Below are 55,978 nucleotides of genomic sequence, written 5' to 3' on the forward strand. Positions count from 1 at the left end.
ATCCCACGATCACGACCGAGAGAACCGTCACCACCAAATCCACCGAACCGTCACCGATGTCCTGAGACAGAACTGTCACCGATGTCCCGAGACTTCACAGGCGGGACACCGCGCGCGCGGCGGTATCTCGATGAGAACTGGTTCCGTCGGTGGGGACCGGACCGCGACCTATCCTGGAAGCTCCCGATCCTGGAGGCGCCGTGAACGTCCGCGAGCTCCTCACGCACCCCGAGCTGCAGCTCACCCTCGTCAGCGGTGACGACGTGCAGCTCGCACGCGCGGTCTCGGGCACGTACACGATCGACCTGCCCGACCCCGGCCGCTTCCTCTCTCCCGGAGACGTCGTGCTGACCAGCGCGCTGTGGACCTCGGGCCGCGAGAGCGTCGAGCGCTTCGTCGGCGGGGTCGCCGACCGCGGAGTCGTCGCGATCGTCGTCGGGCTGATCGCGGTCGGCTCGCTGCCCGCCGGGATGATCGAGGTCTGCCGCCGGAACGGCGTCGCACTCCTGACCGTGGCGCCCGACGTGTCGTTCAAGGCCATCGCGCAGACCGTCGCCGGAGTCGTGGCGCAGGCCGACCTGCCGACGCTCGGACGCGAGGCCCGCTTCGCGCGGCGCCTGCTCGAGGATCTGGCGTCGGGCGAGGGCGTGCACGTCGCGCTCCGCGCCTTCTTCGAGGAGTTCGCCCACGGCAGCTGGGTCGTCGACCATGCGGCGACCCTGGTCGCCTCGGCCGGCGGGATGCCCGGCGCCGCCGACTACGGGGCCGCATGGGAGGCGTCGCTCGCCTCCGCCGACGACCGCTGGGAGGTCACGGAGCAGGGGCGCGCTCTCTCGCGCCGCGCGCTGTTCTCGCCCGGAGGCGAGCGGGTCGGCGTGCTCGTGGTCACCGGTGACCAGCGCGGCTGGTCGGACGAGACGGCCGACGCCGTCGAGCTGCTCGCGAGCGCGGTCGGCGGACGCCTCGATCTCGCGCGGCGGCAGGAGGCGGAGGGGGGCGGTCCGCTGCTCGAGCTGCTCCGCGCCGTGGAGCACGACGAGCTGCCCGACGCCGAGATCGCCGTGCGGCTCCGGCTGCTCGGCGCCCGTCTCGGCACGCCGCTGCGCGTGGTGACCGCGCGGTCCGACGACCCGGCACTGCCTCCGGAGGCGCTGGCGCGGCTGCTGCGCGACGCCGCCGAGCGGGAGCACGGGCTCGCCCTGAGCGCGGTGCTCGACGGAGGCGCTGTGCTCGTTCTCGGCGACGCTCAGGACGAGACGCGGTCGCCGGCTGCCGCTCTGCAGTCTGCCCTCGAGGCCGCGCCGTGGCTGCTCCGCGGGCGGCACGTGGCGATCGGAGTCGGGGACGCGTCCCGCAGCCCCGCGCAGCTCGGCCGGTCGCTGCTCGGCTCCCGGGCGCGGAGTGCGGCGGCGAGCGGCGGGATCGTCTCGGTGCTCGAGCACACGGTGGCGGTCTCGAGCGATGGGCTGCTCGAGTTCGTCGCCCCGCGCACCCGGGCGGCGTTCGCGCGCGAGGTCCTGGGCGAGCTGGTCCGCTACGACGACGAGCACCGCACCGACCTCGTCGAGACGCTGCGCGTGTTCCTCGAGGGCAACGGCTCCTGGCGCCAGTCCGCCGACCAGCTGCACCTTCACGCCAGCACGCTCCGCTACCGCGTGCAGCGGATCGAGGCGCTCACCGGGCGCGACCTCGCCTCGATGACGGATCGCGTCGACCTGCATCTGGCGCTGCGCTACCTCTGAGGCGCGCTGACGCCGAGCGAGGCCCGAGTCGGGGGGGGGCATCGGGCTGCCGCTGGGCGGCGCGCCACCTCCGCTGGCGCGGTCCGTCGACGAGGTGTCGCGAACGGGGCCTCGGGACGGTTCGATGTCGGACGTCGCTGATTCAGTGCAGGTATGGACGACAGAGGCGAGGCGGCAGCGGTGGTGACGCCTGACACGGTCAGGGCGCTCACCGACATCGCCGCGGGTGCGGGCGTCACCTCCTCGCTGGCGACGCTCGCCCGGGCCACCGCGCTGTACGCGGCGTACCGGGCGGCGCGGCTCGTCCCGGAGGCGTTCGCCCGGGGTGGCGACCTCACCCGCAGCGAGTCCCGCGATCTCTTCGAGCGGTCGATCCGGGCCGAGTTCGCGGTCGCGATGCGGACCTCGGAGCGGAGGATGACCCGCACCCTCGAGCATGCACGGCTGCTGATCGAGGAGCTGCCGCAGACTCGCGCGGCGCTCGCGGACGGCGCGATCCTCTGGGAGGCGAGCGAGGTGATCTGCGACGCCGCGGCCGTCCTTCCCGCCGCGTCACGGGCAGCGCTCGACGAGTGCGCGGCAGAGGTCGCGCTCACCGCGACTCCGACGCAGTTGCAGAGAGCTGTCGCACGGATGCGCGACGAGTTGCACGACGAGCCGCTCGCTCTGCGTCACGTGCGCGCCCGCGCCGACCGGACGGTGTGGATCAGTCCCGAGATCGACGGGATGGCGACACTCGGAGCGCTCCTTCCGGCGACGGTCGCGATGGGCGTGTACAACCGCATCGACCGCATCGCCAGGAGTCTCCGTGACGGTGCTCGCGGCGACTGTGACGATGCCGGCGGCAGCACCAGTGACGGCATCGGGGAGGAGCGCACGCTCGCGCAGCTGCGCGCCGACGCGTTCGGCGATCTCCTCACCGATGGCGACATCGCGGGGACCACACCCGTGAGCGATCCGGAGGCGACGGCGCCGACCTTCGTCCCCGGGGTGCGCGCCGAGGTCCGGCTGACACTCGCCGCGAGCACCGCCTCCGGAGCGGACGACGCTCCCGCCGACCTCGACGGCTACGGCCTGATCCCCGCTGACGTCGCGCGAGAGCTCGTCGGAGTCGGCGCGTCGTTCACCCGGATCCTCACCGACCCGGACACCGGAGCGGTCACGTCCGTCGGCCGCACCCACCGGGTCCCGCAGGCGCAGATGCGACTCCACCTGCAGCTGCGGGATCAGACCTGCCGGTTCCCCGGCTGCACGCGTCCGGCGTCTACCAGCGAGGCCGATCACACGATCGAGTGGCGGAACGGCGGCGAGACGTCCCTCCAGAATCTCGCGTCGCTCTGCACCGGCCATCATCACGTCCGTCACGGCGATCGGTGGACCTACGTCCTGCACCCCGACGGCAGCACCGACTGGACCACCCCCACCGGACGCCGGGTCAGCACCCGACCACCCGTCCTTCCCGGGCGGCCACCCGATGCGCCTCCGCGACCGCGCTTCGACGACGGCCCGCCGCCCTTCTGAGGTCCCGGCCGGCGGCGATGCCCGGCAGGTCGACACTCCGACCTCATGTCCTGACGCTGGTGGATCTCGATACGCGCGCTGCGGGCTCGAGGGATCCACCTGGTCGGACTGAGCTCAGTCGACCGCGTACGCGTCGATCCGGGCGAGCAGCGCCTCCTGAGCAGACGCGTCGGCCCACGAGCCGAGCACGGAGTTGCGCGCCAGCTGCACCAGCTCGTCGCGCGTGAATCCCGCGGCCTCCATCGCCGCGTAGTTGTCGGCGATGTACCCGCCGAAGTAGGCGGGGTCGTCGGAGTTGACCGTCACCCGAACCCCGCGCTCGAGCAGCCCCCGCATCTCGCCCGCCTTCATGTCGCTCGAGACGAACGAGTTCGACAGCGGGCAGCAGGTCAGCGCGAGTCCGCGGTCGACCAGCACCTGGACCAGCTCGGGCGCCTCGACGATGTTGGTGCCGTGGTCGATGCGGTCCACGCCGATCTCCTCCAGCGCCTGGCGGATGTGCTCCACGCCGTTCGGCTGGTCGACGTCGCAGTGCATCGTCAGCCGCAGCCCCGCCTCCCGCGCCCGTGCGAACACCGGCGCGAACTTCGCCGGCGGGTTGCCGCGCTCGTCCGAGTCGAGGCCCACGCCGATGAGGCGGTCGGCGAACGGCAGCGCGGCCTCGAGGGTCTCGCCGGCGCTCTCGGCCGACATGTCGCGGAGGAAGCAGAGGATCAGCGACGCGTCGACACCGAGGGCCGCCGCGTCGACCGCCGCACGGTGGTACCCGCCGATCACGGCCTCGAACGGCACTCCGCGCGAGGTGTGCGCCTGCGGGTCGAAGAACGCCTCCACCCGCACGACCCCGTCGGCCGCCGCGCGGCGGAAGTACGCCGACGCGAGGTCGTAGAAGTCCGCCTCCTCGCGCAGCACGTCCATCGCCGGGTAGTAGACGGCGAGGAACGAGGCGAGCGAGTCGAAATCGTAGGCGAGCGCCTCGGGCACGGGGAGGCCGTTGCGCCGGGCGAGCTCGGCGCGCAGCTCGGGCTCGAGGGTCCCCTCGAGGTGCACGTGCAGTTCGACCTTGGGCAGTCCGACGAGGAAGGAGGACACGGGGCGCCTTTCGGGAGGAGGGTCAGCGGCCGGTCGCGATGAAGTCCATCGCGACCAGGGGTCCGGGCAGCACGGCGCCGATCACGGTGCGGGCGGGTGGATCGACGGGGAAGTACTGCGCGTACACGGCGGAGGCGGCGGCGAAGTCGCGCTCGAAGTCGCTGAGGATCAGCGTCACCCGCACCACGTCGGCGAGCCTCAGGAGGAACTCGCCGGCGAGGAGCCGCTCGATGTTGTCGAGGGCCGAGGCCGTCTGCGCCGCGATGCCCTCGGGGATCGAGCCGTCGAGCGGCGAGAACGGTCCGATGGCCGAGCCGTAGACGACTCCGTGGGCCTCGACGGCGTGACTGTAGGCGCCCCGGGGAGCGCCGAGCGCCTCCGCCGTCACGAACCGCCGAGCCCCGGCGACGCTCATCGGGGCGGCATTTCGCCCGACACGACGCGCCCACGCGAGACCACCGCGACGATGTTCTCGGCGCGCAGATCGTCGATGCTCTCCCACGGCCGCCCGCGCAGCACGACGAAGTCGGCGCCGAAGCCCTCGGCGAGCCGTCCGACGCGCGAGCCGAGGCCGACGACCGCCGCGGCGTCCGAGGTCGCCGAGACGAGCGTGCGCTCGGACGTCCAGCCGAACGCGTCGCGCATCCGCCGCACCTCGTCGAGCTGCTCGCCCCAGTCGACGTACACGCCGTTCGCGTCGGTCCCGAGCACGAAGCGCACGCCGGCCTCGCCCGCGGCGAGGAAGCCTGCGTCGCGGGTGGCGACCACGTCCTGCGCCTTGAGCGACGCCTCCGGGGTCGACGGCGCGCGCCCGGCGGCGATCACGTCGTTGATGAACAGGGTCGGAGCGACGGGAAGGTTGCGCTCGACGAGCGTCGCCCAGTGCTGCGGGCCGATGGCGGTGCCGTGCTCGATCGAGTCGACGCCCAGCGCGAGCGCCCGGTCGAGCCCGGCGACGGAGTGGGTGTGCGCGGCGACCGGCATCCCGAGCGCGTGCGCCTCGTCGATCGTCGCGGCGATCTCGGCGTCGGTCTGGTTGCGCCAGCCGACCCGGTCGCCCATCGAGAGCACGCCTCCGCTGGTGTAGATCTTGATGCCGTCGGCGCCCGCACGGGCCCAGGTGCGCACCAGGCGCCGGCACTCGTCGGGGCTGTCGGCCACGCGGTCGCGGTGCGGGTAGTGCGGAGGCACGAAGAGGTCGCCGTGGCCCGCGGTCATGCCGACGGCGCCGTGGTTCACGAGCCGGGGGCCGTCGGCGATGCCCTGGTCGAACATCCGCGCCACGGTCATCTGCAGCTCGTCGGCCCCGAGGTCGCGGAGGGTCGTGACACCCGCGCGGGCCGCCTTGCGGGCGTTGTTCGCGATGTGGAACACGCGCTCCTCGCGCGGGGTGATCAGGCCCCACGAGGTGAAGTCGGCCGTGCCCTCGCCCGAGTACGCGCCGAGGTGCACGTGCGTGTCGACGAGCCCGGGGATGACGGAGAAGTCGGCCTCGCCGGACGCCTCCGAGACCGAGTCGATCCGGTCGCCGTCCCATGCCAACGTCGCGGTGCCGAGGGAACGGGTCCCGTCCCACACGGTGCCGGTGATGCTGCCGGTGATGCTGTCGCTCATGCTCATCCTCAGTTCTGTCCGCCGAAGCGGACGGCCGCCAGTCTCTCGCCGATCGCCACGACCGCATAGGCCACGACTCCGAGCGCCGTGATCACCGCGAGGGACGCCCACAGCTCGTCGTAGCGGAACCCGGCCGACGCGCGCTGCACCGCGCCGCCGAGTCCCTTGCCCGTCGCCAGCCACTCGGCCAGCATCGCGCCGCTCAGGGCGGAGGGGACCGCCACCTTGGCCGCCGCGAAGATCGCCGGCACCGCCGTCGGCAGCGCCACCTTGAGCAGCACGTCCAGCGGAGATCCGCCGTAGACCGTGACCAGCTCGAACGACTCGCGCGAGAGCGAGCGGAGCCCGAACACGACCGTGACCAGCGCGGGGAAGAACACCGCGACGGCGCCGACCACCGCGACCGACGCGATCCCGTTGCCGATCGCCAGCGTGATCAGCGGAGTGACGACGATCAGCGGCATCGACTTCAGCAGCATCGCGATCGGCATCACGGTCGCCTCGAGCGAGCGGATCAACACGAACAGCACCGCGATCGCGAGCGCCACGAGCATGCCCGCGACATAGCCGACGAGCGCGTCGAGGGCGGTGACACCGAGGTTGCCGAACACGATCGCGCGGTTCTCGGCGGCGTCCGCCTCGGTGAAGAGGTAGACGGCGACATCGGTCGGGGTCTTGCCGAGCAGCGGAGACACGTCGGCGATCGCGAGGAACGCGTACCAGAACGCGAGCGAGAGAACGACGGCGACGGCGAGCGGCACGAGCTCGGCGCGGACGATGCGGAGCGCGAGGCGACCGGTGAGGTCGCGCGGCCGGCGCGCGGCCCGGGACGCCGTGCGGGTGGCGGTGCTCATACGACACCTCCGGTGCGGCGCAGAACGGCGCGGCGCAGGACGGCGCGGCGGGTGGCGCGCGGAGTGCCCGTCACGCGCGGCATCATCCAGCGGCCGAGCGCCGCGATCAGCGCGTAGCCGAGGATCGTGACGAGGCCGCTGGTCACTGCGAAGGCCCAGGCGCGCTCGACGTCCATCTGGCGCTGCGCGACGGCGAGCGCGACTCCGAGACCGGTGGTCACGCCTCCGAGGTACTCGCCGAGCACCGCGCCGAGGATCGCCGCGGGGACGCCGACCTGCAGCGCCGTGATCGTCGCCGGCACGGCCGCGATGGCCTGCACCTTGACGATCTGCGCCCAGCGCCCGCCGCGGTACGCCGCGACGAGGTCGAGCGCCGTGCGGGGCGCCGAGCGCACGCCGAGCAGCGCGCCGATGAGCGTGGTGAAGAACACGAGGAGCGCTGCGAGGAAGATCGAGGTCGTCCGGCCGCCGAAGATCACGAGGATCACCGGCCCGACCGCGGTCAGCGGCAGGCAGTGGCTGATGACGCCGATCTGCTCGATCACGCGGTGCGTCCACGGCACGAGCAGGGCGACGGTCGCCAGCGCGAGCGCCGCCAGGTTGCCCCAGAGGTAGCCCTGGCCGGCGGCGAGCACCGTGTCGCCGACGTTCCGGAGGTAGAAGACGGGCCCGTCGCGGACGAACGCGGCGACGATCGCTCCCGGGCTCGGCACGGCGCGGCTCTCGCGGTAGACGGTGTCGGCGAGGATCCACCACACCGCGACGAAGACCGCGAGGCCGGCGACGACGCGCCAGTTCGCGCGGAGGGCCGTCACGCCTCGTCCTCCATCGCGACACCGTGCTGCGAGAACAGCAGGTCGGTGATGCGGTCCTCGATCGCGTGGAACTCGGGGCTGCGCAGCATCTCGACGGTGCGCGGGCGCGGCAGGTCGATGTCGATCACCTCGACGATCCGGCCGGGGCGCGGCGACATCACGGCGACCGTGTCCGAGAGGAGGATCGCCTCGGCGATGCCGTGCGTCACCATCAGCGTCGTCGCGGGCCGCGCGGTCCAGATGCGCTGCAGCTCGAGGTTCAGCCGCTGCCGCGTCATGTCGTCGAGCGCGCCGAACGGCTCGTCCAGCAGCAGCAGATCGGGCTCGACCACGAGGGCACGGGCGATGGAGGCGCGCTGGCGCATGCCTCCCGAGAGCTGCGACGGGTACGCGTCCTCGAAGCCGCTCAGCCCGACCAGGTCGAGCAGATCGGGGATGCTGTCGCGCTTGGCCGCCTGGCGGGTGAGCTCGAGCGGCAGACGCACGTTCGAGCGCACCGAGCGCCAGGGCAGCAGGGCCGCGTCCTGGAACGCGATGCCCAGCTGGGCCGAGCGCTTGGTGCCGACGACGGGGGTCCCGTGGATCGAGACCGAGCCGGTGGTCGGCTTCTCGAGCCCCGCCAGCATCCGCAGGATCGTCGACTTGCCGCAGCCCGAGGGGCCGAGCAGCGACAGGAACGACCCGCGCGGGGTGACGAGGTCGACCTCGGCGAGCGCCTGGACCGAGCGCGATCCGAGGTCGAACCGCTTGCTCAGGCCGCTCAGGCGGATGCCCTCGGTGGTCGCGATGGTCATCTCAGTTCTCCAGAAGCTCGGGGTGCTCCTCGTAGACCTCGTCGATCAGCGTGGTGTCGAAGAGCTGGTCGGCGTCGAGCTCGATCCCGGTCAGCGCGAGCGACTCGACCGACTGCTCCTGCAGCTCGGGAGTGATGGTGAGCAGGCCGTTCTCGTCGGTGTCGGCGGTCACGATCAGCCCGGTCTGGGTCGTCATGACCTGCGCCTGCTCCTCGACCTTGTAGTTCTGGTCGGCCGCGTAGTCGGTGACGACGGTCTCGGCGGTCGCCTCGGGGTCGGCGACGGCGTCCTTCCAGCCGCGGGCGACCGCGTACAGCAGCGCCTTGACCTTCTCGCGGTCGTCGTCGATGCTCTCCTGCGCCACGACGATCGTCTCGCCGACCATCGGCAGGCCGGTGTCGGCGAGCAGGAACTGCTGGGCCGAGAAGCCGCGCTGGTTGAGCGTGTTGGCGCCGGCGGTCGCGTAGCCGATGTAGCCGTCGACCTGGCCGGTGGTGAGCAGCGTCGAGTCGGTGAGCGGCACGCGGTCGACGTCGGACTCGTCGATGTCGTTCGCGGCGAGGAACGCGCGCCAGACGAGGTCGTTGCTGTCGCTCACTCCGATGGTCCTGCCGACCATGTCCTGCGGGGTCTCGATCGGAGCGTCGGTCAGCGACACGATCGCGAACGGGTTCTTCTGGTACGTCGCGCCGACGATCTTCATCTCGGCGCCCTCCGAGATCGCGGGGCCGGTGATCAGGGGCGAGGAGACGCCGGCGAAGGCCGATCCGCTCGCGATGGCGGTCTCGGCGCCGGTCGCGCCGGTGCCGCCCGGGGTGAGGGTGACGGAGTCGAAGCCCGCGTCGGTGAAGTAGCCGTTGGCGTCGGCGAGGTACTCGCCCGCGAACTCGACGTGGGGCACCCACGACAGCTGCACGGCGGCCTCGCCGAACGATCCGTCCTCTCCGGAGGCGGCCGCGTCGGAGCCGCTCGAGCAGGCGGTGAGCGCGGTGGTGGTCGCGAGGGCGACGGCGAGGGCGCCGAGCAGCGCGCGGCGGCGGGCGGGAGTGGTCGTGGGCATGCGGACTCCGATGCGGTGGAGGGAGGAGGAGCGGGGCGGGCCGGGGGAGGCTCCACCAGTCGACCAGAGCGCGGCCGCCCGGCGCCTCGTCGCACGGAGGAGGTGTGCGGCGGAGCGCCGCGTCCTCCCCGATGCACGCACACCCAGTGTTGCGGCCAGGTTTCGAGCCGGTGATCCTCCGCCGCTCCTCCGCGCACCGTGGAGACTCGCGGCCCTGAAGCCCGCGCGCCCTGCACGATCCGAGGAACACGGACCCGCAGCCGGGATCACATCGTCACGACCAGCCGCTCGGTGGACGCCCACTCCCGCTCGATGTCGGCGAGCGGCACCGCGCGCAGCGGCAGCGTCAGTCCGCCCGTCGCCGCGAGCGCCAGGATCTTCGGCAGCTCGGCCAGCAGGAGGCGCGGGGCGATCGATCCCGCACCGCTGCCGGTGATCGAGATCGACGACGCCCGCAGCAGCGAGGCGTCGAGCGAGACGCGCGATCCCGCCAGCGCGCCGATCTGCACGTACGTGGTCGCGGAGGCGGTGTGCGCGAGACCGGTGCGGCGCAGGGCCTCGAGCGCCGCCTCCGCCACCGGACCCCAGAGGTAGTCGAGCACCACGTCGATGCCGTCGGGCGCGGCACGGCGGAGGCTCGCCACGAGGTCGTCGTCGATCCGCACGGTCGCGACGCGGTCATCCTCGACGAGACGCGCGAGGGCGTCGGCGTTGCGGCCTGCGGCGATCACGCGGCCCGCGCCGAGGTGCAGCGCGATCGCGACGGCCAGCGACCCGGAGGCGCCGGTCGCACCGAGCACGAGCACCGTCTGCCCCGGCCGCAGCGCCGCTGCCCCGACCAGCGGCAGCCAGGCCGACATCGCCGGGTTCACGATCCCCGCGGCCTCGACACTGCCGAGCGACTCCGGGACCGGGACTGCGAAGCCCGCCGGCACGATCGTCCGCTCGGCGAGCGTGCCGAACGGATCGGGCGAGCCGCCGGTGTAGACCCTGGTGCCGTCCTCGAGCAGCCCGACGCCGTCGACCCCGGGGACGAACGGCAGCTCGTCGCCCGATCCGTAGTGCGCGCCGGCGGCCAGCGACCGGACGATGCGGTGCACGCCGACGGCGAGCATCCGAACGGGGACGAAGCCCTCCTGCGGCTCGGGATCGCGGAACTCGGCGCAGCGGGGCGGGGTGCTGAAGTCGGTGACGACGGCGGCTCTCATGATGTCTCTTCTCTTTGAACAGTGTTCAACAACGGATGAGCGCTACTGTTACTGAACACCGTTCAAAAGTCAAGGAGACGCCATGGCGAAGCTGACGCGCGACGCGATCGTCGAGGCCGCGTTCGACCTCCTCGCCGAGGGCGGGCTCGCCGCGATCACCGCCCGCGCCCTCGCGGAGCGCCTCGGCGTGCGTGCCGGCGCCCTCTACTACCACCTGCCCGACATGGCGGCCCTGGCCGACGAGATGGCGACGGTGATGATGCGCGAGATGGTGCGCGCCGAGATCCCGCCCGGCGACTGGCAGGACGTCGTCCGTGCGACCGCCGCGCACCTCCGGGCGGTGCTGCTGCGCTACCGCGACGGCGCCCGGCTCTTCTCGGGGACCTACCTCATCGACGACGAGGCGATCGGATCGATGGAGGTGCCGCTCACCCGCCTCACCGACGCCGGCTTCGCGCTCATCGATGCGCTGCGGGCGATGCAGACGCTCACCGCCTTCGTCACCGGCAGCGTCATCGAGGAGCAGCACCGCGCCTCCGCCCCCGAGCGCTACACCGCGGCGAGGCGTCACCAGCGGATCGACGCCGAGCGCTTCCCTCTCACCGACGCGGTCAGCGAGGCGTTCGTCGGCGCGCCCGACGAGGCGTTCGCCTGGGGGGTCGAGACGCTCGTCGCCGGCTTGGCCGCGCGCCGCGCCTCCTGACGCCGCGCGCGGGGGAACCGGCTCAGCCGGCGGCGACCGAGGTCGAGTCCAGCAGGCCCTCGAGGCGGGCGTAGCTCGTCTCCATGCCGTCGGTCATACCGGTCGCGAGGACGGCGTCGCGCTGGGCGGCGTCGGCGTAGGTGATGACCAGGGTCAGCAGCGTGCCATCGGCCGTGGGAGTCAGGGTCATCTCATTGAGCGTCGCGGGGAAGCCCGTCCCGATCATCGCCTCGGTGGTGACCGCCCTGACGGGCTCCTCCGACTCGAGGAGCTCGCCCGTGAAGCCGAACCGCTCGTCGCCGCCGTCGCGCTGCCACTCGTAGCGGTAGCTCCCGCCCACCTCGGTCGCGATCTCGCAGACGGGCATCGACCAGCCGTCGGGTCCGAGCAGCCACCGCCTCATCAGCTCGGCGTCGGTGTGCGCCCGCCAGACCTGCTCGACGCTCCCGCGGATCACCCGCGACACCCGCACCTGGGTGTCGCTGAGGATCTGCGCCTCGGTGGCGCGATCCGCGGCGAAGGAGGCGAGGTCGGCGAGGACCGCGTCGATCTGCGCCATCGCCTCGCGGGTGCCCTCCTCCATCCCCATGGCGACGAGCTGCTCGAGCTGGTCGAGCGAGTCGAACGACGAGGTCGTGGTGAGCCGGGTGCCGCCCGGGATCTCGTCGAACGCGAAGACGGCGCGGGTGGCGGGCAGGTCGGCACTCGGCGCGCCCGTCTCGTCGGCGAACCGGTCGATCACCTCGAACGAGCGCATCGGATCGACGGCGGTCCAGTCCCAGCAGCCGTAGTGCTGGTCGCCCTCGGGCCCGGTCATCCGGTACACGCTGCGGCCGTCCGCTTCGCCGTCGTGGCGGAGGAAGGTGGCCGGGTAGGTCGGCGGCCCCCAGAAGCGCTCGATCTGCCGCGGGTCGAGGTACGCGTCCCAGACGCGCTGAACGGGAGCGGCGAAGTCGGCGACGATCGTCAGGGTGAGGCGGTCGAGGTCCTTCTCGACGGAGGTGATGGGCATGACGGGCCTTTCGAGTGGAGTCGGTCAGACAGGGTTCTGCGAGGAGCCAGCGTCGGGCTCGGGTTCGGCGAGCAGCGCGTCGAGCCGGTCGATGCGCCCGCGCCAGATCTCCTCGAACCCGTCGAGCAGGCGCTGGGCCTGCCGGAGTCGCCCGGGATCTGCGCGGACGAGGCGCTCGCGGCCGAGCGGTCGCTTGGTCACGAGCATCGCCTCCTCGAGCACGGCGACGTGCTTCTGCACCGCCGCGAACGACATGTCGTAGCGGTCGGCGAGCTGCGAGACGGACACCTCTTCCCGGAGGGTCCGCCGGACGATGTCGCGCCGGGTCGCGTCGGCCAGCGCCCGGAACATCCGGTTCACGTCGGCGTCGGAGAGTTCATGTACAACCATGTGATTGCACATTACGACCGAACCGATGGCGCCGCAAGAGGGCCTCGGTCACACCGTCGGCGTCAGCTCCTGCAGCCCCGTCACGCGCAGCAGATCGAGCCGCGCCTCGTCGGCCGATCCCGGCACCACCGTGTACACCACGATCCGCAGGTCGCCGCCGGTCACCGAGAGCACGTCGCAGTCGACCGTGATCGGCCCGACGGGCGTCGCCGTGACCGTCTTGCGGCTCGCGCGGTGCTCGGCGACGTGCGCCTGCGACCAGCGTGCGGCGAAGTCCGCCGAGGCCGCCCGCAGGCGCACGACCAGGTGGGCGAGCGCGGCGTCGTCGGGGTAGCGGCCGACGGCAGCGCGCAGGTCGGCGACGAGGTCGGCCGCGAACTCCTCCTCGTGCCGCTCGTCGAAGTCGGTGCCCGCGTGGCCCTGGGTGAAGTGCCGCCAGACGAGATTGCGGTCGAGCCCGGTGAAGCGCGAGGGGTCGCCGTTGATCGCGGCCCAGAGCGGGTTCCACAGCAGGATGTCGTGGGCCGCGGTGAACACGGCGAGCGGCACGTCGCCCAGGCGGTCGACGATGCGCTGCACCCCCGGGGTGATGTGCTGCGGAACCTGCGCCGGCGTCGGCGGCGCGACTCCGGCGACGCGGAAGAGGTGGTCGCGCTCCTGAGCCGTCAGCCGGAGGGCGACGGCCAGGGCGCCCAGCAGCTGCCCCGAGGGGTTCACCGCGCGGCCCTGCTCGAGCCGCACGATGTAGTCGACGCTCACGCCGGCGAGGGCGGCGAGCTCCTCGCGACGGAGCCCGGCGGTGCGCCGGCCGGCCCCCGCGGGCAGTCCGACCTCCGCCGGGCGGACGCGCTCGCGCCACGACCTCAGCACGCTCGCGAATTCGCTCATGCCCCCATGCTCCCCCCTCCGGGGCGCTGCGGTCCTGGTACCGGCAGTCCTGGTATCAGCAGTCCTGGCGCCAGGCGATACCTGGGGCGGCGGGCGGCACGGGCACAGCATGGGGACATGACAACGACACTGATCACCGGGGCCAACCGCAGCCTCGGACTCGAGACCGCCCGCCGCCTCCTCGAGGCCGGCCACACCGTGTACGCCGGAATGCGCGACACCGCCGACGGGGACGCCGTCCGCGCCCTCGGAGCGCACGCCGTGCAGCTCGACGTCCTCGATGCGGCGAGCGTCGATGCGGCGATCGCCTCCCTGCCCGAGCTCGACGTGCTCGTCAACAACGCCGGCGTGCTCGGCACCTCCTTCGGCGTCGACGACCTGTCGGCGGAGGCGATGGCGAGCGTCCTCGACACCAACGTCACCGGGATCGTCCGGGTGACCCAGGCCGCGCTGCCGCTCCTCCGACGCTCGGCCGCGCCCGTGATCGTGAACGTCTCCTCCGGGGTCGGCTGGCCTCGCGCCCTCTCCACCCCGAGCGCCGACGAGTTCCCCGTCCAGGCCGTGCCGTACGCCGCGTCGAAGGCCGCGGTCATCGCCCTGACGGTGCAGTACGCCAAGAACCTGCCGGAGTTCCGCGTCAATGTGACCGATCCGGGCTACACCGCGACCGACTTCAACGGCCACGGCGGCCACCAGACCGTGACGGAGGGCACCGACGCGACGGTCGCCCTCGCACTCATCGGCCCCGACGGCCCCACCGGCGAGTTCCACTCGCGCCACGGGCGCATCGAGTACTGATCCGCCTCGAGCGAACCCCCGGACCGGGATTCTCTGTCCGGGGTTCCCTGGGCGCCCGCGACGATTCGTTGCAAGGGGCAACAAAAGGTCGGCGCGCGCGGCAGAATGGGTGGCATGACGCAACGGAGCAACTGGGCGGGCACCTACGAGTACCGCGCCGCCGACATCATCGAGCCCGAGTCGATCGAGGAGGTGCAGCGCCTCGTCCGCGAGAACGACCGCGTCCGCGCGCTCGGCTCCCGCCACTCCTTCAACTCGCTCCCCGACACCCCGGGCGCCCTGCTGCACCTCGGCCGCCTCGCCTTCGAGCCGGTGATCGACGCCGACGCGAACACGATCACCGTCCCGGGCGCCACCCGCTACGGCATCGTGGCCCAGCACCTGCACGCCAACGGCTACGCCCTGCACAACATGGGCTCCCTCCCCCACATCTCGGTCGCCGGAGCGATCTCGACCGGCACCCACGGGTCGGGCGACCGCAACGCGAACCTCTCCTCCGCCGTCTCGGCGCTCGAGCTCGTCACCGCCGACGGGTCGCTCCGCACCATCCGCCGCGGCGAGCCCGGCTTCGAGGGCGTGGTCGTCGGACTCGGCGCCTTCGGCATCGTCACCCGCGTCACCCTCGACATCCAGCCGACCTTCGACGTCCGCCAGGACGCCTTCGTCGACCTGCCGTGGGACCGCGTGCTCGACGATTTCGACGCGATCACCTCCTCCGCCTACAGCGTCAGCCTCATGACGCACTGGTCGAGCCCGACAGTCGAGCAGCTGTGGCTGAAGACCAAGGTCGAGAACGGCTCGGTCGCGGATGTCGACGCGACGCACCTCGGCGCGATCGCCGCCTCCGCCTCGCTCTTCGCCGTCTCGGAGGGCGTCGACTCGAACCTCAACCCGTTCGGCGGCTCCGTCGGACCGTGGTCGGAGCGCCTGCCGCACTTCCGCCTCGACCGCGAGCCGAGCGCCGGGGACGAGATCCAGAGCGAGTACATGGTGCCGCGCGCGAACATCCGCGAGGCGATCGTGGCCCTCCGGGCGATCGGCGAGCGGATCGACGAGGTGCTGCTGATCACCGAGCTGCGCACCATGGCGGGCGACGACCAGTGGCTCTCCCCCGCGTCGGGTCGCGACAGCGTCGGCGTCCACTTCACCTTCGCCAAGGACCGCGCGGGAGTCGACGCGGTGCTGCCCGCCGTCGAGGGCGCGCTGCTGCCGCTGGGCGCCCGGCCGCACTGGGGCAAGCACTTCCTCGCCGGCGCCTCCGAGATCGCGCCGCTCTACCCGCACCTCGCCGACTGGCGCGCGCTGCGCTCCGAGTGGGACCCGGCCGGCACGTTCGCGAGCGACTTCGTGCAGGAGCGCCTGCTGGGCTGACGGCTCGCCGCCTTTCGCGAGATGCCACTTGGGTACGCCTCCGCCGGCGTGTCGCGTACACGAGTGGCATCTCGCGGAGCTGTCAACGGGGTCCGCGGCCGGGGCACGAGTCGTAGCGTCGAGGGGACGAGAGGGAGGCGCACCATGCCCAGGAACGAGCAGATCCCGTCCACCATCGAGCGCTCCGACGAGCACGCGCAGGCCCTGTGGTCGGCCGCGCACGACTCGGCCGTCGAGAGCTACGGAGACGGCGAGCGCGCCCACCGCACCGCCTTCGCCGCGCTCAAGCACGAGTACGAGAAGGTCGGCGACCACTGGGAGCGCAAGGCCGAGAAGGGTCCGTCCGACGACCGTGCCGCCCAGAGCGGCCCCTCCGGCTCGGGCGAGGCGGCAGGCGGAGTCGACGCGAACGCCACCAAGGCGCACCTGCTCGACCTCGCGAAGCGCCTCGACATCCGCGGCCGCTCCCGCATGACCAAGCCCGAGCTCGTCGAGGCCCTCCAGCGCGAGAACACCAAGCGCACCCGCAAGGCCGCAGACTGACCCTCCACCCGGCTCCTGCTCCGCGGGCTACTGGATCAGCGCGTCGCGGATCGCCGCCATCCCGAGCTCGAGCTCGGCGAACGTCGTCGACAGGGGCGACAGCCCGATCCGAATGCCGTCCGGCCGGCGGAAGTCGGGGATGATCCCCTCGGCCTGCAGCCGCGGCACCAGCCCCGCGAACGACTCGTGCGCGATCGTCACGTGCGAGCCGCGCTCCTGGGGCACCCGCGGAGTCGCCACCCGCACTCCGAGCGGCACCAGCCACTCGTCGGCCAGCTCGAGCGCATAGGCCGTCATCGCCTCCGACTTCGCGCGCACCGCGGGCATGCCGACCGCGCCGATCAGCCCGATCATGTCCTGCATGGCGACCATCGCCGTGATCGGAGGCGTCCCGCTGAGGAACCGCCGCATCCCGTCGGCGGGCGCGTAGCCCGGTCCCATCTCGAACATGTCGGCGACGCCCATCCAGCCCTGGATCGGCTGCGCGAGCGAGCCCTGGTGCCGGGACGCCACGTACGCCCACGCGGGCGCCCCCGGGCCTCCGTTGAGGTACTTGTACGAGCAGCCGACGGCGAGGTCGGCCCCCCACGCGTCGAGCTGCATCGGCACCGACCCGACCGAGTGGGAGGCGTCCCACAGCACGAGCGCGCCCGCCGCGTGCGCCTGCGCGGTGATCGCCGCGGCATCGGCGAGGAACCCCGAGCGGTAGGCGACGTGGCTCAGCAGCACGAGCGCGGTGCGCTCGCCGAGCACCGGGGCGAGATCCTCCGTCGAGACGCCGCGCTCGGGGTCGGAGGTGATCCAGCGGAGGGTGCTCCCGGTCTCGGCCGCGATGCCCTCGAGCACGTAGCGGTCGGTCGGGAAGTTGTCGGTGTCGACGACGATCTCGTCGCGACCCTCCGCCGCCTGTCGCGCGACCGCGGCGCGCGCCAGCTTGTAGAGGAGCACGGTCGTCGAGTCGGCGACCACCGTCTGCCCCGCGGCCGCACCGAGCGCCGCCGCGCCGAGCGCATCGCCGACCTCGAGCGGGCGGTCGAGCCACGACTCCGCCCAGCCGCGGATGAGGCGGCCGCCCCACTCCTCCTCGGCGAACCGCGCGAGGCCCTCGACGCTCGCCCGCAGCGGCCGCCCGAGCGAGTTGCCGTCGAGGTAGGAGCGCACCTCGGGGGTGCGGACGAACAGCTCGGGGTACGGCGCGAGCGGGTCCTGGGCGTCGAGCGGATGCATCCCCTCAGCGTAGGCTCGCCCGCCGACACGCCTGAGCGGCCTCGCCCCGCTCGAGACTCCACGAGTTGTCGTACTCGGCACCCGACTACGACAACTCCTGCGTTTTCGGCGGTCCACGCAGGGGAGGGGCGCGCGGGAGGTGCGCCGCCGAGAACCTGAGAAGTCAACGAGCAGACGCCGATCCGCCGCCCACCTACGCTCGCCGGAGGACGACCACCCCCGACCCCGGAGCCGCCCCGTGATCAAGCACACCCCCGCCCTGCAGAACGATCTCGACGCATGAGGGTCACCGACACCAGCGACCTGTGGTGGCGCTCCGCCGTCTTCTACAACCTCGACGTCAAGACCTTCATGGACTGGAACGACGACGGCGTCGGCGACCTCGAGGGCCTCGCGCACCGCATCGACTACCTCGCCGAGCTCGGCGTCAGCTGCCTCTGGCTCGCACCGTTCTACCCGTCGCCGGGCCGCGACAACGGCTACGACATCAGCGACTTCTTCGGAGTCGACGAGCGCTACGGCCACCACGGCGACGTCGTCGAGGTCATCCGCACCGCCCACGACCGCGGCATGCGCGTCATCGTCGACCTCGTCGTCAACCACACCAGCGACCAGCACCCGTGGTTCCAGTCCGCGCGCTCCTCCCCCGACAGCCCCTACCGCGACTACTACCTCTGGCGCGACGAGGCGCCGGCCGACCAGCCGGCGAACGTGTTCCCGGACGCGGAGGACGGCGTCTGGTTCTTCGACGACGAGGCCGGGCAGTACTACCTGCACAACTTCTACCGCCACCAGCCCGACCTCAACACCGACAACCCGGCCGTCCGCGACGAGATCGCCAAGCTCGTCGGCTTCTGGCTGCAGCTCGGCGTCGACGGCTTCCGCGTCGACGCGGTGCCCTATCTGATCACCCCCGGCGCTCCCGACGAGCACGAGTGGCTGCGCCTGCTCCGCCGCTTCGTCTCGCGCCGCTCGGGCGAGGCGATGATGCTCGGCGAGGTCAACATCGGCCGCGACGAGCAGCTCGCGTTCTTCGGCGGCGAGGACGCGGACGAGCTGTCGATGCAGTTCGACTTCATCGGCAATCAGCGCCTCTACCTGGCGCTCGCGCGGGGCGAGGCGGCACCGCTGGCGGAAGCGCTCGCGAGCCGCCCCGCGATCTCGACCGGCAGCCAGTGGGCGAACTTCGTCCGCAATCACGACGAGCTCACCCTCGATCAGCTGTCCGACGACGAGCGCGACGAGGTCTTCGCGGCGTTCGCTCCGGAGCAGTCGCAGCGGATCCACGGGCGCGGCATCGTCCGCCGCCTCCCGCCGATGGTCGACGGCGATCCGCGTCGCATCCGGATGATCTACAGCCTGCTGTTCTCGCTGCCCGGCGCGCCCGTCCTCTACTACGGCGAGGAGATCGGGATGGGCGAGAATGCCGCCGTCCCTGGGCGCAGCGGCGTGCGCACGCCGATGCAGTGGAGCGCGGCGGCGAACGGCGGCTTCTCGCGGGCCGACGCCTCCGACCTGGTCGCCGCCGTCACCGAGGGCGGCTTCTCGCCCGAGCACGTGAACGCGGCCGACCAGCTGCGCGACCCCGACTCGCTGCTCGCGCACGTGAAGGGCCTCGCCCGGCTGTACCGACGCTCGCCCGAGATCGGCTGGGGCGAGTACACGCACCTGCCCGCCGACGACCCGGCCGTCTTCGCGCACCGGGTGTCGGCGTCGACGGGGACCACGATCGCCGCGCACAGCTTCGCGTCGGCTCCGAGCACGGTGACGCTCCGGCTCCCCGACGCGCCGGCCGGGGCCCGCCTCGTGGACTCTCTCACGGGCGAGTCGATGCCCGTCGACTCCGACGCCTCCGTGACCCTCGCCCTCGACGGCTACGGGGCTCGCTGGTTCCGCCTCGTGACGGACTCCTCCCGCCGCCTGGTCTGACGCCGCCGCCTCCGATACCCCCCCCCGACAATCCCGGCAGCCCGCCGTCCGGGCGTTCCCTGAGAAAGCACGAGGCGTTCTCACGGCGGGCATCCCTACTCTGGCTCGGTGGACTTAGACACTCTCCTCAACATCGGCCTCGTCATTCTCTTCGTCCTCATCGGAGGCGTCTTCGCCGGCACCGAGATGGCCATCGTCAGCCTCCGCGAGAGCCAGGTCCGCGCGATCGAGGCCGGCAGCGAGCGCGGTCGCCGCATCGCCGAGCTCGTCCGCAACCCCAACACGTTCCTCTCGGCGGTGCAGATCGGCGTCACCCTCGCCGGCCTCTTCTCGTCGGCGTACGGCGCCTCGACGATCGCCCCCGACCTCGTCCCGCCCCTCGAGTCGCTCGGGCTCTCGGCAGGCGCCGCCTCGACCGTCGCGCTCATCGCGATGACGCTCGTCATCGCCTACCTGTCGCTCGTGCTCGGCGAGCTCGTGCCCAAGCGTCTGGCCATGCAGAAGTCGGTCGCCTTCACCAAGATCCTCGCCCCGCCGCTCAACGGGCTGGCACGCCTCATGCGACCGGTCATCTGGCTGCTGTCGGTGTCGACCGACGCCGTGGTGCGCCTCCTCGGGGCCGACCCGCGCGAGAAGGGCGAGAGCGTCTCGGCCGACGAGGTGCGCGACATGATCTCGAGCAACACCGAGATCCACGAGGACAGCCGCCGCCTGCTCACCGACATCTTCCGGGCCGACGACCGCCGCGTCGCCGAGGTGATGCGCCCGCGTCACGACGTCGACTTCCTCCGCGGCGAGCTTCCGGTGGCGGAGGGGTACCGCGCCGTCCTCGGCGCCCCGCACTCGCGCTACCCGGTCGTCGGCGAGAGCTTCGACGACGTGCTCGGCTTCGTCCACGTCCGCGACCTGATGGCCGCGTATCCGGAGGAGTCGCCTCGGACCGTCGCGGACATCACCCGCCCCATGCTCGCCGTCCCCGGCACCACGAAGGTGCTCTCGGCGCTGCGCACCATGCGCCAGGACGGCCACCAGATCGCGGTCGTCATCGACGAGTACGGCGGAACCGACGGCATCATCACGCTCGAGGACCTGCTCGAGGAGCTCGTCGGCGAGATCTACGACGAGTACGACGGCGCCCGCCAGGAGGGCGACGCGAAGGCCGCCGAGAACCTCCTCGAGATCGACGGCGGCATGATCCTCGAGGACCTCGAGGAGCTCCTCCACGTCGAGCTGCCCGAGGGCCCGTACGAGACCGTCGGCGGCTACATCCTCGACCGCATCGGCCGCGTCGCCGTGGTCGGCGACTCGCTCGTCGTCGGCGACCACCTCCTCCGCATCGCCGAGACCGACCGCTACCGGATCTCGCGCATCACCCTCGTGCCGCAGCCCGCGTCGGCCGCCTCCGCCGCGGAGGAGCCCGAACCGGCCTCCTAGGCCCTCACGGCAGACGCGTCTCGACCCAGCGCGTCGCCGGCAGGCCGCGCGCCCCGGGCCGCGCCAGCCACAGGCCGCCCGCGGAGGGGTGCGCCGCCTTCTCGTCGGCCGACAGGTCGCGCGAGGCGGAGGAGACGACCGCCACGTCGAGCCCCTCGCCCGCGAAGGCGATGCTCGAGACGTGCGGTGCATCGACGGCGATCCCCTCACCCTCGACGAGCAGCCCCTCGGAGTCGTACACCCGCACGCCGCTCCCGCCCCAGATCGCGCACCACAGCCGGCCCTCGGAGTCGACCGTCATCCCGTCGACGAACACGCCCTCCTCCAGCTCGATGAACGTCTCGCGGGCGCCGTCGGGGTACGAGCGGCGGTGGACGACCCCGGACTCCGTGTCGACCGAGTACATCACCGAGCCGTCGGGCGACCAGCCGAGCCCGTTCGAGAGCCTCAGGTCGTGGTCGAGCACCGTGATCGAGCCGTCGTGCTCGAGGCGGAGGAGCACGTCGTCGCCCACGGAGTCGCCGAGCGTGAGCGACCCGACCACCAGCCGGCCCTGCGGGTCGATCGAGCCGTCGTTGAAGCGGTGGCCCTCGGGCAGCAGCTCGGAGCCGCGGGTCAGCGAGCCGTCGACCTCGAGGATCGCGAGGCACCGGGTCAGCGCGACGAGCACGCGTCCGTCGCCGAGCGGCAGGGCGCAGCCGACCTGCTCGCCCACGTCCGAGCGCGAGATCGCGCCTATCCCCTCCGCGGTGAGCGGTGCCGAGAGCACGGCGCCCGCTTCGATGTCGACCCAGGTCACGCGGCCGGTGCCGGCGTCCCAGACGGGGCCCTCGCTGAGGACGTAGGAAGGAGTGCCCGCAGGCGTCGCGTCGATCATCCGCCCACCGTAGCCGCGGGCGGTGGGAGGGCGCGGGGCGCTTGACGCGCTCCCTGCGACGAGCGAGCGCGCCTCCGCGGCCACCCAGCGGACGAAGTCGGCCGCAGGGTCCGCGAGGCTGGGATCCGCCGGCGTCACTCGGCGTCGCTGGTCGACAGCGGCCTCGAGCAGCCCGCGCCACCGGGGTTCGGTGCGGCCCAGCCACTCGGCCGCCTCCGACTTCCCGAGGACGGTTCCCGACGTCGCCGTCCACAACAGCCGGGCGGCGGTGAGCACGGCGTAGGGCTGCGCCCAGGCGTCCACCAGCACCGCCGGGTCGTCGCGAACCCAGAGCGCGCGCGCATCGGCCTGCTGCAGTGCCTCGGCCCGCATGGCTCGGGGCTCGATCTCGGGCACCAGCGTCGCGGCCGACGCGCCTGCGAGCGCGATCGCGCGATGCCGGAGCAGCCAGCGCGCGTTCCAGGTGTCGTCGTGCGAGGACTCCACCAGCTCGCGGCTGCCGTTGTCGACGTAGAGCCAGGGGCCGTGGGCTCCTACCGGGTCGCGCAGAGCGGAGGCGGTCACCCAGCTGCCCTCGAGCCGTCCGGCCCAGCGGAGAGGCAGGTCGGGAAGGGACCGGTGGAAGGCTCTCGCGTCCGCGATCCGGTCGGCGGTCAGTGCCTCCGCGCTCACGACCACGACATCGGCATCGCTCGCGCGATCGCCGCAGCCCAGCACGAACGAGCCCGTGAGGTGGACTCCGACGAGTCCGTCTCCGAGGATGTCCGCGACTCCGTCCCGCAGAGCGAGGAGGGTCTGCTCGAGATCCGCCGCCTCACCCTCCGGGAGCTGCCGCCGGAGAGTGGCGCGGATCGTCATGAGCCGACGGTACGCGCTTCTACACCTCCGCACACCGTGCGGACAAGGGGTGCATAGCCCGGCGATGCACGGGTCTATCGTCGTCTCGCCGCACCCGCGAAGTGCACGGAGCCGGGGCGACAGGAGGGCGTTCTCATGTCGACAGGTACGACCGACTCGCGCGACGCGAAGGGTCCGGTGCGCAGCCTCGTCCCGGCCCGCATCGACCGGCTGCCGTGGACGCGGTTCCACTGGTCGATCGTCGTGGGGCTCGGCTTCTCGTGGGTCCTCGACGGCCTCGAGATCCAGATCGTCGCCTCCGCGGGCTTCGCGAAGGAGTTCGGGCTCGACGCCGCCCAGGTCGGCGTGCTCGGCACCGTCTACCTCGTCGGTCAGATCGTCGGAGCGCTCATCTTCGGACGGCTCAGCGACAGGCTCGGGCGCCGCAAGCTCTTCATCCTGACCCTCGTGATCTACCTCGTCGCGAGCGGCCTGGCGGGCCTCGCGCCGAACTACCTGTTCCTCGCGGTCTTCCGCTTCTTCGCCGGCATGGGCATCGGAGGCGAGTACGCCGCGATCAACTCGGCCATCGACGAGCTCATCCCGTCGAAGTACCGCGGCCGCGTCGACATCGCGATCAACGGCACCTACTGGGGAGGCGCGGCGCTCGGCTCCGCGGCGAACCTGTTCTTCCTCAACGACCAGATCTTCGCCGAGAACGTCGGCTGGCGGCTCGGGTTCTTCCTCGGTCCGATCCTCGGACTCGCGATCATCTACCTCCGCCGGCACATCCCCGAGAGCCCGCGCTGGCTGATGACGCACGGTCGCGAGGAGGAGGCGGAGCGCACGGTCGACGAGATCGAGCGCCGGGTGGAGGCCGAGGGCGGCACGGTCGAGCCGGTCGACGACTCGAAGGCGATCACCGTGAAGGCCACCGAGAACATCCCGTTCCGCACCATCGCGCGCGTGCTGATCAAGCAGTACCCGAAGCGGACGCTTGTCGGCGCGACCATGATGATCACGCAGTCCTTCCTCTACAACGCGATCTTCTTCACCTACGCCCTGGTGCTCGAGAACTTCTACGGAGTCGAGCAGAGCGCGGTCTCGTACTTCTTCTTCCCGTTCGCGATCGGCAATCTGCTCGGCCCGCTCGTGCTCGGCCACCTGTTCGACGTGTGGGGCCGGCGGAAGATGATCTTCCTCACCTACGGGATCTCGGGCGCGGTGCTCGCGCTCTCGGCACTGCTGTTCAGCATGGACGTGCTGACGGCGACGACGCAGGTCGTGCTCTGGTGCGTCTCGTTCTTCTTCGCCTCGGCGGGCGCCTCGAGCGCCTATCTGACGGTGAGCGAGATCTTCCCGCTCGAGCTGCGCAGCCAGGCGATCTCGTACTTCTTCACCCTCGGGCAGATCGCCGGTGCCGTCGCGCCGACCCTCTACGGCGTGCTGATCGGTGACGGCAGCGACCGCGGACCGCTCACCGTCGGCTACTTCGTGGGCGCGGCCGTCATGATCGTGGGCGGGGTCGTCGCTCTGGTCTACGGCGTCGACGCCGAGCGCCGCAGCCTCGAGAGCATCACCGAGCCCCTGTCGACGGTGCGCGACTGACCCCTCGCGCGAGATGCCACTTCAGTACGCGACACGCCGGTGAAGGCGTACTCGAGTGGCATCTCGCGGAGTCAGCCCACGTGGACGCCCGGCCGCCGCGAGCGGCGCGCCTCGGAGCGGCGCAGCACCTCGCGGGTGACGGGCGCGACCTCGCCGGTGCCCGTGATCAGGAAGCGGAACATGTTGGTCAGCGGGTCGCCCTCGGTCCACTCGAAGTAGACGTCGGGGATGACCCCGGTGAGGTCGCGGATCTCGAGCAGCACCGTCGCGATCGTGTTGGGGATATTGCCGGAGGTGACCGTCAGCACCCGGAACCCGTGCCGCACCTCGCCGCGCACGTGCAGGTCCTCCTCGAAGTCGGACGAGTCGGTCGCCTGCACCTCGAGGAACAGCACCGGGGAGCGCCGCGGCAGGTTGCTGTGCTGGTGCTCCTCCGCCAGCTTCTGCCGGTACTCAGCCTCTGAGCCGTCATCCGGCTCGTTCGCGAGCACCCGGATCACGCCGTACTCGTCGGCGTCGGAGGTGACGAAGTCGAGGGCCGCGGCATCGAAGGTCACCGACGTCGCCCGCAGCTGGAACGAGCGCTGGACGCGCGAGATCAGCGACACGGTGAGGATGCCGAGGATGAACACCCCGGCGATCCGCACGCCGTCGGGTCGCTCGACGACGTTGACCACCGTCGTGTAGACGAAGACCAGTGCGATGACCGCGAATCCGATCGAGCGCTTGCGCTGCTTCTTGCGCTTCGCCGACAGGAACACGGCGACGGAGGCGGAGGTGATCAGCACCAGCACGCCGGTCGCGTAGGCGCCGCCCTGGGCGTCGACGTCGGCCTGGAAGAGGATCGTGATGACGAACGCGATCACCGTGAAGACCAGCACCAGCGGGCGCACGGCCGCGGCCCACTGCGGAGCCATCCCGTAGCGGGGGAGGTAGCGCGGCACGATGTTCAGCAGCCCCGCCATCGCCGAGGCGCCGGCGAACCAGAGGATGCAGATCGTGCTGATGTCGTAGACGGTGCCGAACGCCTCGCCGAGGTACTCGTGGGCGAGATAGGCCAGGGCGCGGCCGTTCGCCTGCCCGCCCGACTGGAACTCGGCCTGCGGGATCAGGAGGGTCGTGACGAAGCTCGACGTGATCAGGAACGCCGACATCGTGACCGCGGCGGTGATCAGCAGCCGCTTGGCGCCGCGGATGCGGCCGGCCGGGTTCGCCTCGGTGTCGCCCGCCTCGCCCCGGATCTGCGGCATCACGGCCACGCCGGTCTCGAAGCCCGAGAGGCCGAGTGCGAGCTTGGGGAACACGATCAGCGCGATGCCCACCATGATCAGCGGATTGCCGTGCTGCGTGTTCAGCGCCGACCACCAGTCACTCACGACGACCGGGTTCTCGGCGACGTGCGCCAGGGCGACGACGATCACGACGGCGTTGAGCACCAGGAACGCCGCGACGAGCACGACCGCGATGGTGATCGCCTCCTTGAAGCCGCGGAGGAACACGATCGCGAGCAGGGTGATCAGGCCCAGGGTGAGGGGCACCTCGGCGCCGTGGAACCACTCCGGAGCGAACGGGTTCTCGACGGCGTGCGCGGTGGCGTCGGCCGCGCTCAGAGTGATGGTGATCATGAAGTCGGTCGCCGCGAAGCCCAGCAGCACCAGTACGAAGAGCTTGCCGCCCCACCACGGCAGCAGCCGCTCGAGCATCGCGATCGAGCCCTCGCCGCGGAAGCTCTCCCTCGCGACCCGGCGGTAGACCGGCAGCGCGCCGAAGAGGGTCAGCAGCACGAGCACGATCGTGGCGAGCGGCGAGAGCAGACCCGCGGCGAGAGCCGCGATCGCGGGCTGGTAGCCGAGGGTCGAGAAGTAGTCGACGCCGGTCAGGCACATCACCCGCCACCACGAGTGGGTCTTCTCGGTGGTGGAGTGCGGGCCGGGATGGGTGCCCGCGTTCTCGCGCAGCCCCTCGAGCAGCCAGGCACGCAGGCCGCCCGGGCGCGCCGAGCGCAGGGGTGAGGGTTCGAGGGCGTCGGCGTCACCGCGGACTGCGGAGGGGGAGGTCACTGGTCTGTTCTACTCGCCCGAGACGACGCCCGAGCGCCGATCCTCCGGATCCTTACGGATCCCTAACGGGCAGTCCCTGTGGAGGAGCCCTGGAGCCCCCTTCCGCCGTCCTGGAAGCGCCTCCGAGACGGCCGGTTCTCCGTCGAGACGCCACGAGCGCCGCGGTGTCTCGACGGGTGAAGGGCCGTCTCGAGCGAAGCTCCGTCAGGCCGTGCGCACCGCGTAGGTGAGCACCGCGTTGCCCGCGCTCGTGATGACGGAGTCGCGCAGCTCCAGCCGCGTCGCGGGGTCCCCGGCCTCGAAGAGACGGCGACCGGAGCCGGCGATCACCGGGTGGATCATCAGGGTCAGCTCGTCGAGCACGCCGGCGAAGAGGAGGCTGCGTGTCAGCGAGATGCTCGAGAAGAGCGAGATCTCGCCTCCGTCGGTCTGCTTGAGACGCATCAGGAACTCGGCGACGTCACCCTCGATGAGGGTCGCGTTCCAGTCGAGCGGGCCCGAGAGCGTCGTGGAGGCGACGTACTTCTCGATCGGGTTGATGAAGGAGCCGAAGGGGTCCTCGGCGGGCGCCGTCGGCCAGTACTGCGACCACTCCTCGTACCCCGTCCGGCCGAGGACGGCGGTGTCGACGGAGCCGATCATCCGCCCCATCAGCGCGCCCAGCTCGGCGTCGAAGCTGTCGAACTGGAAGAGGTTCGGCGACTCGACGACCCCGTCGACCGACAGGAAGAGCCCCGCGGTGAGCGTGCGCATGGTGTGCCTCCCGTCACTGCCGGCGACGGCGCCGACTCCGCCAGCCTCGCGCAGGCCCCCCGCGCCGACAACCGCCGATCCGCGCCGCCGCCGGTACCCGCCCCCTAGGGCCGGTGCAGTTCGGCGACGTAGGCACCGGGGGTCGTCCCTGCGACCGCGCGGAACTCGTTCGTGAGGTGAGCCTGGTCGGTGTAGCCGAGTTCCGCGGCGATCGCGGCGATGTCCTCGCGAGCCGAGAGCCGGCGCACCACCTCCTGCAGCCGGATCCGGCGCGCGACCTCGTGCGGGCCGCGGCCGACGGACAGGGCGACCGCCCGCTGGAGACTGCGCGGGGAGGAGCGCAACTCCGCGGCGATGTCGGCCACCGGCCGTACGCGCGGCTGGGCGGTGAGCAGATCGACCGCGGCGTTCGCGAGCCGCTGCCGCCCTGTCATCGGCCGCTCGATCAGGAGCTCGTGGACGAGTGCGTCCGCCGCGAGCGCCCGCGCGGAGTCGTCCGGGGCGGCGGCGATCCGGGACAGGAGGCGGTGAGCACGCCTGTCCGCGACCGTGATCTCGCGCTCGCCGACGAGCACCGCGGGATCGAGATCGGTCAGGACGCCGAGGCCGGCCGGACGCAGGCGGATCGCGAAGACGTCCCCCGACCCCTCGATGGTGCGGCGCCACGCCGTCGCCCGCACCGCCGAGACGACGAACGGCGCGAGGACTCGGCCGCGCTCGATGCTGAGGGTGACGGAGGGGTGGTCGATGATCCGCTGATCGATCGAGTCGCCGTCCTCGAGCCGCCACCGCGCGGTCCAGTAGGTGTCGACGACGTCGCGCACTGCGGCCGACGGAGTGATCATCGACGCGGAGAAGCGCTCGAGATTCCGGGGGGCCAGGATTCCCGAGCGCTCGGTCCCTCCGATCGGGCGACGCATCGACTCGTTCATTGGCGTCATTCTGCAAGACCGCGGATCCGGAGGCGAGCAGGATCGTGCCATGACGACCGACTACTTCTCGACGTTCATCGCCGTCGCGGCGGACTGCCCCGTGGCCACCGCAGCGGTCCCGCCCGACGGCGCGAAGCCGACCGTCGCCTCGCTGCAGTACGCGCTCCTGCACGAGCGGCCGTACGAGCTGACCTCCGACGACGTCCTGTTCACGGTGCACGCGCTCCGCTCCGGCATCCCCGACGACGAGCGCGACGCGGAGCGGGAGCGCTTCTTCGCCAGGGATCAACCGTGCCTCCGTGCCTCGCCCCTGCCCAAGCGCTACGGCTGGGGCCTGCACTACGACGCGGAGGGCCGCGTCGCGCTGGTGGGCGCGGGCACCCCGCTCTACGACGAGCTCCTGTCGCGCTCCGACCTCGTGCAGAAGGCGGCGATGCGCTCCTCGCGGCGCTGAACTGTGCACGAGTCGCACAAAAAGGCTGGAAGACCGGTTCCGCCGAGGATTCAGCGGTTCCGGCCTCCCAGCCTTAGTTGTGCGGGAGGAGCGAGGGGCGTGACCGCCCGAGAGGGCTACTCCTCGACGACGATGGTCGTGATGACCGGGTTGCGGCGGTGGCGGCGGGTCAGCCAGCGGCCGAGGGTGCGCGTGATCAGCGCCTCGATCGCCTCGCGGTCGGTCGGCTTGCCCGCGGCCTGCAGGACCGCGTCGTCGATCGCCTTGCTGGCGTTGTCCTTCCAGCCCGGCTCCTCGACGAAGCCGCGGGTGAAGAACTCCACCGGCTCGCCGAGCGTGCCGCGGTCCAGGTCGACGATGGCGAGGACCGTGATGGCCCCCTCCTCGGCGAGCACGCGGCGATCGATCATCGCGTCCTCGGTGGCGACGCCCATCGTGGTGCCGTCGACCAGGATCTGGTCGGCCGGGATGCGTCCGCTGACGCGCGAGCGGCCCTTGACGAGGTCGATCGAGACGCCGTCCTCGATCACGAAGACGTTCTTCTCGTCGATCCCGGTGCGGGTCGCGATCGCCGCGTTGGCGGTGAGGTGGCGCCACTCGCCGTGCACGGGCAGGACCGCGGTGGGGCGGAGGATGTTGTAGCAGTAGGCGAGCTCGCCGGCGCTGGCGTGGCCAGAGACGTGCACCTTGGCGTTGCCCTTGTGCACGACGGTCGCGCCCCAGCGGGTGAACGCGTTGATGATCCGGTAGATCGCGTTCTCGTTGCCGGGGATCAGCGAGCTGGCCAGCAGGACGGTGTCGCCCGGGCCGATGTCGATGATGTGGTCCTTATTGGCCATCCGCGAGAGCGCAGCCATCGGCTCGCCCTGCGACCCCGTGCAGATCATCACGATCTCGGTCGCCGGCAGCTTCTCGAGCACCTTCATGTCGACCACGAGACCCGCGGGGATCTTGAGATAGCCGAGCTCGGCGGCGATGCCCATGTTGCGGACCATCGAGCGGCCGACGAAGGCCACCTTGCGGCCGTGGCGCTGCGCCGCGTCGAGCACCTGCTGGATGCGGTGCACGTGGCTCGCGAAGCTCGAGACGACGATGCGGCGCGGCGCGGTGCGGAACACCTGGTCGATCGCGGGGGCCAGATCGCCCTCCGAGATCGCGAAGCCGGGGACGTCGGCGTTGGTGGAGTCGACGAGGAAGAGGTCGACGCCCTCGTCGCCGAGGCGCGCGAAGCCGGGGAGGTCGGTGGTGCGCCCGTCGAGCGGGAACTGGTCCATCTTGAAGTCGCCCGTGTGCAGCACGAGGCCGGCCTCGGTGCGGATCGCGACGGCGAGGCCGTCGGGGATCGAGTGGTTCACGGCGAGGAACTCGAGGTCGAAGACGCCCGCGTCGACGCGGTCGCCCTCCTTGACCGGGCGGGTGCGCGGGGTGATGCGGTGCTCCTGGAGCTTCGCGCTGATCAGCGCGAGCGTGAAGGTCGACGCGATGATCGGGATGTCGCCGCGCTCCTTGAGGAGGTAGGGGACGCCTCCGATGTGGTCCTCGTGGCCGTGGGTGAGCACGATCGCCTCGATGTCCTTCAGGCGCGAGCGGATCGCGGCGAAGTCGGGGAGGATCACGTCGATGCCGGGCTGGTTCTCCTCGGGGAAGAGGACGCCGCAGTCGACGATGAGCAGCTTGCCCTTGTGCTCGAACACGGTCATGTTGCGACCGATCTCGCCGAGTCCGCCGAGCGGGGTGATGCGCATCCCGCCCTTCTCGAGGGGTTTCGGCGTGGGGAGCTCGAGGTGGTGGCGCGCGGGCTTGGCAGTGCGGGTGTTTCTCATGAGTGCTTTCCGGTGAGGGAGGAGTCCGGGTGGCGGCGCGGGAGGCGCGAGGCTGCGGAGTTCTCGGTAGGGGTGTCTCGCATCCGGCGCGTTCCCTCGGCGAACTGGCGCGGAGGGGACGGTGCGGGTGGTCGCGAGGGCGATCGTGGGTGCGCGGAACGATCTGTCGTCCGCGGCTGCTCCCTCTAGTCTGCCAGCGTTCCCTGCGATTGCTCGACGAGACGCCGATCCCGGGTATGTCGCGCGCCTCCGGACGCCGCTCTCAGCGACTCGAGAGCAGCTCGACGAACTCGTCGGCCATCGCCAGCTGCGCCTGCAGCGCGGCACGGCGCTCGCGGGCCTGGGTCACGAAGCGGTCGAGCTCGGCGCGATCCTCGGGGCCGCCTCCGTGCCCCTCGATGCGGTCGATGACCCGCAGCAGCGCGGCCATCTCGTCGAGCGAGAAGCCGAGCGGCTTCATCCGGCGGATGAGGATCAGGCGGTCGTAGTCGTCCTGCGTGTAAAGACGGAAGCCGCCCTCGGTGCGACCGGACGCGGTGACCAGGCCGACCTCGTCGTAGTGGCGCAGGGTGCGCAGCGAGAGACCGGTCTTCTCGGCGAGCTCGCCGATGTGCATCGTGACGGGCATCGGACCTCCCGATATCAACCCTCACGTGAGGGTAGGGTTGGCGCAGGGCGTTCGCCCGCCCCCACATTCTTCCCTGCGCCGAGCCGAGTGCCGCGCCCTCCCGACTCTCGCGACGAGAGCCCCGACTCCTGGAGTTCCATGACCACCGCCACCCCGCCCCGCTACCGCGCCGAGCCCACCGTGATGACGGCCCTCCGCACGCCCCGGATCCTCAGCCGCGAGGTGCTCGCCGGCCTCGTCGTCGCGCTCGCCCTCATCCCCGAGGCCATCTCGTTCTCGATCATCGCCGGCGTCGACCCGCGCGTCGGCCTGTTCTCCTCCTTCGTGATGGCGGTCACGATCGCCTTCCTCGGCGGCCGCCCCGCGATGATCTCCGCGGCCACCGGAGCCGTCGCCCTCGTGATCGCGCCGGTCGCCCGCGACTACGGCATGGACTACTTCATCGCGACCGTGATCCTCGCGGGGGTCTTCCAGATCGTCCTGGGGCTGCTCGGAGTCGCCAAGCTGATGAGGTTCATCCCGCGCAGCGTCATGGTCGGCTTCGTCAACTCGCTCGCGATCCTGATCTTCACCGCACAGGTGCCCAACCTGATCGGCGTGCCGTGGCTCGTCTACCCGCTCGTCGCGATCGGCATCGTGATCATGGTCGTGATGCCGCGGCTGACGAAGGTCGTGCCCGCTCCGCTCGTCGCGATCGTGCTGATCACCGCGGCCGTCGTCGTGACGGCGATCGCCGTGCCGACCGTCGGCGACCAGGGCGAGCTGCCACGCAGCCTCCCCGAGCTGTTCGTGCCGGACGTGCCCCTGACCTGGGAGACCTTCGCGACGATCGCGCCGTTCTCTATCGCGATGGCGCTCGTCGGCTTGCTCGAGTCGCTGATGACCGCGAAGCTCGTCGACGACATCACCGACACCCACTCGCAGAAGACGCGCGAGTCGCTCGGCCAGGGTGCGGCCAACGTGCTGTCCGGCTTCTTCGGCGGCATGGGCGGCTGCGCGATGATCGGCCAGACGATGATCAACGTGAAGGCGTCGGGCGCCCGCACGCGCATCTCGACGTTCCTGGCGGGCGTGTTCCTGCTGATCCTCGTGGTGGTGCTCGGCGACGTGGTGGCGATCATCCCGATGGCGGCGCTCGTCGCTGTGATGGTGATGGTGTCGGTCGCGACGTTCGACTGGCACAGCATCCGCCCCTCGACCCTGCGCCGCATGCCGCTCGGCGAGACCCTCGTGATGGTCGCGACCGTCGTCGTCGTGGTCATCACCCACAACCTGGCGATCGGAGTCGTCATCGGCGTCGTCGCCGCGATGATCGTCTTCGCCCGCCGCGTCGCCCACTTCGCCACGGTCGAGCGAACGGTGTCGGAGGGGACCGCGCACTACCGCGTGACGGGCGAGCTGTTCTTCGCCTCCAGCAACGACCTGACCACGCAGTTCGAGTACGCGGAGGATCCCGCCCGCGTCGTCATCGACCTCTCGGGCTCGCACGTCTGGGACGCCTCGACCGTCGCCGCCCTCGACGCGATCACCACCAAGTACGCCCGCCACGGCAAGCTCGCCGTGATCGAGGGCATGAACGACGCCTCGACCCGGATGCACACCCGCCTCGCCGGGAACCTCGGGGCGGAGCACTGACCTAGCATCGGGCCATGGCCCTCCTGCACCGCGCGACGATCACGCCGACCAAGCTCGAGCTCGTCGAGGCGTGGGCCCCCGCCCAGCCGTGGTGCCCGGGCGGAGGCGTCGCGCAGGTCGCCGCCTACCGGTTCGACGATCCCGCGGGCGAGGTGGGCATCGAGACGCTGATCGTGCGGGCCGCGGGCGGGCCGGTGCTGCAGGTGCCGCTGACCTACCGGGGTGCGCCGCTCGAGGGCGGCGAACCGTGGCTGATCGGCACGACGACCCACTCGGTGCTCGGCGAGCGCTGGGTGTACGACGCAGCGGGCGACCCGGTCGCGGTCGCCGCCTTCGCCACCGCGATCCGCACGGGCGGCGTGCAGGCCGAGATCGAGATCGAGATCGACGGAGTGATGCTGCGGCGCGATCCGACCGCCACGGTCCGCGGGACCGGCTCCGCCTCCGCCCCGACCCCCGTTCCTCCGGCGATCGCCACGCGGAGCGATGAGCGCTCGACGCGCATCGAGGCCGGCGGGTTCGTGCTGACGCTGCGCCGCGTACTCGACGACGCGCCGGCCGACGGCGAGGCGCTCGTCGGCATCTGGTCCGGCTCCGCCCCGAGCGTCCTCGCGACCCTGGCCTGATCAGCGCTCCGCGGCGCCTCCGGACCGGGTCGTCGTGTTCACAACGAAGGAAGGATGCGACGGCACGACCGGAATCATGCGGATCCGGAGCCCCGCACGCGAATCCATCCTTCGTTGTGAACACGACCCGCCGGGGCCTCAGCGCAGCGAGGCCAGCACCGCCTCGAGCTCGTCGACGGCGAAGTCGATCTCGTCGGCGGTGACCACGATCGGAGGCGCGAGGCGGATGGTCGAGCCGTGGGTGTCCTTCGCCAGGACGCCGCGCTCCATCAGCGCCTCGCAGACGGCACGGCCGGAGGCGAGCGCCGGGTCGATGTCGATGCCCGCCCAGAGTCCCGCGCCGCGGACGGCGTCGACTCCGTGGCCGATGAGCGTCACGAGCCGCGCATGCAGCTGCTCGCCGCGGGCGCGGGCCATGGCCTGGTACTCGCCGGTGGCGAGCATCTCGACGACGGCGAGGCCGACGGCGGCGGCGAGCGGATTGCCTCCGAAGGTCGAGCCGTGCTGCCCCGGCTGCAGGACGCCGAGCACCTCGGCGTTCGCCACGACGGCCGAGACGGGCACGATTCCGCCGCCGAGCGCCTTGCCCAGCAGGTACACGTCGGGGACGACGCCGACGAGGTCGCAGGCGAAGGTCGCGCCGGTGCGGCCGAGGCCCGACTGGATCTCGTCGGCGATGAACAGCACGTTGTGCCGGGAGGTGATCTCGCGCACCGCGGGCAGGTAGTCGACCGGCGGCACGACGATGCCCGCCTCGCCCTGGATGGGCTCGATCAGCACGGCGACCGTGTCGTCGTCGATGGCGGCCTCGAGCGCCGCCGCGTCGCCGAACGGCACGGTGCGGAATCCGGGCGTGAACGGCTCGAAGCCGTCGCGCGCCTCGGCGTCGTCGCTGAACGAGATGATCGTGGTCGTGCGGCCGTGGAAGTTGCCCGCCGCGACGATGATGTTCGCGCGACCGGGCGTCACGCCCTTCACGCGGTAGCCCCAGGCGCGGGCGACCTTGATGCCCGACTCGACCGCCTCCGCACCGGTGTTCATCGGCAGGACCATGTCCTTGCCGGCCAGCGCGGCGAGCGCCGTGACGAACGGGCCGAGCTTGTCGTTGTGGAACGCGCGGCTGGTGAGGGTGACCCGCGAGAGCTGCGCGCGCGCCGCCTCCAGGAGCACCGGGTGCGAGTGCCCGAAGTTGACGGCGGAGTAGGCGGCGAGGCAGTCGAGGTAGCGGCGCCCCTCGACGTCGGTGATCCAGGCGCCCTCGCCGGTCGCGGCGACGACGGGCAGCGGGTGGTAGTTGTGGGCGGCGTGCGCCTCCTCCGCCTCGATGAGGGCGGCGGACCGGTGGGTGTCGGTGATGCTCATGTCGTACCTCCTGGAGGCGTTCGACTCCTCAGAAGTTGTCGTACTCGAGTGTCGAGTACGACGACTTTCGAGGAGTGGGCAGTGCGGGGAGTGGGCAGTGCGGAGTGGGCAGTGCGGAGTGGGGAGAGGGTCAGCGCCGCAGCTCGAGCGTGCAGCACTTCACGCCGCCGCCGCCGAGCAGCAGCTCGGAGAGGTCGACGCCGATCGGGTGGTAGCCGCGCTCGCGCAGCTGGCGCTCGAAGCCGACCGCACGCGAGGCGATGACGACGTTCAGGCCGTCCGAGAACGAGTTGAGCCCGAGAACGGAGGCGTCCTCCTCGGACACCAGGATCGCGTCGGGGTACAGCTCGCGCAGCACGCGGTTGCCCTCGTCGCTGAACGCGCTGGGGAGGTAGGCGATGTTCGTGTCGTCGAGCACGGCGATCGCCGTGTCGAGGTGGTAGAACGACGGATTCACGAGCTCGAGGGTCACCACCTCGCGGCCGAAGACGCGGGCGACCTCGGCGTGCGAGTCCGAGGCCGAGCGGAATCCCGTGCCGGCGAGGATGCGGTCGCCGACGAGGAGGAAGTCACCCTCGCCCTCGTTGATCTCCTCGGGCACTCGGACGTCGAAGCCGGCGCCGCGGAACCACTCCATGTAGGCGGGACCCTCGGGCTGGCGCTCGGGGTAGGTGAAGGAGGCGCCGTAGGCGATGCCGTCGATCACGAAGCCGCCGTTCGCGGCGTAGACCATGTCGGGCAGGCCCGGCTCGGGCTCGATCAGCTGCACGTCGAAGCCGAGGCCGATGTAGGTGTCGTAGAGCGTCTGCCACTGGCGGAGCGCGAGGGCGGTGTCGGTCGGGACGGCCGGGTCCATCCACGGGTTGATCCGGTAGACGACGGTGAAGTGCTCGGGGCGGCACATCAGGATCGACTTGGCGACGGGGGTGCGGTCCGGGGCGGTGGCGAGCGGGGCGGTGGCGAGCACGGCGGTGGCGAGCACGGCGGTATCGGTCATTCGAGTCCTCCTGCGAAAGGCTGCGGATGAGCGGACCTGGTCCAGTGGCTCCGTCTCCCTTGGCGGGTGGAGCACGCTCGCAGCCAGTCTCGCACGCAGGGATCCTGCGATTTTCGCCGTCCCGCGCAGGTTTCCTCTGCAGACCACCCGTGGCACGCACGAGAAGGGAGGCGGCCGCCCGTCATGCAGGCGGCCGCCTCCGCTCAGCGAGCGGCCACGCTCAGCTCGTTCGGGGTCGCTCCGAGCTCGCCCGTCGCGGTGATCTCGCCCGTCGCCAGATCGACGGCGTGGATCGCGTCGGCCGCCGGCTCGGTCACGTAGGCGGTGCCGCCCGCGATCGCGAGGGCCGGGTGCGGATCCTGCCACTCGACCGGGCCCTCCCAGGCGTCGATCACGGGGAACTCGCCCGTGAGGGCGCCGGTCTCGGGATCGAGCACGTGCAGAGACCCGTCGGTGCCGAGGATGTACGCGAGACCACTGGGACCGCGGGCGACGTCGCGGAAGGTGTACTCCGCGCCGTCGGGCAGGTCGACGACGTCGAGGGCGCCGGAGACGGTGTCGATCAGTGCGACGGCGCCGAGGAGGTAGCCCTCGGCGTCGGGGTCGCTCTTGTAATCGCCGACGACGATCGGGCTCGTCTCGCTGACGTAGGCGTTGCCCATCCGGCCGTACGGCTGATCGGGAGCGTCGAGCTTCGTGATCGCGCCGTCGCGGTAGAGCAGCGCGCCGTTCTCGCAGCCGAAGACGACCGCTTCGCCGGCCGCCGTGCCCTCGCCGTGCACGCCCGGGCACTGGTCGCTCCCGCCGACGACCGCGCCGGAGGGGTCGCGGACCTCGATGCCGGTGCGGCCGTCGGAGTCGCCGACCGTGGTGAGGAGGGTGCCGTCCTCGAGCACGACCGAGACGCCGTGGTGCGCCCGGACGCCGGGGATCGTCTCGACCTCGGGGGTGTCACCGGAGGCGAGGTCGGCGGTGTCGAAGACGGTGGTGTCGCTCGTGCCGTCCGCGTAGAGGATCGTGCGCCCGGCGTGGTGGACGACATGGCCGGGGGTATCGGCCGCGAAGACGAGGTCGGTGAGCTCGGGGTCACCGGCGGTGTCGAGCACCTGGAAGCCGGCGCTCGTCGTGACCATCACGTGGCGGCCGTCACCGGCCGCGTTCAGGCGGGTGAACTCCTCCGACTCGAGATCGGCGAGGGTCTCGAGCGTCGTCCCGTCGAGGACGAGGATCCCGCCGGCGTGGGCGACGGCGACCCGGGAGTCGGCTCGGGAGTCCGTGGCAGCGGAGTCGGTGGCCGCGGAGTCCGTGGCGGGTGCGCTGCCTGCAGCACCCGACGAGCAGGCCGCGAGGCCCGCGGCGGCTCCGAGGGCGAGCAGGGCGGTTCCCGCTCGGCGGAGGTGGGGGATTCGCATGGTGGTTCCTCTTATCCAGTGGTGGGGCGCTCAGGGTGAGAGCCCGGTGGCGATGCGCTGCGTGTTCGCGCGCATCATGGCGAGGTAGTCGGGAGCGCCGCCCTCGGGCCCGGTGAGGGACTCGGTGAACAGCTCGACCACCTCCACGCGGAGGTCGGCCTCGCTCGCCAGCGCCTGGACGAGCCGGTCGGGCGAGGAGGACTCCGCGAAGATCGTGGGGACTCCGGCGTCCTCGACCGCGTCGACGAGGTCGGCCAGGTCGGAGGCGGACGGGGCGGCGAGAGTGGTGCCGCCGGGGATGACGGCGCCGACGACGTCGAAGTCGAAGCGCTCGGCGAGGTAGCCGAAGACGTGGTGGTTCGTGACGAGGGCACGCCGCTCCTGGGGCAGAGCGCCGAAGGCGGCCGTCATCCCGGCGTCGAGTCGCTCGAGCTCGGTGCGGTACGCGGCGGTGCTCGCGGCGACGGCGTCCGGATCCACGCCGTCGATCTGCGCGAGGGCCGGCTCGAGCGCGTCGACGACGTCGAGCATCCGCGCCGGGTCCGTCCAGAAGTGCGGGTCCGGCGCTCCCTCCGCGTCGCCCTCGCTGTAGGCGAGGATGTCGATCGCGTCTCCGGCGACGAAGGTCCGGGCGCCGGCCTCCCGCGCGGCGTCGAGGTGCTGCTGCAGCCCCTCCTCGAGGCCGAGGCCGTTCGAGACGACGAGATCGGCCGAGCGGAGTCGCGCCGCCTGCTGCGCCGAGATCTCGAAGGAGTGCGGATCGGCATCGGGCGCCATCAGCGTCACGACCTCGGCCTCGTCGCCGACGAGCTCGCCGACGACGTCGCCGAGGATGTTGGTCGACACCATCACGAGCGGCCGGTCATCGGCGGGGGTCGCGCAGCCCGCGAGGAGGAGGGCCGCGACGGCGAGGAGGGACACGCGGAGCGGGCGCACGGTCAGCGTCCCGCCTCGGCGGCGAACGCCGGATCGGCGGGCGTCTCGAAGGTGCGCGCGACCCGGGCCCCGTCGGCGTAGTCGATCTCGTGCAGCCGCCGCTCGGCGGGGGCGCTGAGGTAGGCGCGCTGCTGATCGGCGACGAGCACGGGCGATCGGCCGGCGGCGAGGGAGCCGGCGACCAGCGGCCCGGTCTCGGCGAGCACGGCTCCGCTCGCGCCGTCGAGGACGAGCACGCGGCCGTCCTCGGCCAGGGCGAGCACGTGCCCGTCCGCGTCGTCGACCGCGGTCACCTGCGCCAACGGCGCGGGGGCCGGCAGCAGGGTCCACGAGCGCTCGCGGGTGTCGAGCAGCCAGACCCCCTCGCGGCCGGCGAGACCGGCGACGGTCGGGCGGCCCTCCCGGTTGTCGAAAGCGGTGGCGGCGGGCGCCGTCGTGCCCTCGGGGTACGGGAGGCGCTCGACGACGAGTCCGCCGTCGCCCGCGGAGGCGAGCAGCGCGCCGTCGCTGCAGCCGATGACCGCGCCCACCCGTGTCGTGATCGTGCCGGCCGCATCCGGGCAGGGCTCGACGAGTCCGGTGCGCTCACCTTCAGCCGTGTAGCCGACGACGGTCGTCGAGGCACCGCTGCCCTCGGTCACGAGTGCCGACGATCCGACGGGGACGACGAGCCCCGGCCCGGGTGCCGCGGGGAGGCGGAACCGCTCGACGATCTCCCCGCGCGAGAGCGCCTCCGTATCGAGGAGGACGGCCTCGCCGGAGTCGTCGACGCCGGCTCCCTCGAAGTACAACCCCGTGCCGCCCGAGGTCGAGAGGTTCGTCGTGGCGACGGTGGCCGCCCCGTCGCCCTCGACCGCGCCGAGCAGCCGCGGATCGGACCGGTAGTAGTGGAAGTGGTCGACGTGGTCCCAGGTCCACCGCCCGCTGTCGACGATCTCGACGCCGTCGGCCGTCTGCGCGAAGAGGTAGCGGCCGTCCGTCGTCACCGCCGAGGGCGCTCCGACCGTGCCGAGGTCGGCGACGGTCTCGTCGAGCAGGTCGAGCTGCGCGACGCCTCCGTCGGGATCGATCGTCACGAGGGCGAGCGGCGGCTCGGCGAGCTCGGCGGCGCCCGCGACGGCGCCGTGCCCCTCCGAGCCGCCGGAGGGTGGGGCGGAGTCGGCGGGAGCGGTCGAGCAGGCGACCAGGCCGAGCGCGAGCGCGCTGAGCAGGGTCGGGGGCAGGAGGCGGAGACGCACGGGAGCCTTTCGAGGAGAGCGGGAGGAGGAGGTCACGCGACGGCGACCGGAGGAGCGAGCCGCGATCCGAGCGCCCGCAGCGCCCAGGACAGCGCCGCCAGGGCGACCGCGGTCAGCGCCACCGAGGCTCCGGCCGCCGTCGCCGCGTGCCACGAGACGAGCAGCCCGATGAACACGGAGGCGACGCCGACGACCGCCGCCAGCACCATCCGCGTCGGGATCCGGGTGGTCCACTGCCCCGCCGCGACGGCGGGGGCGAGCAGGAGCCCGACGACCAGCAGCGAGCCGACCGCCTGGTACGAGGCGACGACGGCCAGGGTCACCAGTCCGACGAGCGCGGCCTGCGCCGACCGCGGGCCGAGGCCGAGCACCGCCGCGATCCGGGCATCGAGGGCCAGTGCGACGAGTGGCCGGTGGAAGGCGGCGGCGATCGCGAGCCCCACGACGACCGCGGCGCCGAGGATCACGACGTCGGCCGGCGCGATCGCGAGGATGTCGCCGAACAGGATCGCGGTCGCGTCGGTCGCGAAGCTCCCCGAGTGCGAGATGATCACGACCCCGACGGCGAGCGTCGAGACGAAGAGCAGGCCGATGCTCGTGTCGTACGAGAGCCGGCCGCGGCGCTGCAGGGCGGCGATGCCGAGGCTCATCACGACCGCACTGAGCGCTCCCCCGAGCAGCACCGGCAGCCCGAGCACCGTCGCGAGGGCGACCCCGGGGAGCATCCCGTGCGCCAGCGCCTCGCCGAGGAACGCCATCCCGCGGATGACCACCCAGGTGCCGACGACTCCGCAGAGCACCGCGACCAGACCGCCGCCGAGGAGGGCGCGCTGGAGGAAGTCGAGGGCGAAGGGCTCGAGGACGGAGGAGGACATGGGGCCCGACCGTATCGAGAATGAGAATGATTATCAAATAGCTAGGATCGAGGCATGCCCTCCCTCAGCGCCCTCGCCCGCCTCCGCGGAGTCCGCGTCGACTTCGGCGCTCGCCGCGCCCTCGACGGGGTCGACCTCGACGTGCTGCCGGCGGCCTTCACGGCGCTCGCCGGCCCGAACGGCGCGGGCAAGACCACGCTCCTCGAGGTGGTCGCCGGCACCCGGGCTCTCTCCTCCGGCACCCGCTCGGCCACCGCGTCGCTCGCCTTCGTGCCGCAGCGGGCCGCCGTCTCGGACCGGCTGCCCGTGACCGTCCGCGATGTGGTGACGGTCGGCTCCTGGGGGCGCGCGGGGCGGCTGCGGCGCCTCGACCGCGCCGCTCGGGCGGCCGTCATCGACGCGATGGAGCGCCTCGGGATCACCGATCTCGCGAGCACGCCCTTCGGATCGCTGTCCGGCGGCCAGCGCCAGCGCGCCCTCCTCGCCCAGGGCCTCGCCCGCGGTGCCGACCTCCTGCTCCTCGACGAGCCGACGACCGGGCTCGACAGCGAGAGCGGCGAGCGCATCCGATCCGTCCTGCGTGCCGAGACGGAGCGCGGAGCCGCCGTGCTCTGCGTGTCGCACGACCCCGCGGTGCTCGGCGCGGCCGACCGCGTCGTGCGGCTCGAGGGCGGCGTCGTGGTCTGACGGGCGGCGGATGCGAGGGGTGGATCGGCGGGCCGTGGCACAGCAGCCCCGGCACCGGTAGAACGGAAGCCTCGACGAGGGGAACCACCGTGATCGACCGCGACGGCCTGGCCACGTTCCTCCGGCGACGGCGCGAGGCGCTGCAGCCCGAGGACGTCGGACTCACCCGCGGACCGCGCCGGCGCACCACGGGCCTCCGCCGGGAGGAGGCCGCGGCCCTCTGCCACATGTCGACCGACTACTACGCCCGCCTCGAGCGGGGCACCGGCCCGCAGCCGTCGGAGCAGATGATCGCGTCGATCGCCCAGGGACTGCACCTCTCGCTCGGCGAGCGCGACCACGTCTTCCGGCTCGCCGGCCACACCCCACCCGCGCGCGGAGTCGCGGGTGACCACATCGCGCCGGGGCTGCTCCGCATCCTCGACCGCCTGCACGACACCCCGGCCGAGATCATCACCGAGCTCGGCGAGACGCTGCGGCAGAGTCCGCTCGGCGCGACGCTCCTGGGCGACGCGACACTGCGCACCGGGCCGTCGCGCAGCATCGGCTACCGCTGGTTCACCGACCCGGCAGCGAGGGAGGCGTATCCCGAGGAGGACCGCGCGCAGCTCTCTCGGGTCTTCGTGGCGGGGCTGCGCGAGATCGCGACCCTGCGCGGCCCGGGATCCCGGGCGGCCGCGCTGGTCGATCTCGTCGCGTCGCAGAGCGGCGAGTTCCGCGCGCTGTGGGCCGAGCACGAGGTGGGGCTGCGGCCGCCTGCGACCAAGCGCTTCCAGCATCCGTCGGTCGGCCTGCTCGAGCTCGAGTGCCAGACACTGCTCGATCCGGAGCAGTCGCACCGGCTCCTCGTCTACACCGCGGTCCCCGGCAGCGAGAGCGCCGAGAAGCTCGAGCTGCTCGCGGTGGTGGGCTCGCTGGTCTGAGCCGCGGGCCGCGCAGCCGTGGATCGGGCAGCCGTGGATCGCGCAGCCGTGGATCGGGAGGCCCTGCCTCCGCTCGCCGCCTCGCCCGACGATGGGGAGACCACCGACACCGAGGAGTCCCCATGACCCGCAGCATCCCGATCCCCGATCTCACCGGCCGGCTCGCCGTCGTCACCGGAGCCAGCGACGGCATCGGCCGGGTGATCGCCACCCGCCTCGCCGCCGCGGGAGCCGAGATCGTCATGCCCGTCCGCTCCGCCGCCAAGGGCGAGGCCGCGGCGGAGGCGATCCGCCGCGCGATCCCCGGGGCGACCGTGAGCACGCGCCCGCTCGACCTCTCCTCCCTCCGCTCGGTCACCGCGCTCGCCGAGAGCCTCGTGCAGGAGGGCCGCCCGCTCGATCTGCTCGTCAACAACGCCGGAGTGATGCAGCCGCCCCACCGGCAGGTCACCGAGGACGGCCTCGAGCTGCAGTTCGGCACCAACCACGTCGGACACTTCGCGCTGACGCTCGGCCTGATGCCGCTCCTCGGGCACGCCCGCGTCGTGCACCAGACGAGCATCGCGGCCCGCAGCGGCTCGATCGACTGGGACGACCTGAACGGCGAGCGCCGCTACGACACGATGAGGTCGTACGTGCAGTCGAAGATCGCCGTCGCCCTCTTCGCCCTCGAGCTCGACTCGCGGAGCAGGGCCGCCGACTGGGGCGTCACGAGCACCCTCGCGCACCCCGGGATCTCGCCCACGAACCTCCTCGCGGCGCAGCCCGGGCTCGGTCGCCCGCAGCAGGTGCGCGGCCGCGGCCTGATCGAGCTGCTCGCGCGGGTCGGAGTCGCGGGCACCGTCGAGAGCGCGGCGCAGCCGGCCTTGCTCGCCGCGATCGCCGCGGAGGGCGGCGGATTCTTCGGCCCGACCCGCCTGATCGGCGGCCCGGCCGCCCGCCGCGACCTGTGGGCGCCGATGCGCCGCACCGACGACGCCCGCCGCCTGTGGGAGGTGTCGGAGAGCCTGATCGGCAGCCGCTTCCCGGTGTGAGGCGCCCTGCTACCGGGTCGTCTCGGTGATCTGGGTCCTCTCGATGATCGAGCGCATCGCGTCGCTCGCCGACCGCGCGTCGCTCCTCTGGATGCGGGTCGCCAGGTCGACGTGGAGCTGCAGGTCGTGGGCGTCGAAACCGTGCCCGCCGAGCTCGTGCAGGGTGCGCTCGTGCAGCGTCTCCTGGATGACGGAGGAGATCTGCGCGAACATCGGGTTGCCGGACGCCCGGAGGATGAGCGCGTGCAGCGCCTGATCCGCGCGCAGGAGCTCGTCGGGATCGGCGCCGGTCGATCCGGCACTCCACAGACGGGTCGCGGCGCTCACGATGCTCGCCGCCTCGTCCGGAGTCCGTCGCGCGGCCGCGAGGCGGGCGGCCTCCGGCTCGATCGCCAGACGCACCTCGGCGAGGGTCCGGAGCTGGCTCTCGCGCTGCGGTGACCGCAGGCGCCAGCGGATGACCTGGGAGTCGAAGAGGTTCCAGGCCGTCTCGGGGAGGACCCGCAGGCCGATGCGCTGGCGCGCCTCGAGCAGGCCCCTTGAGGCGAGCCCCCTGGCGACTTCGCGGACCACGCTGCGCGATGTCGCCGTCGCGACCTCGATCTCGTCCACCGTCACGACGGTGCCCTCGGGAAGCCGTCCGTCGCAGATGGCGGAGCCGAGCTGGTCGTTGAGCTGCGAGTAGCTGCTGCCGCCGCCCTTGACGACGGGCGAGAGTGCGCGGAGGCGCGTCACGCGGCCTCGCCCCCCGCCCTCACGACCGGCGTGATCACGAGCTCGTCGATGCAGACGTGCGAGGGGCTGTCGAGGACGAACTGAGTGGCGGCGGCGATGTCGACCGGAGTCAGCATCGACCGGCGGGCGTCGTCGTCGGGGACGACCGGGCGCTGCGCGAGGAACGCGGTGTCGACGTCGCCCGGGCAGAGGCAGCAGGCGCGGATGCCGTGGCGCTTCTCCTGCGCGTTGAGCGTGCGCGTCAACGACGACAGCGCGGTCTTGCTGGCGCTGTACGCGACTCCGGCGTCCGGGGAGAACTGCCACCCCGAGACCGACGAGATGAGGACGATGACCCCGTCGCCGGCCTCGCGCATCCCGGGGAGGACCGCGTCGACGACCCGCGCGCAGCCCGTCAGGTTCGTCTCGACGACGGAGGCGAAGCCCGCCATCGACTGGTCCCGCCAGTAGCGGTCCGGTCGATTCAGGCCTGCGGCTGCGACCAGTCTCGTCACCGGCCCCCAGGCGCCCTCGATGTCCCGGTGGACCGATCGGGCGTCGGAAGCCGAGGCCACGTCCATCGGGGCGATCAGGAACTCCCCGCCGACGACCTCGACGGCCTCCGCGGTCTCCCGGAGCAGCTCGGGGCGACGTCCGCTGAGCGCCACGCGGTGACCCTGCCGAGCCGCCGACACGGCGATCGCGCGGCCCATGCCGCTGCCGGCGCCGGTGATCCACAGGACGGGACGGGAGTCGGGAAGTGCCATGGGGGCTCCGTTCAGAAGAATGACTTGTTGCGACGATCCTGCCATGAAGTATGTTTTTTACTCTCGACGAGAAGAGGATCCGATGCTGATCGATTTCACCGGCCACGTGGTGGTCGTCACGGGCGCGGGCCAGGGGATCGGCCGCGTCATCGCGGAGTCGTTCGCGCAGGACGGGGCGACGGTCGTCCTCCTCGATGTCGCGGCCGATCTCCTCGAGGAGGTCGGCACCGACCTCGACGCCCGCGGCCTCTCGAGCGCTCAGTACGTCTGCGACGTGCGCGACGCGGCCGCGGTCCAGGGCGTGATGGACGATGTCGTCTCCCGATTCGGCCGCATCGACACCCTGATCAACAACGCCGGGGTGAACGTCGAGGGCCTGATCGAGGATCTCGACGTCGCGGCGTGGGACCGGTGCTTCGAGGTCAACGTCCGCGGCACGTTCACCACCTGCAAGGCGGTGATCCCCGTGATGAAGCGCCAGGGGCGGGGCCGGATCATCAACGCCGCGTCCTTCGCGGCGATCGTCCCGAGCGTCGGCGGCGCGGCCTATGCGGCGTCCAAGGCGGCCGTGGTCCAGTTCACCCGCACCCTCGCCGGCGAGGTGGGGCCGTGGAGCATCACCGCCAACTCCTACGCCCCCGGCATGATCCCCACCGCGATGAACGGGTTCGCCGAGCTGCCGGAGGAGGGCCAGGCGCAGAAGCTGGACATGCTGGCCGTGCGCCGCTGGGGCGAGGCGCAGGACATCGCCGATCTGCTGCGCTTCGTGGCCAGCGACTTCGCGGGCTACATCACCGGCACCCTCGTCGAGGTGAGCGGAGGCAAGCTCGCCACGCAGACCGCCAGGTCCGCCCCCTGACACCGACGCCTGGCGCCGACCGGGCCCCGCCGATACGCTTCGAGCCTTCGGAGCGGAGGGCACATGACGTCCGAGGACGACGCCGACTCCCGTCACCGGCAGAACATGTGGTGGGTGAGAGTCTCGGGAGTGACCGGGCTGCTCGCCCTCCTCGTCGCCGTGATCGCGCTCCTGCCGACGTCCGGACCCGGCTCGGGGGCGACCGAGCTCGACCTGACCGGCACGTGGGCCGGCGACATCACCGGGGATGACCGCGTCTATCCCCTGTCGGTCGCGATCCGGGACGACGGGACGACGGCGATGGCCACCGCGACGTACCCGGACATCCCGTGCCGGGGCACCTGGACTCAGCAGTCCCGGACGACGACGGGGATCTCGTTCGTCGAGGACATGCCCGAGGACGTCGTCTGCTTCGACGACGTCCCCGTCCACCTCGAGCTCGAGGACGGGTCGCTGATCTTCACCGCTGAGTCGGGCGGCCGCTCGCTGCGCGCCGTGCTGGTCGAGTCGGAGGGCTGACGCGGCCTCGCCTCCTGAAGCCGATCGCGACGGCGATGGCAGTGGCGGTGGCGGTGGCGCAGAGTGTGGCGCAGACGTGAGCAGATGTCAGTGGTCGCCTGTTGACTGCATCGTATGGAGACGATGGGAACGGCGGAGGCGGTGCTCGCAGAGGTGCGCGAGTGCGGTGACGACGTCGCGGGCGAGGACCGCGCGATGGCGCCGCGACGCCTCGCCACGGCCGAGCGGCTGTACGCGGGGCACCGCCGAGCGCTCGAGTCCCCCGAGTCGTTCGCGCGCGGGCTGCAGCTGTCGCGGAGTGAGGCGAACGACCTCGCGGAGCGGTCGATCCGGGCCGAACTGGCAGTCGCCCTCGGCACCTCCGAGCGGGCGGTCTCGCGTCGGATCGAGCACGCCCGGCTCCTCGTCGAGGATCTCCCGCTCACCCGAGCGGCCCTGGCGGCAGCGCTGATCCTCTGGGAGTCGGGTGAGCTCATCTGCGCGACCGCTGCCACCCTTCCGCCCGGATCCCGAGCCGCGCTCGACGAGTGTGCGGCCGAGGCGGCCGCCGCGATGACCCCGACGCAGCTGCGACGCGCCCTGGCCCGCTGGCGGGAGCAGCTGCACGAGCAGCCCTTCAGAGAGCGGCACGCCCGCGCCCGAGACGATCGCGCCGTCTGGCTCACCCCGGAGGTCGACGGGATGGCGACACTGACCGCGTACCTGCCTGCACCGTTCGCGGTCGGTGCCTACGACCGGCTCGACAGGATCGCCCGCAGCCTCCGGGACAGCAGCAGCGGCACCGGCTCTGGAGACGAGCGGACCCTCGCGCAGCTGCGCGCCGATGCCCTCGCCGATCTCCTCTGCGACGGCGACATCACCGGCACCACTCCCGTCTCCGGCGACGGGGCACCCGCGCCGACCTTCGTCCCCGGCATCCGCGCCGAAGTGCGGCTGACGCTCCCCGCGACCACCGCCGCCGGTCTCGACGACGCCTCCGCCGATCTCGACGGCTACGGCCTCATCCCCGCCGATCTCGCGCGCGCACTCGCCGACACCGCCGCGAGCTTCACCCAAGTCCTCACCGACCCGATGACCGGCACGGTCACCTCCGTCGGCCGAACCCACCGCCTTCCACCTCCGCGGATGCGACTCCACCTCCAGCTGCGCGATCAGACCTGCCGATTCCCCGGCTGCACCCGTCCCGCGTCGACGAGCGAGGCGGACCACACGATCGAGTGGCGCACCGGAGGTGAGACATCGCTCGACAACCTCGCCTCCCTCTGCACCGCGCACCACCACGTCCGACACGGCGACCGCTGGACCTACCGCCTCCACCCCGACGGCACCGCCGACTGGACCACCCCCACAGGCCGCCACGTCACCACCCGGCCACCCGCGCTCCCGGGCAGTCCGCCCGCGCCACGATTCACCGAAGCACCACCTCCGTTCTGAGTGGGCCCCGAGCGAGAGGATCTCCGCGCCAATCCCGAGCGGCCCGGCGCTGACCCGATGCCTCACAGCATCGCGGTCAGCACCCCTCCGTCGGCGCGGAGAGCGGCACCGTTCGTCGCCGAGGAGAGCGGGCTGGCGAGGTACACGGCGAGGTTCGCGATCTCGCCGGGCTCGAGGAAGCGCTCCAGGAGGGAGGTGCGGTTCGGGCCGGCGACCATCGCCTTCATCTCGTCCTCGGCGAGCCCGTTCGCGTCGGCGAGGCTCCGGACCGCGTCGGCCACGCCGTCGGAGTACGTGGGCCCGCCGAGGATCGTGTTGACCGTCACCCCCGTCCCCCGGGTGAGCTTCGCGAGACCGTTGCCCAGTGCGAGCACCGCCGCCTTGGTCACGCCGTAGTGCACCATGTCGGCCGGCACGTTCACTCCCGACTCGCTCCCGACGAAGACGATGCGGCCCCAGCCGGCGTCGATCATCCGCGGGAGCAGCGCCCTCGAGAGGCGCACCGCGCTCATCACGTTGACGTCGAAGAACTGGGCCCACTCGGCGTCGTCGACGTCGGCGAACGGCGTCACCTCGAAGAGCCCCGCGTTGTTGATGAGGATGTCGACGCGCCCGAGCTCCTCGAGCAGCCGGTCCGTCCCGGAGGCGTCGGCGAGGTCGGCCGCGAGGCCCGAGACCGCGGCACCCGGCACCTCGGCACCCGGCACCTCCCCCTCGAGCCGGCGCACCGCCTCCTGGACCCTGCGGTCGTCCCGGCCGTTGATCACCACGGTCGCGCCCTCACGGAGCAGCGCTCGCGCGATCGCGTAGCCGATTCCCTGCGTCGAGCCGCTGACGAAGGCGCGGCGGTGCGCGAGATGAAGATCCATGCGGGTTCCTGACGATCGATTCACTTGCTTGAGCAAGCAGAACCGTACGGTGGAGTCGTTGCTCAGTCAAGCAACCGGTACGCTGCGAGCATGGACGACCACCGCCCCCTCACCGGTGCAGACCTCGAGACGTGGTCCGCTCTGGCCACGGTCCTGGAGTGGCTCCCGCCGGCACTCGACGCCGACCTCGTCCGCGATGTCGAGCTCACCCACTTCGAGTACGGCATCCTCTACGCGCTGGCGGCAGCGCCCGACGGCGCCCTCCGGATGAGCACCCTCGCCGACTTCGCGAACAGCTCGCTGTCTCGCCTGTCCCGCGCGGTGTCGCGGCTCGAGTCGCGAGGCCGGGCACGCCGCAGCCCCGACCCCACGGACGGCCGCTCCACTCTGGCCGTCCTCACCGACGACGGGCGGGATCTGCTCGAGCGAGCCACGCCGACGCACGAGCGCGCGGTGAGAGCCCTGGTCCTCGATCCCCTCACGGCCACCCAGCGCCGTCAGCTGGGAGAGATCGCTCTGCGGATCCAACGCGCCGTCCGCGAGCGCGAGGGATGGCGGCCGTGACGACACCCCGCCGCCCCGACGTCACCGCCGTCGAGCTGATAGGCGGCCCTGAGGCGCTCCGGGTCGGGCTGCACCCCTTCGACGACCGCTGGCCCGACGTCTACGACGAGCGCCGCCGCCGGATCCTCGATGCCCTCACCGACGTCGATGTCGAGCACATCGGCTCGACATCGGTGCCCGGCCTCGCCGCCAAGCCGATCATCGACATCGTCGTCGCGGTCGCCGACATCACGGCCGAGGAGGACCACCTCGACGCCCTCCTCGCCGCCGGCTACGAGCTCCGCGTCCGCGAACCCGGCCACCGCCTCGTGCGGACGCCCGCCCGCGACGTCCACATCCACGTCTACGAGCGCGGCGCCCGCGCGATCGACGACTACCTCCTGCTCCGCGACCGGCTCCGCGCCCATCCGGAGGAGCGCGCCCTCTACGAGAGCATCAAGACGACGCTCATGGGCCGGCCGTGGGAGGACATGAACGCCTACGCCGACGCCAAGACCGAGGTCGTCCTCGCCATCCGCGAGCGCGCCCGGGCCGCCCGCGACTCCCCCTGATGGGGGCCGCGCCGCCGCTGCAGCAGGGGACTTCGAAGCACATCCGCGGCTAGCATTCAGACACGTGTCCGCCCGCGGCCCACCGCGGATCCTCTCGAAAGATCTGCCGTGAACTCACGCCGTCTCGTCCCCCTCGCCGCGCTCGGCTTCGCCGCTGCACTCCTCGCCACCGGGCTCGCCGCGGGTCCCGCGTCGGCGGCGCCCGTCGCGGCCCCGTCGTCGACCGGGCAGAAGGTCAGCCGCGAGGCCGTGCAGGCCGCCGACACCGATGTCGTCCTCTCGGGCACCATCGCTCTCTTGGACGTCGACGAGGCGCACCCCGCCCCGGCCGGAGCCGCGTACTCCCTCCGCATCGAGAACGACGCGTTCGAAGAGGTGCAGACGGTCACCGTCGAGTCGACGTTCTCGATCACCCTGCCCGGCGGGCAGAACTACTACCTGCAGGCCTCGGTGATCGGCGACTCCGCCTGGTACCCCGTCTGGTACGGCGACGACACCCCGATCTCCGTCGAGGCCGACCCGCTCGCCGCGACCACCGACGGCATCGCGATCACCCTGCCGCGCTCCGCTCCGGTCTCCGGCTCGGTCACCGCCGCCGCGATCGCCGGAGTCGCGACCACCGCGCTCGAGGTCCAGGCCTGGTGGTACGAGGCGGGCAGCGACGCCTTCTACAAGCTCGGAGACGACGCCTCCGCCGCGGGCGCCCCGACCACCGCCGTGCCGTGGTCGCTCGCCTCGGTCCCCGCGGGGCAGTACGTCTTCCACTCCGCCGAGGACGGCTACCCGGCCTACGACGACCAGTACTACTCGAAGCTTCCCCGCTTGGTCGAGAAGGCGCTCACGACGGTGCCCGTCGGCGGGCTCACCGGGATCGACTTCGCCCCCACCGCCTACGGCTCCGCCACCTCGCGCCTGGCCGGCTCCGACCGCTACGCCACCGGAGTCGCGGTGACGAAGTCGACGTTCGACACCGTCCCCGTCCTCTACATCGCGAGCGGCGGCAACTGGCCCGACGCGCTCAGCGCCGGACCGGCCGCCGCGGTGCAGAAGGGCGCGCTGCTGCTGACCGACCCGACCGCGCTGCCGGATGTGGTCGCCGCCGAGATCGTGCGGCTCTCCCCCCAGCGCATCGTCGTCGTCGGCAGCTCGCTCTCGGTGAGCGACGACGTCGTCGCGGACATCGACGGCCTGACCGACGCCACGGTCGAGCGCATCGCCGGATCGGACCGCTACGACACCTCGCGGAAGATCGTCGCCGACGCGTTCCCCGACGGCTCGTCGACCGTGTTCCTCGCGACCGGCACCAACTTCCCCGACGCACTGTCCGTCGCTCCGATCGCCGGCCGACTCGGTCAGCCGGTGCTCCTGGTCGACGGCGCGACGCAGCAGCTCGACGAGGCGACGAAGGCCGCCCTCTCGGCCCAGGGCGCCTCGGACGGCGTGCTGCTCGGCGGCACCCCGTCGATCTCGCAGGGCGTGCAGAACAGCCTGCAGAGCTCGGGGGTCGTGCAGAACGTGTCGCGCGTCGCCGGATCCGACCGCCACGACACCAGCCGGAAGCTCAACGACGCCTACCCGCCGTCGCTGCTGACCGACACCGCCTTCCTCGCCACGGCCGTCACCTTCGCCGACGCACTCGCGGTCGGCCCGGTCGCCGCCTCGGTCGGCGCCCCGCTGTACCTCAGTGAGCCGGACTGCGTCCAGCGCGCGACCCGGACCGCGCTGCAGAGGCACAACCTCGACTACGTCACCCTGCTCGGCAGCCCCCTGACGCTGTCGGACGCGGTCAAGTCGCTGACCGTCTGCGGCTAGACGCGCCCATGCCCACCGACCCCCGTCGATCGCGACGCCCGCTCCTCCTTCCCGCTCTCGGCCTGATCGTCGCGATGCTCCTCGCACTGCCGGCGGGCCCGCCCGCGGCCGGCGCCGAGATCGATCCGATCGTGGTGTCGGGCACGATCCACGTCAGCACCATCGACGAAGCGCATCCCGAACCGGTCGGAGACGCCTACCGCCTGAGCGCCGTGAACGAGGACTCGGTCGTCGTGAAGGAGATCGTGACAGGAGCCCGGTACTCGATGAGCCTGCCCGGCGGCCACAGCTATGCGCTGCGCGCCGAGGTGATCGGCGATCGCACCTGGTATCCGACCTGGTCGGGCGGCTCGCCGGTCGAGGAGGACGCGTACCGTGTCTCGGCCGACGACGACGACTTCGGGCTCTTCCTCGATCGCACCGCCGCGGTCTCGGGCGAGGTGACCGCCGCGGCGCTGCCCGGTGTCACCGCGCCCGAGTTCGTCGTCGAGACGTGGTGGCTGGGCATGACCGAGACCTACCTCCTCAGCACGACGCGAGTCAGCGCGACTCCGGGCAGAGCCACTCCCTGGTCCGTCAGCGGTGGAGTGCCCGTGGGAACCTACGTGTTCCGGATCGTCGGGGCCGGGTACCCGGACTACGACGCCGAGTACTACCCCGAGACGAACTCCGCGGACAAGTACTCCAACACGTTCGTCGACGTCGCCGGGCTCGACGACGTCGACTTCACCCCCACGGCGTACGGGTCGAGCGTCGTCCGCGTCGCCGGCACCGATCGCTACGCGACCGCCGTCGCGCTGACGGAGCCCGAGACCGGACCCGGTCAACCCGTGCTCTACCTGGCGAGCGGGGAGAACTGGCCCGACGCGCTCAGTGCCGGACCGGCGGCCAGCCACAGGAACGGCGCGCTGCTGCTCACCGATCCTCGCGCACTGCCCGAGGTGGTGGCCGACGAGATCGTCCGGCTCGAGCCCGACCGCATCGTCGTCGTCGGAGGCCCGAATTCCGTGAGCGACGACGTCCTCAGGAGCGTCGAGGCCCTGACGGAGGCGCCGGTCGAGCGCATCGCCGGCTCCGATCGCTACGAGACCTCGCGGCTCATCGTCGAGGACGCCTTCGAGGGCGAGTACGAGACCGTGTTCCTGGCGACCGGGACCGCCTTCCCCGACGCCCTCTCGGTCGCTCCGATCGCGGGACGCCGCAGCGAACCCGTCCTCCTGGTCGACGGTGCCCGCGGATCCCTCGACGCCCCGACGCGACGAGCCCTCGAGCGGCTCTCGCCCGCAGTCGGCCAGCTGCTCGGGGGCACCCCCTCGATCTCGGCCGGTATCGAGTCGGCGCTGGCGGGTTCCGGTCTCGTCGATCGGGTCGACCGCATCGGAGGAGTCGACCGCCACGAGACCAGCAGGCTGCTCAATGCCCGCTACCCGTCGTCGCTGGGCAACAACAGGGTCTACCTCGCCTCGGCGACGAACTTCGCGGACGCTCTCGCCGCCGGTCCCGTCGCCAGAGGCTGGGGCGCGAACCTGTACCTCAGCGAGCCGGGCTGCGTCCCGCGTGCGACGAGGGTGCAGATGCAGTCGCTCTACCTGGACGACGTGACGCTGGTGGGTGGCGAGCCCACGCTCTCGCCCGCCGTCGCCCGGTTGACCGCCTGCTGAACTCCACTCCCTCCAACGGGGGTCAAGCTCGACACCGGCGCCCGATAGTGTTCACAGACATCGTGTCCTCCGCGGCCCGCCGCGACGTCCAGAAAGCATCGCTGTGACTCCTCGCCGCCGCCACGCGCTCCTCGTGTCCGCCTCCTCCGTCGCGATCGGCGCTCTCGTCGTCCTCGGGACGGCGAGCCCCGCCTCCGCCGCCTCGGCGCCGATCAGCGGAACGATCACCGCTCCTGCCGGCGTCACCGGAGACCACCGCTACGTCGTGCAGGCGTGGTCGATCGACACGAACATCGAGGACTCGGTGCTCTCCGCCGACACGACGATCACGATCGCGGGCAGCACGTCGGGCGACTACTCGCTGCCGGCGCTGTCATCGGGCCGGTACACGGTCCGCGTGCTCGAGCAGCCGACCGGCGCCGGCGTTCCCGTCGTGGCGGACGAGTTCTGGGAGGACACCGACTGGGTCGGCTCGGCGACGACGGTCGTGGTCGGAGAGTCCGCGGTCGAGGACATCGACTTCACTCCCGGCACCTGGTCCTTCTCGTCCGCGCGCATCGAGGGATCCGACCGCTACGCGACCTCGGTGGCGACGACGCAGACCGTCGAGCCCGGCGTGCCGGTGCTGTACCTCGCGAGCGGCGCGAAGTGGGCGGATGCGCTCAGCGCCGGCCCCGCGGCCGCGATCCAGGGCGGGGCACTGCTGCTCACCGACCCGGACGCACTGCCCGCGACGGTGTCGGCCGAGATCACGCGTCTCGCCCCGAAGAAGACGATCGTCGTCGGCAGCGAGGACACCGTCTCGGCCGCCGTCTACGCGCAGATCGACGCGCTCGTCGGCGACGTGAAGCGGATCGGCGGCACCGACCGCTACGACACGTCGCGCCGGATCGTCGCCGACGCCTTCCCGGCGCGCTCCTACGACCAGGTGTTCCTCGCCACCGGCGGCAACTTCCCCGACGCCCTCTCGGTCGCGCCCGTGGCCGGACGCGGGGGCGAGGCCGTCCTGCTCGTCGACGGAGCCGAGAGCGACCTCGACGCGGCGACGATCGCGGCCCTGAAGCGCATCGACCCGGCCACCGCCGTGGTGATCGGCCAGGAGCCCTCGATCTCGGCGGGCATCGAGACCGCACTGACCGCCTCCGGAGCCGTCGACGAGACGACCCGCATCGGCGGGCCCAGCCGCTACGCCACCAGCCGCCTGATCAACGAGGCCTACCCGCCTGCGCCGCTCATCGACACGACCTTCCTCGCCTCGGGCGAGGGCTTCGCCGACGCCCTCTCGGGTGCGACCGCCGCCGCCGCGAGCGGCGCGCCGATCTCGCTGAGCTACCCCGGCTGCGTGCCCGCCGAGACGGTCGACTCGCTGAAGCGCCTGCACCTCGACACCGCCACCGTGCTCGGCAGCGAGCTCACGCTCTCCCGGGCGGTCAGCACCGTCACCTCCTGCTGACCCGGCGCGAGCAGTGAGCACCGCTCCCCTCCTCATCGGCATCGAGACCGGGGGGACGAAGGTCGTCGCCGCGGTCGCCGCGGCATCGGCGCCCGAGACGATCCTGGCGACGACCACACTGCCGACCCGCGGGCCGGACGAGACGCTCGCCGGCCTCGCCGCGTTCGTGCGCGATCCGGGAGTCGACGGGACCGTCGCGGCCGTCGGGCTCGCCTCCTTCGGGCCGCTCGTCGTCGACGCGTCCTCGCCCGACTACGGACGCCTGACGTCGACGCCGAAGCTCGACTGGGAGGGCGCCGACGTGCTGAGCGGCTTCGCCGACGCCGCCCCGGGTGCCCGGCTGGGGCTGGTCACCGACGTCAACGGTGCCGCGCTGGGCGAGGCCCGCTGGGGCGCCGGGGTCGGAGTCGCGGACTTCGCCTACCTGACCGTCGGCACGGGCGTCGGCGGAGGGCTGATCTCGGGTGGGAGCCTGCTCGCCGGCAGCGGCTGGCCGGAGGTCGCACACGTGCTCCCGCGGCGACACCCCGAGGACCGCTTCGACGGGATCTGCCCGTTCCACGGCGACTGCGTCGAGGGCCTGGTGTCGGGCCCGGCGATCGCGGCGCGCTGGGGAGTCGACGGCTCGCGCCTCGGACCCGACGACGCCACCGCGAACCTCCGATTGAGCTCGTACTACCTCGCGCAGCTCGTGACGACGCTCGCCTTCGTGGCGGGCGTGCGCCTCGCGATCATCGGGGGCGGGGTCTCGAAGACCCCCGGACTCGTCGCCGCTGTCGAGGCCGAGACGACGCGGCTGATGGGCGCGCCCGGTGCGACCGGCACGGGCGGCGGGCCGGTGCGGGTCGTGCGGCCGGGTCTCGGCGACGAGGCGGGGGTGCGCGGCGCGCTCTCGCTCGCGGAGTCGCTGCTGCACTGATCTGCTGCTGCGCTGACCTGCTGCTGCGCTGACCTGCTGCTGCGCTGGCCTGCTCGACGCGCCCCGCTCAGCCGCCGCCGGCCAGCAGCGTCGCGACGTCCTCCCGGATCGCCCCGTAGTCGGGGTCGCCGGAGTCGACCAGGGGCGGCACGAGCTCGAGCGTGCTGAGCGGCTGCGATCGCGCCCGGAGGCCCAGGGCGAGGAGCTCGCCCAGCGCGCCCCGCGGAGCATCGGTGGTCAGCACGCGGGACACCGCCCGCGCGATCGCCGGGAATCTCGCGAGGACGTCGACGGGACCCAGGCGCGCGAGGATCGCCTGCTGGACGTCGCGCTGGCGCTGCATCCGGTCGTAGTCGCCGTTGCTGCTCCCGTACCGCGAGCGGGAGTACGCGAGGGCGTTGGACCCGTCGAGGTGGTGCGCACCGGGGGTGAGCCAGGCGTTCACTCCCTGCAGTTCGCCGTCCTCGTCCAGGGTTCCCCCGAAGGGGAGGTCCTCCGTGCCCGTGTACGTGATGTCGACTCCTCCGAGGGCGTCGATCAGGTCGGCGAACCCCTGCATGTCGACGAGGACGTAGTACTGCACGGGCAGACCGAGGATCCCGCTCACCGCGTCGCGCATGCCCTCGATCCCCGGTGAGCTCCCCGCCGCCTCGGCGTCCGGGTACAGCTCCGGCTCCTTCAGCTGCACCTCGGTGTAGATCGAGTTCAGCTGGCACACGTCGACGTTGCAGTCCTTCCGGGGATACCCGTCGGGGTAGAGCGTCGACAGGGGCGACTCCGCGGGGAACGGGATGTTCTGGAGGTCGCGGGGCAGGCCGATGACGGCCGCCTCTCCGCTCTGCGCGTCGATGGACAGCACCGAGATGCTGTCGGGCCTGAGCCCGTCGCGACCCTCCCCCGCGTCGCCCCCGAGCAGCATCACGGTGTAGCGCCCGTCGACAGGAGCGGCCGCCGGGCGATCGGCGAAGACGCTCGAGAGCAGCCCCCTCGAGAGTCCCACCAGGTGGGCGGCGTACCCGGTGGATCCCGCCGAGAGGGCGATCACCAGAGCGGTACCGGCAGCGATCAGCGGTCGCGCCCGCGGCCGGACGCGGACCAGCCGGACGAGCCGCAGGGTGTCGAGGGGCAGGACGATCCACAGCAGACCGTAGAGGAGCAGGACGG

The 55,978-nt window shown here is 72.1% G+C and carries 52 protein-coding genes (1 of these 52 cut by a window edge); 24 read left to right on the plus strand and 28 right to left on the minus strand.

Features of this window, described 5'->3' with window-relative positions; all coding sequences use genetic code 11:
* Positions 1–200 precede the first annotated feature (200 nt).
* Together ASG06_RS16590 and ASG06_RS16595 are read left to right on the plus strand one after the other, a co-directional pair.
* The gene (locus tag ASG06_RS16590) at positions 201–1,742 is read left to right on the plus strand and encodes a PucR family transcriptional regulator (protein ID WP_056044650.1); all 1,542 of its coding nucleotides are present in this window, start codon (positions 201–203) and stop codon (positions 1,740–1,742) included.
* A 153-nt stretch (positions 1,743–1,895) separates the two neighbouring features.
* The gene (locus ASG06_RS16595; RefSeq protein WP_056044653.1) at positions 1,896–3,263 is read left to right on the plus strand and encodes an HNH endonuclease signature motif containing protein; all 1,368 of its coding nucleotides are present in this window, start codon (positions 1,896–1,898) and stop codon (positions 3,261–3,263) included.
* Positions 3,264–3,377: 114 nt separating this feature from the next.
* On the opposite strand, the gene add is transcribed toward ASG06_RS16595, so the two are convergent.
* From add to ASG06_RS16635, 8 genes are all read right to left on the minus strand, one after another.
* Positions 3,378–4,355 carry an adenosine deaminase gene (add, locus tag ASG06_RS16600; RefSeq protein ID WP_056044654.1) on the minus strand — a complete coding sequence of 326 codons (978 nt, stop codon included), beginning with the start codon at positions 4,353–4,355 and terminating at the stop codon, positions 3,378–3,380.
* 22 nt (positions 4,356–4,377) lie between these two features.
* On the minus strand, positions 4,378–4,770 hold the full coding sequence (locus tag ASG06_RS16605) for a RidA family protein (protein WP_056044656.1): 393 nt from the start codon (positions 4,768–4,770) through the stop codon (positions 4,378–4,380).
* Entirely contained in the window at positions 4,767–5,969 is a 1,203-nt protein-coding gene (locus tag ASG06_RS16610; RefSeq protein ID WP_162239035.1) for an amidohydrolase family protein, read from the minus strand. The genes ASG06_RS16605 and ASG06_RS16610 overlap by 4 nt, the downstream gene beginning before the upstream one ends.
* Before the next feature lie 8 nt (positions 5,970–5,977).
* A complete protein-coding gene (locus tag ASG06_RS16615; RefSeq protein WP_056044660.1) occupies positions 5,978–6,823 on the minus strand; it encodes an ABC transporter permease in 846 nt (281 codons plus the stop codon).
* Positions 6,820–7,638, minus strand: coding sequence for an ABC transporter permease (locus ASG06_RS16620; protein WP_156466028.1), 819 nt, complete (start codon positions 7,636–7,638; stop codon positions 6,820–6,822). The genes ASG06_RS16615 and ASG06_RS16620 overlap by 4 nt, the downstream gene beginning before the upstream one ends.
* On the minus strand, positions 7,635–8,432 hold the full coding sequence (locus ASG06_RS16625) for an ABC transporter ATP-binding protein (RefSeq protein ID WP_056044662.1): 798 nt from the start codon (positions 8,430–8,432) through the stop codon (positions 7,635–7,637). The genes ASG06_RS16620 and ASG06_RS16625 overlap by 4 nt, the downstream gene beginning before the upstream one ends.
* Before the next feature lies 1 nt (position 8,433).
* Positions 8,434–9,492 (minus strand): ABC transporter substrate-binding protein, encoded by a 1,059-nt coding sequence (locus ASG06_RS16630; RefSeq protein ID WP_056044663.1) that lies wholly within the window; start codon positions 9,490–9,492, stop codon positions 8,434–8,436.
* Positions 9,493–9,758: 266 nt separating this feature from the next.
* The gene (locus tag ASG06_RS16635; protein ID WP_056044665.1) at positions 9,759–10,700 is read right to left on the minus strand and encodes a quinone oxidoreductase family protein; all 942 of its coding nucleotides are present in this window, start codon (positions 10,698–10,700) and stop codon (positions 9,759–9,761) included.
* An 82-nt stretch (positions 10,701–10,782) separates the two neighbouring features.
* Here ASG06_RS16635 and ASG06_RS16640 point away from each other — a divergent pair, with 82 nt between their 5' ends.
* Positions 10,783–11,403, plus strand: coding sequence for a TetR/AcrR family transcriptional regulator C-terminal domain-containing protein (locus ASG06_RS16640; RefSeq protein ID WP_056044667.1), 621 nt, complete (start codon positions 10,783–10,785; stop codon positions 11,401–11,403).
* Between the two features lie 22 nt (positions 11,404–11,425).
* Here the strand turns inward: ASG06_RS16640 and ASG06_RS16645 are convergent, their stop codons facing one another.
* From ASG06_RS16645 to ASG06_RS16655, 3 genes are read right to left on the minus strand one after another with little or no spacing between them, the layout of a single operon-like run.
* Complete coding sequence (locus tag ASG06_RS16645; protein ID WP_056044669.1) at positions 11,426–12,415, minus strand: SRPBCC family protein; 990 nt, start codon at positions 12,413–12,415, stop codon at positions 11,426–11,428.
* A gap of 24 nt (positions 12,416–12,439) precedes the next feature.
* On the minus strand, positions 12,440–12,805 hold the full coding sequence (locus ASG06_RS16650; RefSeq protein WP_056044889.1) for an ArsR/SmtB family transcription factor: 366 nt from the start codon (positions 12,803–12,805) through the stop codon (positions 12,440–12,442).
* Positions 12,806–12,853: 48 nt separating this feature from the next.
* Complete coding sequence (locus ASG06_RS16655; RefSeq protein ID WP_056044671.1) at positions 12,854–13,693, minus strand: helix-turn-helix domain-containing protein; 840 nt, start codon at positions 13,691–13,693, stop codon at positions 12,854–12,856.
* A gap of 117 nt (positions 13,694–13,810) precedes the next feature.
* Here ASG06_RS16655 and ASG06_RS16660 point away from each other — a divergent pair, with 117 nt between their 5' ends.
* The 3 genes from ASG06_RS16660 to ASG06_RS16670 all read left to right on the plus strand — a co-directional run bounded on the left by ASG06_RS16660 (position 13,811) and on the right by ASG06_RS16670 (position 16,405).
* Entirely contained in the window at positions 13,811–14,491 is a 681-nt protein-coding gene (locus ASG06_RS16660; RefSeq protein WP_056044673.1) for an SDR family NAD(P)-dependent oxidoreductase, read from the plus strand.
* 114 nt (positions 14,492–14,605) lie between these two features.
* Positions 14,606–15,862 carry a D-arabinono-1,4-lactone oxidase gene (locus tag ASG06_RS16665; RefSeq protein ID WP_056044675.1) on the plus strand — a complete coding sequence of 419 codons (1,257 nt, stop codon included), beginning with the start codon at positions 14,606–14,608 and terminating at the stop codon, positions 15,860–15,862.
* 144 nt (positions 15,863–16,006) lie between these two features.
* Complete coding sequence (locus ASG06_RS16670) at positions 16,007–16,405, plus strand: ChaB family protein (protein ID WP_056044677.1); 399 nt, start codon at positions 16,007–16,009, stop codon at positions 16,403–16,405.
* Positions 16,406–16,432: 27 nt separating this feature from the next.
* On the opposite strand, the gene ASG06_RS16675 is transcribed toward ASG06_RS16670, so the two are convergent.
* On the minus strand, positions 16,433–17,632 hold the full coding sequence (locus tag ASG06_RS16675; protein WP_056044679.1) for a kynureninase: 1,200 nt from the start codon (positions 17,630–17,632) through the stop codon (positions 16,433–16,435).
* Between the two features lie 279 nt (positions 17,633–17,911).
* On the opposite strand from ASG06_RS16675, the gene ASG06_RS16680 reads away from it, so the two are divergent.
* Together ASG06_RS16680 and ASG06_RS16685 are read left to right on the plus strand one after the other, a co-directional pair.
* Positions 17,912–19,561 (plus strand): alpha-amylase family protein, encoded by a 1,650-nt coding sequence (locus ASG06_RS16680; RefSeq protein ID WP_056044680.1) that lies wholly within the window; start codon positions 17,912–17,914, stop codon positions 19,559–19,561.
* A gap of 108 nt (positions 19,562–19,669) precedes the next feature.
* Positions 19,670–20,995 carry a hemolysin family protein gene (locus tag ASG06_RS16685; RefSeq protein WP_056044681.1) on the plus strand — a complete coding sequence of 442 codons (1,326 nt, stop codon included), beginning with the start codon at positions 19,670–19,672 and terminating at the stop codon, positions 20,993–20,995.
* Between the two features lie 4 nt (positions 20,996–20,999).
* On the opposite strand, the gene ASG06_RS16690 is transcribed toward ASG06_RS16685, so the two are convergent.
* Positions 21,000–22,730: an SMP-30/gluconolactonase/LRE family protein gene (locus tag ASG06_RS16690; RefSeq protein WP_056044683.1), complete on the minus strand. Its 1,731-nt coding sequence runs from the start codon at positions 22,728–22,730 to the stop codon at positions 21,000–21,002.
* A gap of 135 nt (positions 22,731–22,865) precedes the next feature.
* Between ASG06_RS16690 and ASG06_RS16695 the strand changes: the two genes are divergently transcribed.
* On the plus strand, positions 22,866–24,317 hold the full coding sequence (locus ASG06_RS16695; protein WP_056044685.1) for an MFS transporter: 1,452 nt from the start codon (positions 22,866–22,868) through the stop codon (positions 24,315–24,317).
* A gap of 71 nt (positions 24,318–24,388) precedes the next feature.
* On the opposite strand, the gene ASG06_RS16700 is transcribed toward ASG06_RS16695, so the two are convergent.
* From ASG06_RS16700 to ASG06_RS16710, 3 genes are all read right to left on the minus strand, one after another.
* Positions 24,389–26,377 carry an amino acid permease gene (locus tag ASG06_RS16700; protein WP_442965619.1) on the minus strand — a complete coding sequence of 663 codons (1,989 nt, stop codon included), beginning with the start codon at positions 26,375–26,377 and terminating at the stop codon, positions 24,389–24,391.
* 204 nt (positions 26,378–26,581) lie between these two features.
* Positions 26,582–27,130, minus strand: a complete 549-nt coding sequence (locus ASG06_RS16705) for a dihydrofolate reductase family protein (RefSeq protein ID WP_056044688.1) — start codon at positions 27,128–27,130, stop codon at positions 26,582–26,584.
* Between the two features lie 104 nt (positions 27,131–27,234).
* Complete coding sequence (locus ASG06_RS16710) at positions 27,235–28,062, minus strand: helix-turn-helix domain-containing protein (RefSeq protein ID WP_231727802.1); 828 nt, start codon at positions 28,060–28,062, stop codon at positions 27,235–27,237.
* A 49-nt stretch (positions 28,063–28,111) separates the two neighbouring features.
* Between ASG06_RS16710 and ASG06_RS16715 the strand changes: the two genes are divergently transcribed.
* Positions 28,112–28,516, plus strand: a complete 405-nt coding sequence (locus ASG06_RS16715) for a DUF6157 family protein (RefSeq protein ID WP_056044691.1) — start codon at positions 28,112–28,114, stop codon at positions 28,514–28,516.
* Between the two features lie 116 nt (positions 28,517–28,632).
* Here ASG06_RS16715 and ASG06_RS16720 read toward each other — a convergent pair whose 3' ends face one another.
* Entirely contained in the window at positions 28,633–30,261 is a 1,629-nt protein-coding gene (locus tag ASG06_RS16720) for a ribonuclease J (protein WP_197409451.1), read from the minus strand.
* A gap of 340 nt (positions 30,262–30,601) precedes the next feature.
* Positions 30,602–30,967, minus strand: a complete 366-nt coding sequence (locus tag ASG06_RS16725) for a MerR family transcriptional regulator (protein WP_056044694.1) — start codon at positions 30,965–30,967, stop codon at positions 30,602–30,604.
* Positions 30,968–31,105: 138 nt separating this feature from the next.
* Between ASG06_RS16725 and ASG06_RS16730 the strand changes: the two genes are divergently transcribed.
* Positions 31,106–32,602 (plus strand): SulP family inorganic anion transporter, encoded by a 1,497-nt coding sequence (locus ASG06_RS16730; protein WP_056044698.1) that lies wholly within the window; start codon positions 31,106–31,108, stop codon positions 32,600–32,602.
* Positions 32,603–32,616: 14 nt separating this feature from the next.
* Positions 32,617–33,228: a CG0192-related protein gene (locus ASG06_RS16735; RefSeq protein WP_056044700.1), complete on the plus strand. Its 612-nt coding sequence runs from the start codon at positions 32,617–32,619 to the stop codon at positions 33,226–33,228.
* Positions 33,229–33,366: 138 nt separating this feature from the next.
* Here ASG06_RS16735 and rocD read toward each other — a convergent pair whose 3' ends face one another.
* The 6 genes from rocD to aztB all read right to left on the minus strand — a co-directional run bounded on the left by rocD (position 33,367) and on the right by aztB (position 40,048).
* Positions 33,367–34,590, minus strand: a complete 1,224-nt coding sequence (rocD, locus tag ASG06_RS16740) for an ornithine--oxo-acid transaminase (RefSeq protein WP_056044702.1) — start codon at positions 34,588–34,590, stop codon at positions 33,367–33,369.
* Positions 34,591–34,720: 130 nt separating this feature from the next.
* Positions 34,721–35,587: a dimethylargininase gene (gene ddaH, locus ASG06_RS16745; RefSeq protein WP_056044704.1), complete on the minus strand. Its 867-nt coding sequence runs from the start codon at positions 35,585–35,587 to the stop codon at positions 34,721–34,723.
* Positions 35,588–35,790: 203 nt separating this feature from the next.
* Positions 35,791–36,999: a zinc metallochaperone AztD gene (gene aztD / locus ASG06_RS16750; RefSeq protein WP_056044706.1), complete on the minus strand. Its 1,209-nt coding sequence runs from the start codon at positions 36,997–36,999 to the stop codon at positions 35,791–35,793.
* Positions 37,000–37,029: 30 nt separating this feature from the next.
* On the minus strand, positions 37,030–37,920 hold the full coding sequence (gene aztC, locus ASG06_RS16755) for a zinc ABC transporter substrate-binding protein AztC (RefSeq protein ID WP_231727803.1): 891 nt from the start codon (positions 37,918–37,920) through the stop codon (positions 37,030–37,032).
* Between the two features lie 17 nt (positions 37,921–37,937).
* Positions 37,938–39,173, minus strand: a complete 1,236-nt coding sequence (locus ASG06_RS16760; RefSeq protein WP_056044710.1) for a hypothetical protein — start codon at positions 39,171–39,173, stop codon at positions 37,938–37,940.
* A 32-nt stretch (positions 39,174–39,205) separates the two neighbouring features.
* Positions 39,206–40,048 carry a zinc ABC transporter permease AztB gene (aztB, locus tag ASG06_RS16765; RefSeq protein ID WP_056044711.1) on the minus strand — a complete coding sequence of 281 codons (843 nt, stop codon included), beginning with the start codon at positions 40,046–40,048 and terminating at the stop codon, positions 39,206–39,208.
* Positions 40,049–40,102: 54 nt separating this feature from the next.
* On the opposite strand from aztB, the gene aztA reads away from it, so the two are divergent.
* From aztA to ASG06_RS16780, 3 genes are all read left to right on the plus strand, one after another.
* The gene (gene aztA / locus ASG06_RS16770; RefSeq protein WP_056044713.1) at positions 40,103–40,735 is read left to right on the plus strand and encodes a zinc ABC transporter ATP-binding protein AztA; all 633 of its coding nucleotides are present in this window, start codon (positions 40,103–40,105) and stop codon (positions 40,733–40,735) included.
* Positions 40,736–40,824: 89 nt separating this feature from the next.
* Entirely contained in the window at positions 40,825–41,658 is an 834-nt protein-coding gene (locus tag ASG06_RS16775) for a helix-turn-helix transcriptional regulator (protein WP_056044716.1), read from the plus strand.
* Between the two features lie 122 nt (positions 41,659–41,780).
* Positions 41,781–42,692 (plus strand): SDR family oxidoreductase, encoded by a 912-nt coding sequence (locus ASG06_RS16780; RefSeq protein ID WP_056044718.1) that lies wholly within the window; start codon positions 41,781–41,783, stop codon positions 42,690–42,692.
* A gap of 9 nt (positions 42,693–42,701) precedes the next feature.
* On the opposite strand, the gene ASG06_RS16785 is transcribed toward ASG06_RS16780, so the two are convergent.
* Entirely contained in the window at positions 42,702–43,427 is a 726-nt protein-coding gene (locus tag ASG06_RS16785; RefSeq protein WP_082499333.1) for a FadR/GntR family transcriptional regulator, read from the minus strand.
* Positions 43,424–44,173, minus strand: a complete 750-nt coding sequence (locus tag ASG06_RS16790) for an SDR family oxidoreductase (RefSeq protein WP_056044720.1) — start codon at positions 44,171–44,173, stop codon at positions 43,424–43,426. The genes ASG06_RS16785 and ASG06_RS16790 overlap by 4 nt, the downstream gene beginning before the upstream one ends.
* 82 nt (positions 44,174–44,255) lie before the next feature.
* Here ASG06_RS16790 and ASG06_RS16795 point away from each other — a divergent pair, with 82 nt between their 5' ends.
* The 3 genes from ASG06_RS16795 to ASG06_RS16805 all read left to right on the plus strand — a co-directional run bounded on the left by ASG06_RS16795 (position 44,256) and on the right by ASG06_RS16805 (position 46,985).
* On the plus strand, positions 44,256–45,032 hold the full coding sequence (locus ASG06_RS16795) for an SDR family NAD(P)-dependent oxidoreductase (RefSeq protein WP_056044722.1): 777 nt from the start codon (positions 44,256–44,258) through the stop codon (positions 45,030–45,032).
* Between the two features lie 63 nt (positions 45,033–45,095).
* A complete protein-coding gene (locus ASG06_RS16800) occupies positions 45,096–45,551 on the plus strand; it encodes a hypothetical protein (RefSeq protein ID WP_056044724.1) in 456 nt (151 codons plus the stop codon).
* Positions 45,552–45,665: 114 nt separating this feature from the next.
* Positions 45,666–46,985, plus strand: coding sequence for an HNH endonuclease signature motif containing protein (locus ASG06_RS16805; RefSeq protein WP_056074169.1), 1,320 nt, complete (start codon positions 45,666–45,668; stop codon positions 46,983–46,985).
* 62 nt (positions 46,986–47,047) lie between these two features.
* Here ASG06_RS16805 and ASG06_RS16810 read toward each other — a convergent pair whose 3' ends face one another.
* On the minus strand, positions 47,048–47,854 hold the full coding sequence (locus tag ASG06_RS16810) for an SDR family NAD(P)-dependent oxidoreductase (protein ID WP_056044727.1): 807 nt from the start codon (positions 47,852–47,854) through the stop codon (positions 47,048–47,050).
* Between the two features lie 90 nt (positions 47,855–47,944).
* Here ASG06_RS16810 and ASG06_RS16815 point away from each other — a divergent pair, with 90 nt between their 5' ends.
* The 6 genes from ASG06_RS16815 to ASG06_RS16840 all read left to right on the plus strand — a co-directional run bounded on the left by ASG06_RS16815 (position 47,945) and on the right by ASG06_RS16840 (position 54,814).
* Complete coding sequence (locus ASG06_RS16815; RefSeq protein ID WP_056044729.1) at positions 47,945–48,418, plus strand: MarR family winged helix-turn-helix transcriptional regulator; 474 nt, start codon at positions 47,945–47,947, stop codon at positions 48,416–48,418.
* The gene (locus ASG06_RS16820; RefSeq protein ID WP_056044731.1) at positions 48,406–48,969 is read left to right on the plus strand and encodes a GrpB family protein; all 564 of its coding nucleotides are present in this window, start codon (positions 48,406–48,408) and stop codon (positions 48,967–48,969) included. The genes ASG06_RS16815 and ASG06_RS16820 overlap by 13 nt, the downstream gene beginning before the upstream one ends.
* A gap of 108 nt (positions 48,970–49,077) precedes the next feature.
* The gene (locus tag ASG06_RS16825; protein ID WP_056044732.1) at positions 49,078–50,781 is read left to right on the plus strand and encodes a cell wall-binding repeat-containing protein; all 1,704 of its coding nucleotides are present in this window, start codon (positions 49,078–49,080) and stop codon (positions 50,779–50,781) included.
* 8 nt (positions 50,782–50,789) lie between these two features.
* Positions 50,790–52,442 carry a cell wall-binding repeat-containing protein gene (locus tag ASG06_RS16830; protein ID WP_056044734.1) on the plus strand — a complete coding sequence of 551 codons (1,653 nt, stop codon included), beginning with the start codon at positions 50,790–50,792 and terminating at the stop codon, positions 52,440–52,442.
* A gap of 103 nt (positions 52,443–52,545) precedes the next feature.
* Positions 52,546–53,895: a cell wall-binding repeat-containing protein gene (locus ASG06_RS16835; protein ID WP_056044736.1), complete on the plus strand. Its 1,350-nt coding sequence runs from the start codon at positions 52,546–52,548 to the stop codon at positions 53,893–53,895.
* Positions 53,896–53,908: 13 nt separating this feature from the next.
* On the plus strand, positions 53,909–54,814 hold the full coding sequence (locus ASG06_RS16840) for an ROK family protein (RefSeq protein WP_056044737.1): 906 nt from the start codon (positions 53,909–53,911) through the stop codon (positions 54,812–54,814).
* A 67-nt stretch (positions 54,815–54,881) separates the two neighbouring features.
* On the opposite strand, the gene ASG06_RS16845 is transcribed toward ASG06_RS16840, so the two are convergent.
* Positions 54,882–55,978, minus strand: the 3' portion of a protein-coding gene (locus tag ASG06_RS16845) for an LCP family protein (protein ID WP_231727805.1). 262 nt of this gene lie beyond the right edge of the window; the window shows 1,097 of its 1,359 coding nt (coding positions 263–1,359); its start codon lies off the right edge, out of view — the gene reads right to left on this strand; it ends in the stop codon at positions 54,882–54,884.

The organism is Rathayibacter sp. Leaf185, from assembly GCF_001423885.1.
Classification (GTDB): domain Bacteria; phylum Actinomycetota; class Actinomycetes; order Actinomycetales; family Microbacteriaceae; genus Rathayibacter.

What these genes read in the sequence shown, in the direction of transcription:
- ASG06_RS16595 (WP_056044653.1), top strand. Translation starts at nt 1,896, where the DNA reads ATGGACGACAGAGGCGAGGCGGCAGCGGTGGTGACGCCTGACACGGTC.
- aztB (WP_056044711.1), bottom strand. Translation starts at nt 40,048, where the DNA reads ATGTCCTCCTCCGTCCTCGAGCCCTTCGCCCTCGACTTCCTCCAGCGC.
- ASG06_RS16605 (WP_056044656.1), bottom strand. Translation starts at nt 4,770, where the DNA reads ATGAGCGTCGCCGGGGCTCGGCGGTTCGTGACGGCGGAGGCGCTCGGC.
- ASG06_RS16645 (WP_056044669.1), bottom strand. Translation starts at nt 12,415, where the DNA reads ATGCCCATCACCTCCGTCGAGAAGGACCTCGACCGCCTCACCCTGACG.
- ASG06_RS16615 (WP_056044660.1), bottom strand. Translation starts at nt 6,823, where the DNA reads ATGAGCACCGCCACCCGCACGGCGTCCCGGGCCGCGCGCCGGCCGCGC.
- ASG06_RS16705 (WP_056044688.1), bottom strand. Translation starts at nt 27,130, where the DNA reads ATGCGCACGCTCACCGCGGGGCTCTTCCTGTCGGTCGACGGGGTCGTC.
- ASG06_RS16830 (WP_056044734.1), top strand. Translation starts at nt 50,790, where the DNA reads ATGCCCACCGACCCCCGTCGATCGCGACGCCCGCTCCTCCTTCCCGCT.
- ASG06_RS16655 (WP_056044671.1), bottom strand. Translation starts at nt 13,693, where the DNA reads ATGAGCGAATTCGCGAGCGTGCTGAGGTCGTGGCGCGAGCGCGTCCGC.
- ASG06_RS16730 (WP_056044698.1), top strand. Translation starts at nt 31,106, where the DNA reads ATGACCACCGCCACCCCGCCCCGCTACCGCGCCGAGCCCACCGTGATG.
- rocD (WP_056044702.1), bottom strand. Translation starts at nt 34,590, where the DNA reads ATGAGCATCACCGACACCCACCGGTCCGCCGCCCTCATCGAGGCGGAG.
- ASG06_RS16820 (WP_056044731.1), top strand. Translation starts at nt 48,406, where the DNA reads ATGGCGGCCGTGACGACACCCCGCCGCCCCGACGTCACCGCCGTCGAG.
- ASG06_RS16650 (WP_056044889.1), bottom strand. Translation starts at nt 12,805, where the DNA reads ATGGTTGTACATGAACTCTCCGACGCCGACGTGAACCGGATGTTCCGG.
- ASG06_RS16670 (WP_056044677.1), top strand. Translation starts at nt 16,007, where the DNA reads ATGCCCAGGAACGAGCAGATCCCGTCCACCATCGAGCGCTCCGACGAG.
- ASG06_RS16710 (WP_231727802.1), bottom strand. Translation starts at nt 28,062, where the DNA reads ATGAACGAGTCGATGCGTCGCCCGATCGGAGGGACCGAGCGCTCGGGA.
- ddaH (WP_056044704.1), bottom strand. Translation starts at nt 35,587, where the DNA reads ATGACCGATACCGCCGTGCTCGCCACCGCCGTGCTCGCCACCGCCCCG.
- ASG06_RS16680 (WP_056044680.1), top strand. Translation starts at nt 17,912, where the DNA reads ATGAGGGTCACCGACACCAGCGACCTGTGGTGGCGCTCCGCCGTCTTC.
- ASG06_RS16715 (WP_056044691.1), top strand. Translation starts at nt 28,112, where the DNA reads ATGACGACCGACTACTTCTCGACGTTCATCGCCGTCGCGGCGGACTGC.
- ASG06_RS16695 (WP_056044685.1), top strand. Translation starts at nt 22,866, where the DNA reads ATGTCGACAGGTACGACCGACTCGCGCGACGCGAAGGGTCCGGTGCGC.
- ASG06_RS16610 (WP_162239035.1), bottom strand. Translation starts at nt 5,969, where the DNA reads ATGAGCGACAGCATCACCGGCAGCATCACCGGCACCGTGTGGGACGGG.
- ASG06_RS16795 (WP_056044722.1), top strand. Translation starts at nt 44,256, where the DNA reads ATGCTGATCGATTTCACCGGCCACGTGGTGGTCGTCACGGGCGCGGGC.
- ASG06_RS16815 (WP_056044729.1), top strand. Translation starts at nt 47,945, where the DNA reads ATGGACGACCACCGCCCCCTCACCGGTGCAGACCTCGAGACGTGGTCC.
- ASG06_RS16675 (WP_056044679.1), bottom strand. Translation starts at nt 17,632, where the DNA reads ATGCATCCGCTCGACGCCCAGGACCCGCTCGCGCCGTACCCCGAGCTG.
- ASG06_RS16630 (WP_056044663.1), bottom strand. Translation starts at nt 9,492, where the DNA reads ATGCCCACGACCACTCCCGCCCGCCGCCGCGCGCTGCTCGGCGCCCTC.
- ASG06_RS16660 (WP_056044673.1), top strand. Translation starts at nt 13,811, where the DNA reads ATGACAACGACACTGATCACCGGGGCCAACCGCAGCCTCGGACTCGAG.
- ASG06_RS16640 (WP_056044667.1), top strand. Translation starts at nt 10,783, where the DNA reads ATGGCGAAGCTGACGCGCGACGCGATCGTCGAGGCCGCGTTCGACCTC.
- ASG06_RS16810 (WP_056044727.1), bottom strand. Translation starts at nt 47,854, where the DNA reads ATGGATCTTCATCTCGCGCACCGCCGCGCCTTCGTCAGCGGCTCGACG.
- ASG06_RS16720 (WP_197409451.1), bottom strand. Translation starts at nt 30,261, where the DNA reads ATGCGCATCACCCCGCTCGGCGGACTCGGCGAGATCGGTCGCAACATG.
- ASG06_RS16690 (WP_056044683.1), bottom strand. Translation starts at nt 22,730, where the DNA reads ATGACGATCCGCGCCACTCTCCGGCGGCAGCTCCCGGAGGGTGAGGCG.
- aztD (WP_056044706.1), bottom strand. Translation starts at nt 36,999, where the DNA reads ATGCGAATCCCCCACCTCCGCCGAGCGGGAACCGCCCTGCTCGCCCTC.
- ASG06_RS16735 (WP_056044700.1), top strand. Translation starts at nt 32,617, where the DNA reads ATGGCCCTCCTGCACCGCGCGACGATCACGCCGACCAAGCTCGAGCTC.
- ASG06_RS16725 (WP_056044694.1), bottom strand. Translation starts at nt 30,967, where the DNA reads ATGCCCGTCACGATGCACATCGGCGAGCTCGCCGAGAAGACCGGTCTC.
- ASG06_RS16780 (WP_056044718.1), top strand. Translation starts at nt 41,781, where the DNA reads ATGACCCGCAGCATCCCGATCCCCGATCTCACCGGCCGGCTCGCCGTC.
- ASG06_RS16665 (WP_056044675.1), top strand. Translation starts at nt 14,606, where the DNA reads ATGACGCAACGGAGCAACTGGGCGGGCACCTACGAGTACCGCGCCGCC.
- ASG06_RS16805 (WP_056074169.1), top strand. Translation starts at nt 45,666, where the DNA reads ATGGAGACGATGGGAACGGCGGAGGCGGTGCTCGCAGAGGTGCGCGAG.
- ASG06_RS16790 (WP_056044720.1), bottom strand. Translation starts at nt 44,173, where the DNA reads ATGGCACTTCCCGACTCCCGTCCCGTCCTGTGGATCACCGGCGCCGGC.
- ASG06_RS16800 (WP_056044724.1), top strand. Translation starts at nt 45,096, where the DNA reads ATGACGTCCGAGGACGACGCCGACTCCCGTCACCGGCAGAACATGTGG.
- aztA (WP_056044713.1), top strand. Translation starts at nt 40,103, where the DNA reads ATGCCCTCCCTCAGCGCCCTCGCCCGCCTCCGCGGAGTCCGCGTCGAC.
- ASG06_RS16635 (WP_056044665.1), bottom strand. Translation starts at nt 10,700, where the DNA reads ATGAGAGCCGCCGTCGTCACCGACTTCAGCACCCCGCCCCGCTGCGCC.
- ASG06_RS16625 (WP_056044662.1), bottom strand. Translation starts at nt 8,432, where the DNA reads ATGACCATCGCGACCACCGAGGGCATCCGCCTGAGCGGCCTGAGCAAG.